Genomic DNA, 54,496 nt, shown 5'->3' with positions numbered 1-54,496 from the left:
AGCGACGCCATCCGCAAAATGACCTGGGGCAGCAAGTCCAAGTTCTCTAGACTGGCTCCTGAACGCCAAGTGACGGATACCAGTAAAGGAGCAAAGCATGAGTGGAGTAGTAGTTGTAGGTGTTGACGGCAGCCAGTCTGCAAGGAAGGCCGCTGAGGCTGCGCGGGACCTGGCGGCCTCGCTGGGAGCGTCGCTGCACATCGTCACCGCGTTCGAGACTGAGACCGCCGAAACGTTCGGCGTCGGGTCCGACCAGGTGCGGATTTCCAACGCGGACAGCGCCGGACTTGTAGCGAACGAGCTGGGCAGGTCGGGGCAGCGCGTTGAGATCACGCACTCGGCCGCCCGCGGCAAGCCGGCTGATGCCCTGATCAAGGAAGCAATCCGCCTGGACGCGAAGGTCATCGTGGTGGGCAACCGCAGGATGCGCGGCATCGGCCGGCTCCTGGGCAGCGTCGCCAACAGCGTGGCCCACAACGCCCCCTGCGACGTGTACATCGCCAACACCTACGACGACTAACGGCTTCGGGTTTTTGTCCAGATATGCAGGGCTAATAAGCCTTTAAGCCTGCATATCTGGACAAAAACTCCAGTAGCCGGGTCAAAAGTCTGTTGGCGGACGACGGCGGGACCTCCCGCCGTCGTCCGCTTGCGTTTAATGCCCACTTGCGTTTAACGCCCACTCCAGGGAGCCCGCTGCCGCAATGACTGCTACGTTGCGGCTTCCGCCTCCGCCAGCGTGATCATGCGGATCTCCTCGGCAACGGCGTGCGAGGGCCAGTGGCTGTTGGCTATGTCCCGGGCCCGGTGATGGTCGCCATCGGCGAACAGCCGCTCCAGCAGCCCCGTCACGTGCAGCAGTCCGATGAGGGCCATGGTTCGAGCATCGGATGTTCCGCCGCCAAGTCCGGCCCCAATTTCCTTGAGGAGCGCCGCCTTCGGGGCGTGGTCCTGCTCGGGATAGCGCGTGATCCTGAACAGGCCCAGGCGCTTTTCGCCGACGTGCCTCACGACGCCCCGCTCCGCCAGCTCCTCGTAAATACGATGCACTTCGGCACGGCTTTCCAGGATTGAAACCCAGCGGTGGGGAGTGTGCGGCCTCGATTTATGCCGGATGAGGTCCAGGTGATGCTGAACTTCGGCGGGCACAGGAGTGCCAGTGACCCTGACGTGCTTTCCCTGCAGTTCGATGGCACCGAGCAGATCCAGCTCCGCCAGGATTGCCCCGGCCACCCCGGCCTGGAGAACGGGCTGGGGAACTTCTGCCCCGCCGTCGGCATCGTTTGTTGCCAGAAGGAGGAACGCCTGCGGAAGGCTCAGCTCCCGGGCCTTGGAAGATTCAGCATCCATACCACTATGGTCCCGCGGGAAACGGGCAACCACAACGAGGTTTTACACGCAGGTAACGCAAAACACTGGAAGCAAGCGAAATTGCAGAGTACATTTAATGCAATCGCCCTTGCAGAGTGATCTGCGTTACAGAACAGGTCTTCCTTGAACACGAACGCTGCAGAAGCGGAAACCTTCGCCCTTGAAACCAACGGCAGCAACGGTCCCGGGAACAGCTCCCAGGCATGGCTCGGCGACGCGATCCCGGATGTTCCGCTCACCAAGGCACAAAGCCGGGTAGTGGAGGTCATCACCCGGAACCCGCAGCTCTCCTCCTACGCCGACATCGCGGAAATCGCGCAGCGGGCCGACGTCAACAACTCCACCGTGGTCCGCGCCGCCCAGCACCTTGGCTACCGCGGCTGGCCGGACCTGCAGCGCGAACTCCGCTCGCGCTACCTCGTGATGATTTCCACGGAGGACACGCTCACCGAGCACGGCGAACACCGCAGCCCCCTGCACGACGCACTGAACCATGACATCGAAAACCTGCGGCTGACCCTCGAATCCAACACCGCAGACGAAGCCGAGGCCGCCATTGCGGCGATGGCCGCTGCCAAGTCCATCACCGTCGTCGGGATTGGCTCGTTCGCCGGACCCGCGAGCGTGATGGCCCACCTCGGCTCCACGATGGGGTACCCCATCTCGCTGGAAAACCGCGGCGGTGTCCACCTGGCGTCAAGCACCAACACCCTTGGCGCCGGCGACGTGCTGGTGGTGATCAACATGTGGCGCTCCGTCCGGCAGGTCATCGTGGCCGCCGAAGCCGCCAAAGCTGCCGGGGCCACGGTGGTCGCCATCAGCGATATGCGCCGCGGCCGCCTTGCAGCCGCTGCCAACCACCTGCTGGTGGTGGCCTCGGAGGGCATCTCCTTCTTCCAGTCGGTCACCGCGGCGAACTCGCTGGTCTACGGATTGCTCGCCGGGATGGAGGCAGCCCACCCCGAGCGCAGCCGGGCCGCCATCCGCCGCACCCAGCAGCTGTGGAAAGACCTCGACATCTACCTCGACTGACCGCAATACATCCCAGGAGCACCTCCATGAATGACCAGAACACCCGCCGGATTGCCGTCATCGGACTCGGCGCCATGGGCGGGGCAATGGCCGCCACCCTCCACAAAGCCGGCTGGGACGTCACCGGCTTCGACCCCTCTGACGCGGCCAGGGCTGCCGCGGAAGACGCCGGCATCAAAACGATTGCCAACCTCGCGGATGCTGCCGGGACACCCTATGTTGTGCTCTCCCTTCCCGCCGCCAGCATCGTGGAAACCACCGTGCCCCAACTCCTCAAAGAGCCGGGAACCGTGGCAATTATCGACACCACCACCTCGGAACCGGGCACCAGCAAAACCATGGCCGAACTCGCCCAGGCCCAGGGAGCGGCTTTCGTGGATGCACCCGTCTCCGGCGGCCGCGACGGCGCAGCAACCGGTTCGCTCAGCGCCTTCGTGGGTGCCACGGACGAGGCCCTGGCTGCCGCCGAGCCTGTCCTGCTGGCGCTGACGGGCGGGAAGTACAGCCATATCGGCGGCCCCGGCAGCGGCAACGTGGTCAAACTCCTCAACAACGTGCTGGCAGCGGCCAACCTGGTCTCGGTGGGTGAAGCGCTGGGTGTCGCCAAGGCCTACGGCATCGACCCCGCCACCGCCGCGGCCAGTATCAGCAACGCGTCCGGAGGCAGCAAGGTCTCCGCCAACATGTACCCCAACTGGGTGCTCAGCGGCACCCACGATTCCGGTTTTTCGCTGGGCCTGATGGCCCGGGATGCCGCCCTCGCCGTGAATGTTGCCGCCCGGATCGGCGAAAAGCCCGCACTCCTGGCCGCCGTCGCCAGCCAGTGGCAGGATGCCCTGGCCTCGCTCGGCCCGACGGCTGACTTCACCGAAATCGCCCGGACCGTCGCCCCGGCCATCACTCCCGCCGGAGCACCCAGCACCACACCAAGCGCCGCACCCGGCAACGCTTCAGGCACAGCGGCCGGCACCACTGCCGTCGCCTGATACCCAAACCCCAGCCCCAAAGGAACACCACATTGAGCGTCACTACAGCACCCGCCTCCTCCTCGGCAGCCACAGCTAAAACCGTCCTGGACGCGGCCTTCCCGGCCGGGCTCGGCGCCTTCGTCAACGGCACGGTGGTGACCGGCAGCGGCGAGGCCATCACCCTCACCGCTGCTGCCACCGGGGAAGCCTTCGCCACCTACGCGGACCCCGGTGCCGAGGGCGCCAACGCCATCCTGGAAAGTTCGACGGCGGGCGCCACAGTCTGGGGCGCGATGAACGGCTTCGAGCGGGCCGCCATCCTCCGCAACGTCAGCCGGGCCGTGGAACAGCACGGGGAGGAACTCGCCATCCTCGAATCCGCCACCACCGGCAAGCCCATCCGTGACACACGCGTCGAGGCCGCCAAGGTCGCGGAAATGTTCGGCTACTACGCCGGCTGGGCGGACAAGCTGACCGGACAGACCATCCCGGTCCCGGGCAACTGGCACACCTATACGGAGCGCGTCCCGTGGGGCGTCGTCGCCGCCATCACACCCTGGAACGCTCCCCTGTTTACGGCCGGCTGGAACTCCGCAGCCCCGCTCGCTGCCGGCAACGCCGTGATCATCAAACCCAGCGAATTCACCCCGGCATCATCGGTCCGGCTCGCCCAGCTGACGCACGAAGCCGGGCTGCCGGCGGGCGTCTTCAACGTAGCCGCCGGGTTGGGCCAGACCGTTGGCGCAGCCCTCACCACGGACCCGCGCGTGGGCAAGGTCAGCTTCATCGGCTCCGTCCCCACCGGCCGCCGCGTTGCCGTGGCCGCCGCCCAGGCCGGGATTCCCGCACTGCTGGAGCTCGGCGGCAAAAGCGCCAACATCGTCTTCGCGGACGCAGACCTGGACCGTGCCGCGGACGGCGCCATCTCGGCCATCTTCTCCGGCGCGGGCCAGTCCTGCGTCGCGGGTTCACGGCTGCTGGTGGAGCGCAGCGTCCACGCAGAGTTCGTGGAGCTTGTGGCCGCCAGGGCCGCACGCCTCCGGGTGGGCGACCCGCTCAGCGCGGACACCGAGGTGGGCCCCATCATCACCGCCCGGCAGTTCGCCACCGTCACCACGCTCATTGAGGCAGGAATGCACGACGGCGGCCGCCGCGTCACGGGGGCCGCGTTGCCGGAGTCCCTGGCCGGGTCCGCCCTGGCCGGCGGGCACTGGGTGATGCCCACACTGCTGGACGGCGTCACGCCCGCCAACCGGCTGGAAACCACGGAGGTCTTCGGTCCCGTGGTGGGCGCCGACGCCTTCGACACGGAAGCCGAAGCCATCGCCCGGGCCAACAACACCAACTTCGGCCTGGCCGGTGCCGTCTGGACCTCCGACGTGTCCCGCGCCCACCACGTTGCACGCGAGGTGAAGGCCGGCACGTTCTGGATCAACTCGTACAAAACCATCCACGTGGCAGTTCCGTTCGGCGGCTTCGGCGATTCCGGCCACGGCCGCTCCTCCGGCCCCGGCGTGCTGGACGAATACACGCAGACGAAGGCCATCTGGGTGCCCACCCGCGCGGCCGGATCGCCTTTCCCGTCCCTGTCCTACTAACCCGCCCTGAAACGCCGCACCCAAAGGAAGATGCCCATGGAAATGACCAACCCGTCCCCCGCCCCGGCGGCCCTTCGCGGCGCCCTGGCAGACGGCGTCGACCATTGGAAACCCCGCGTCCAGGCATTGGCGCGGGAAATCCACGCGCTCAAGGAGATTTCCTTCGAGGAGGTGCGCTCAGCCCAGGTGATTGGCGCCCTGCTCGAGGAAGCCGGCTTCCAGGTGGAGCGCGGCACCTCGGGCCTTCCCACCGCCTTCTCGGCGAGCGCAGGAAGCGGCGAACTGACGGTGGCGCTGTGCGTGGAGTACGACGCCCTGCCGGACATCGGCCACGCCTGCGGGCACAACCTGATCGCCGGCGCCTCGGTGGCCGCCGCCCTCGCCCTTCTCCCCCTGGTGGACGAGCTCGGCATCACGCTGAAGGCCATCGGCACTCCCGCCGAGGAGCATGGCGGCGGCAAGGCGCTGATGCTGGAGCGTGGAGCGTTCGACGGCGTCGGGCTGGCCCTGATGGTCCACCCCGTCCAGGACGGGGTCACCTACAACCCCACCGGCACCAGCGCCCAGGCGGTGGGCCGGTACCAGGCGACGTTCACCGGCAAGGCCGCACACGCGGCGGCGGCCCCGCACCAGGGCGTCAACGCGGCCGATGCCGCGGTCCTCAGCCAGGTGGCCATCGGCCTGCTCCGCCAGCAGATCCCCAGCGACCACCGCGTTGCCTGCTTTGTGGCCGAGGCCGGGCACGTCACCAACATCATTCCGGAAAAGGCGGTGGTCCAGTTCGAATGCCGGGCCTTCACCCTGCCGGAATACGACGCCCTGCACCAGAGGGTCCGGAACTGCTTCGAAGGCGCCGCGCTGGCCACCGGCACAACGCTGATCATCGAGGAAGCGGAACCCCTGTACGAACCGCTGCTCCAGGACGACGCCCTCGCAGCGCACTGGACCGACGCGATGGATGCCTTCGGCAAGGACACGTCGCGGTCCTCGGGCCTCAGCGGCGGCTCCACCGACATGGGGAACATCTCCCAGGTCATCCCGTCCCTGCACCCGTGGCTGAGCATCCCGGGTGCGGACGTGCCCATCCACTCGCACGCGTTTGCCGCACTTGCGGACACTCCCGGAGCGTACGCCGTGATGTTCGAGGCAGCCGTTGCGCTGGCCTGGACCGCCGCGGCCGCCGCCTCAACCCCCACCGAACGGGACCGCTTCATCAAAGCTGCGTACCGCCGTCGTACTTTCACGCAGGAAGGCACATCATGAGCACCACCAAAACAGTCCGGGCTGACAAGGCCGGGACCAAGCTGACCATCCCTATCGCCGCCCTGGCCCTGGTGATCGCCGTGGCAGTCCAGTTCATCGGGCAGGCGAAGATCGATGTGGGAATAGGCTCCATCATCATCTTCCCCATGGTGTGGGGCCTCATCCTGGGCCTGCTGGTCTCGATCCAGAAGTTCAAGCCCCTCGGCATCGACCTCCAGCGGGTGGCTGCCGCCCTCGTTGGCGTGGCCGTGCTGCTGCTGGTGGCCCGGCTGGCGTTCAACATCGGTCCGAGCCTGCCCACCCTGCTCAAGGCAGGACCCGCGCTGCTCCTCCAGGAGGTGGGCCACCTGCTCGGCACCATCGTGCTGGCCCTACCCCTGGCTGTGCTGCTGAGGATGGGCAAGGCAACGGTGGGCGCCACGTTCTCGCTTGACCGCGAGCCCTCCTTCGCCATGGTGTCCGAGAAGTACGGCCCGGATTCGGACCAGTACCGCGGCGTGCTGGCCATGTACGTGTTCGGCACACTGTTCGGTGCCGTCTACATCACGCTCCTCACGTCGCTCGTGGCCAACTGGAAGATCTTCGATCCGCTGGCCCTGGCCATGGGCGCCGGCGTGGGGTCCGGCTCCATGATGGCGGCGTCAGCGGCGAGCATCGTTGCCAGCTACCCGGCGGACCAGGAAGCCATCCTGGGCATGGCCGCCGTTTCCAACCTGATCACCACGATCCTGGGTGTTTACGTGGGCATCTACATCGCACTGCCGCTGGCCGACCGGTTCTACAAACTCCTCACCCGCAAGCAGACCGCCCGGGAAGAAGCAGCCGTAACAGCCGGGGCATCCGCCGGCGGCCCGGCCGCACGGACCACTGCCGACATTGACCGCGAGGCCGCCCAGGCGGAGGAAAACCGGCGGTTCCGCGAGCGCGTGGCCGAGTCCGCGGCAGCCATGAAACTGCCGCTCTGGCTGTCCCTCTCGGTGCTCACTGTCCTGGGCATCGCCACGGCATCGGTGGCGGCGAAGGGCTTCAGCCTCAGCATCGTGGGCGGCTACGCGATCATGCTGGTTCTGGTCCTGGTCAGCATCGCGCTGGCGAAGGCCACCCGGAAAATCTCGGCGATCGTTTTTATCACCACCATTGGCGCCTATATTTCCAGCCCATGGTTCTTCGCGGCGGAACCGCTGAATGCCGCGGTCAAAACCGTGGACTTCCTGTCCATCGCCACCGTGATGCTGACGCTGGCAGGCCTGTCGCTGGGCAAGGACATCCCGCTGCTGAAAAACATCGGCTGGAAGATCATCCCCGTGGGCCTGGTGGCGATCACGGCATCGTTCCTGCTCTCCACGGTGATCGCGGAATTCGCCCTGGGACTCTGGCACTGACTCCCCCGCCCACAGAGTTTTTGTCCAGATATGCAGGGCTGGGAAGCCCTTAAGTCTGCATATCTGGACAAAAACTCGGGGTGAGGTGCGGGCCACCTGGATCACTGGTATTGCTCCCGCGCCCGTAGGCTGGAGGAGCCATGCGCCCAACACGGCCAGCGCACTAATCCAGGTTGTTCCCTGCCGTTTCAGGCCCGCACGATTCCTCAGCCGGAAAGGGTCAGACGCTGGTTCTACGTTTCAGCCAGCCCCAAACGGCGGTGGCCACAAACAGGATCAGTCCTATGAATGCCAGCCACAGCAGGCCCTTGATCACGAAGCCCAGGATGGACAGAACAAGCCAAATGATCAGCAGTGTGATGATGAGTCCCATGGGGGAAGCTTAGGCCACCGCAACGGTTCCGCTAACTGGACACGTCCCGCTCAATGTCTTCGGCGAGGTCGTCCACCGCTTCGGGGCGCAGCTTGATTCCCGCCTCATCGAAGCGTTCCTCCAGCACATGGCTGACGTCGTCCTGCACATGGCCCAGGCGGATCTCATCCTTCACGTCTTCGGCGATGCTTTCCGCGGTCTCCACGGCGTCAACCTCCTCCACGCTGTCGTCGTCAAAAGGGGCACCGGTGTCAGCTGAGTCACTCATACTTCATCGTTGCCGGTCGGCGGCGGCCGGTCAATGACGGGAACGGCTTAAAAGCGAGCGGACGACGGCGGTACCTCCCGCCGTCGTCCGCTCCCTTTTTCGAAGGCCTACCCGGCAATCTCCACCTTGACGAAATCCTCCCGGTGGAACATCCGGCGCTCGGACCAGCCGTCCATCAGCACCCAGATGATGGAGCCGTCGGGGGTGGTCCCGTCCACCACGCCGCAGCCGAGCAACTGCCCGTCGCGTGACAGCCGCACCCACTGCCCCGGCGGCAGGGCAGTCCAGGAGACGCGCCGCCAGCTGTGCGGTTCGCTATGTTTCATTGCGCCTACCGCCGGATGACCCTGCGGTTGCGCCACTGCCGATGGCGATCAGCTGTCACGTGCTGCTCCTCGAATCAGTGCTGTCTGGAGTGCTGCAGTGGTTGCCTGCTCCGGTTCCGCGGGGAGTTGATTGCCGGGGACGGACTGCAGGCTGTTGAAGCTGTAAAGGTGGATGCCGGCGATGCTGCCCGGCTGGCTTTCCAGGCTGGCGATCAGGCTGTCCGGCGAGTAGCGGTCGCCGCTGAGGAGTTTGCGGGCCAGCGGGCCTTTGCGGCTGAGGAATTTCAGGGAGCTTCCGACGCCGATCTGCGTGCCGAGTGCCACCAGCTTGGTCCGCGGGACGGCCCCCGCCACGCCCGCCCAGACGGGCAGGTGGACGCCTTCGCCGCGCAGGAACGCGGCGTAGTCGCGGATTTTTTCGGTGGAGAAGCACATCTGGGTGACCACGTGTGCGGCCAGGTGCTGCTTGGCCAGCAGGCCGTCCAGCAGGTCCACCGGGCTGACCGCCGGGTGCCCTTCAGGGTAGCCGGCCACGCCGGCCCGCATGGTGCCACCGGTGTACTGGGCGATGTCTTCGAGGACCGGAAGCGCCGAGCGGTAAACACCGGCCGGCTGTTTCCGGTCTCCCCCAATAACGAAGACTTCGCTGATCCCGGCGGCGCCACAGGCGCGGACAATCCCGGTGAGCTCGGCCGTGCTGCTGATGCTCCGGGCGGCGAGGTGCGGCACCACGGTGTAGCCGGCGTCGCCCAGCTCCACGGCGGTGCGCAGGGTCCGCTCGATGCCGTGGTGCGGCAGGCAGGTCACGCTGAGCGTGGTGGTTCGAGGCACCAGGGCCTGGACCTGCCCAACGATTCCCTGTGAAGGGATAACTTCGATTCTGACGGGGAACATCATTGGTCCTGTCTAAACATCAGGGATTGGATCATCAGCTCTGGCCGGAGGCCGGGTGCCTCACGCCGTGTCGATTACGCCGAAGCGGCGAGCAGTGAGCTGGCTTCCTGGCGGGTGGTTCCGGAGTCCTGGATGCCTTCTGCGATGTGGGCGAGTTCGGCGGGGATGTCCCGGCCTTTCTTCCGCATGGCGGTGGCCCAGAGCCGGCCGGCCCGGTACGAGGAACGCACCAGCGGGCCGGACATGACGCCGAGGAAGCCCAGTTCGGTGGCCTCGTCCTGCAGGTCCACGAACTCCTGCGGCTTGACCCACCGGTCCACCGGCAGGTGCCGCTCGGACGGGCGCAGGTACTGGGTGATGGTGATCAGGTCACACCCGGCCTCGTGCAGGTCCCGCAGCGCTTCGGAAATCTCCTCGCGGGTTTCGCCCATGCCCAGGATCAGGTTGGACTTGGTGACCATGCCCAGGTTCCGGCCCTGCGTGATCACATCCAGGGACCGCTCGTACCGGAACGCCGGCCGGATCCGCTTGAAAATCCGCGGCACCGTCTCCACGTTGTGCGCGAACACCTCCGGCTTCGAATCACAGATCGCGGCGATGTGCTCGGGTTTGCCGGAGAAGTCCGGGATCAGCAGCTCCACCCCGGTGCCCGGGTTCAGCTCGTGGATCTTCCGGACCGTCTCGGCGTACAGCCAGACGCCCTCGTCCGCCAGGTCGTCCCGGGCCACCCCGGTGACGGTGGCGTAGCGCAGCTGCATGGCCTGCACGGACCGCGCCACCTTGGTGGGCTCGAACATATCCACCGGGGAGGGCTTGCCGGTATCGATCTGGCAGAAATCACACCGGCGCGTGCACTCGGACCCGCCGATCAGGAACGTGGCTTCCTTGTCCTCCCAGCACTCAAAAATGTTAGGGCAGCCGGCCTCCTCACACACCGTGTGCAGGCCCTCTTTTTTCACCAGGTTCTTCAGCCCGACGAACTCCGGGCCCATCTGGACCTTGGCCTTAATCCACTCCGGCTTGCGCTCCACCGGAACAGCAGAGTTGCGCTGTTCAACGCGCAAAAGCTTCCGGCCTTCAGGTGCCAATGTCATTTCCGTACTTCCTTCAGCATTCGACGACGTTGACGGCGAGGCCGCCCATGGCCGTTTCCTTGTATTTGGAGCTCATGTCCTTGCCGGTCTCGCGCATGGTCACAATGACCTCGTCCAGCGAGACCCGGTGCGAACCGTCGCCCCAGAGCGCCATCTTCGCGGCGTTGATCGCCTTCGCCGCCGCGATCGCGTTCCGTTCAATGCACGGCACCTGCACCAGCCCGCCGATCGGGTCACACGTCAGGCCCAGGTTGTGCTCCATCGCGATCTCGGCCGCGTTCTCCACCTGCGCCGGGGTCCCGCCCATCACCTCGGCCAGGCCCGCCGCCGCCATCGACGACGCCGAGCCCACCTCGCCCTGGCAACCCACCTCGGCCCCGGAAATGGACGCCTGCTCCTTGTACAACACCCCCACCGCACCAGCGGCAAGCAGGAACTTCACCACCACGTCGTCGCGGTCCTCCTGCGAAGCGTTCTCCATCCCCGGCGCGAAATGCAGCGCGTAAAACAGCACCGCCGGGATGATCCCGGCCGCACCGTTCGTGGGGGCAGTGACAACCCGCCCGCCGGACGCGTTCTCCTCATTGACCGCCAGCGCGATCAGGTTAACCCACTCCTGCCAATACTTCGGGTCATGGAAGTCCTGGTCCTGGCCCTCGCCGTCCGGCCGTGAACTTTCCTTCTTCAACCGGTCATACCAGTCAGGCGCACGACGGCGGACCTTCAGTCCCCCGGGCAACACACCTTCGCGCTTCAGGCTCGTGGCCACGCACTCCTCCATCACCGACCAGATATGCAGCAGGCCCTCGCGGATCTCCCCGGGAGTGCGGCTGTCCTCCTCGTTGATCCGCATCACGTCGCTGATGCCCAGACCGGTTTCCCGGCAGTGCTCCAGCAGTTCAGCAGCCGTGCGGAAGGGCAGCGGCAGTTCCTTCTTGGATTCCTCGAGTTCCTGCTGTGCTGCGTCCTCCTCGCCCTCGCGGACGATGAACCCGCCGCCCACCGAGAAAAACGTTGCCGAGTGCAGGACGTTGCCCTCGGCGTCGGACACCGTGAAGGTCATGCCGTTGGTGTGCCGGGGCAGGACGGTCAGCGGCCGCAGCACCATGTCCTTCACCCCATAGGGCAGCGGGACCGCACCAGCGAGCTGCAGCATGCCGGTTTCTGCGATTGCGGCCAGCCGTTCCTCCACCTCGTCCGGCAGGATCCGCTCCGGGTGGAAGCCTTCCAGCCCCAGCAGGACCGCGGTCATGGTGCCGTGCCCGTGGCCCGTCGCCGCGAGCGAACCGTAAAGGTCCACCCGCAGCGACGCCACGTCCGCGAGCTTGCCCAGGCCTTTGAGCTCCTCCGCAAAAACGGCGGCAGCCCGCATCGGGCCCACAGTGTGGGAACTGGAAGGCCCGATGCCAATGGAAAAGAGGTCAAAGACTCCAACAGCCATGCGCATGTTTCCTAACTGGTTTGAAGGTCAGGAGTTTTTGTCCAGATATGCAGACTTAAACGCCCCCGAACTCGGCTTATCTGGACAAAAACTCCGAGGTTAGGCGAGGTTCTTGATGCCCGGGTAGAGGGGGTGGGCGGCGGCGAGGGCCTCGACGCGGTGACGCAGGCCGGAAAGGTCCGCATCGGCGTCGGCCGTCAAAGCCTCGGCGATGATGTCCGCAACCTCGTGGAAGGCGTCCTCGCCGAACCCGCGGGTGGCCAGCGCGGGCGTGCCGATCCGCAGGCCGGAGGTGACCATCGGCGGGCGGGGGTCGAACGGCACGGCGTTGCGGTTCACCGTGATGTCGATGGCCGCGAGCCGGTCCTCGGCCTGCTGGCCGTCGAGCTCGCAGTTGCGCAGGTCAACGAGGACCAGGTGCACATCGGTGCCGCCGGAGACCACACTGATGCCCTTGGCGCTGACGTCGGGCTGGACCAGGCGCTCGGCCAGGATCCGGGCGCCGGCCAGGACACGCTCCTGGCGCTCCTTGAACTCGGCGGACGCGGCGATCTTGAACGCCACGGCCTTGCCCGCGATCACATGCTCCAGCGGGCCGCCCTGCTGACCCGGGAACACTGCCGAGTTGATCTTCTTGGCGATGCCGGCGTCGTTGGTCAGGATGATGCCGCCGCGCGGACCGGCGAGGGTCTTGTGCGTGGTGGAGGTGGTGACGTGCGCGTGCGGCACCGGCGACGGGTGCAGCCCCGCGGCCACGAGACCGGCGAAGTGCGCCATGTCCACCATCAGGTAGGCGCCCACGGAGTCGGCGATCCGGCGGAACTCGGCGAAGTCCAGCTGCCGGGCGTAGGCGGACCAGCCGGCCACGATCAGCGCCGGCTTGTGCTCCTGGGCCAGGCGCTCCACCTCGGCCATGTCCACTGTGTGGGTGTCCTCGCGGACGCCGTACGGCACCACGTTGTAGAGCTTGCCGGAGAAGTTGATCTTCATGCCGTGGGTCAGGTGTCCGCCGTGGGCCAGGTTCAGGCCCATGATGGTGTCGCCCGGCTTGATCAGCGCGTGCATCACCGAGGCGTTGGCCTGCGCGCCGGAGTGCGGCTGCACGTTGGCGAACTCCGCGCCGAACAGCGCCTTGATCCGGTCGATGGCGAGCTGTTCGACGACGTCCACGTGCTCGCAGCCGCCGTAGTAGCGCTTGCCGGGGTAGCCCTCGGCGTACTTGTTGGTCAGCACCGAGCCCTGCGCCTGCATCACGGCGACGGCGGTGTGGTTCTCGGAGGCGATCATCTCCAGGCCGTCACGCTGGCGCGTGAGTTCATCGTCGATCTTCGCGGCGATCTCGGGGTCCAGTGCGGACAGGTCGGCGTCCAGGGACGGGGAGACTACCTGCTCGAAGGCCGCGGTAGCGGCTGCGGCGCTCACAGCTCGCCGCCATTGGCTGCGGCGTACTCTTCGGCGGACATCAGCGGGCCCTCTTCGGTGACGGCCACCTTGAAGAGCCAACCGGCGCCGTAGGGATCGTTGTTGATCAGGGCGGGATCGGAGACCACTTCGTCGTTGATCTCCACCACTTCTCCCGTGACGGGTGCGTAGAGGTCGGAGACGGACTTGGTGGATTCCACCTCGCCGCAGGTCTCCCCCGCGGTCACCGTGGAGCCAACCTCGGGCAGGTCCACGTACACGATGTCGCCCAGGGCTTCGGCAGCCACAGCGGAGATCCCGACGCCGGTCGGCCCGGAGCCGTCAACAGCAACCCACTCGTGCTCGGCCGAGTATTTAAGTTCAGCAACAACTTTTGCCATGTGTATTTCCTTAGTTAGGTGTGTGAAAAGTGAGAGAGCGTTTAGTTAAAACCCGCATTAAGTGAGAGAGCGTCAGCCCAAACCCCGCGTTAAGTGAGAGAGGGTTACTTCTGGCGCTTATAGAACGGGAGCTTTACTACTTCGAACGGCTCTGCCTTGCCGCGGAGGTCGATATCCAGGGCGGTGCCGGGTGCTGAGTGTTCGACGTCGACATAGGCCAAAGCGATCGGGTAACCGAGCGTGGGGCTCGGCTGGCCTGAAGTCACCTCGCCCACTACGGTGCCGTCCTTGAGGACCGGGTAGTGGCTGCGGCCGGCGCGGCGGCCCAGGCCTTTGAGGCCCACCAGCTTGCGGCCGGAGGTGGACCCGGCGCCCAGTTCCTTGAGCTCAGCCAGTACAGCCCTGCCCACGAAGTTTGATTCCTTCTTGAGCGACACTACCGGCCCCAGCCCGGCGGCGTAGGGGTTGCCGTCACGGGAGAGCTCGTTGCCGTAGAGCGGCATGCCGGCCTCGAGGCGGAGCGAGTCGCGGCAGGCCAGGCCAGCGGGGATGAGCCCGTGGCCGGCGCCGACTTCCAGCAGCGCCTCCCACAGGCCGGCGGCGTCCTCGTTCGGGATGTAGATCTCGAAACCGTCCTCGCCCGTGTAGCCGGTGCGCGCCAGCAGCAGCTCCTGGACAGTGCCGTTGACGGTAATCCCTACTTCAACCGCGGCGTAGTACTTCAGCTCAGTCACCAGCGGGTGCTGGGCCGCGGGGACCAGCTTCAGGAGGATGGCCTCGGCCGTCGGTCCCTGGACGGCGATCAGCGAGGTCTCGGCGGACACGTCCTCCACCGTGACATCGAAGTTGGCGGCCCGCTCGGCCAGCGCCGCGGCAACCACCGCAGCATTGCCGGCGTTGGGGATCACCAGGTACTTCTGTTCATCAAGGCGGTAGGAGATGAGGTCGTCGATGATGCCGCCGTCTTCCTGGCAGATCAGCGAGTACTTTGCCTTTCCGACGGCAACGGCGGACAGCTTGCCAACCAGTGCGTAATCGAGGAACGCAGCGGCGTCGGGGCCGGTGACCCAGACTTCGCCCATGTGGGAGAGGTCGAACAGGCCGGCGGCCTTGCGCACGGCGCGGTGTTCGGCCAGTTCCGAGTTGTACTTCAGCGGCATCTGCCAGCCGCCGAAGTCGGTGAAGGAAGCGCCGGCGATCTTGTGCTGCTCGTACAGCGCGGTGTAGTTCTCGGTCATGGGATCAGCCTTCCAATCCGTTGGTTGAGCTTGTCGAAACCTCGAACTCGGAAAGCGGAGGGCAGGAGCAGACCAGGTTGCGGTCCCCTGCTGCGCCGTCGATGCGGCCCACCGGCGGGAAGTACTTGTCCTGCCGGAGCGAGGCCACCGGGAAGGCGGCCTGTTCGCGCGGGTAGGAACGGTTCCAGTCAGAGGAAACGACGGCGGCTGCCGTGTGCGGTGCGTTCCGCAGCGGGGAGTTCTCCACCGGGAAGTCGCCCGCGGCCACCTGGTCGATTTCCTTGCGGATAGTGATCATGGCTTCGATAAAGCGGTCGATCTCGGCGAGGTCCTCGGACTCGGTGGGCTCCACCATCAGGGTGCCCGCCACCGGGAAGGACAGGGTGGGGGCGTGGAAACCGAAGTCGATGAGGCGCTTGGCCACGTCCTCCGCCGTCACGCCGGTGCGGGCGGTCAGGTCGCGCAGGTCCAGGATGCACTCGTGGGCCACCAGGCCGCTGGTGCCGGTGTAGAGGACGGGGAAGTGCTCGTCCAGGCGGGCGGCAACGTAGTTCGCAGCGAGCAGCGCGGACTTGGTGGCTTCGGTGAGGCCTTGGCCGCCCATCAGCTTCACGTACGCCCAGGAAATCGGCAACACGCCGGCGGAACCGAAGCGTGAAGCGGAAATCGCCGCTCCGTGCCCGGCCGCAGCGTTTTCGGAAGAAGCGTTATTGGCGTCACCCGGCATAAACGGTGCCAGGTGCGCCTTGGCAGCAACCGGACCCACGCCTGGCCCACCGCCGCCGTGCGGAATGCAGAAGGTCTTGTGCAGGTTAAGGTGTGACACGTCCCCGCCAAACTTGCCCGGCTGCGCCAGCCCCACCAGGGCGTTCAGGTTGGCGCCGTCAACGTACACCTGGCCGCCGGCCGCGTGGATGGCGTCGCAGACCTCGCGAACATCCGAGTCGTACACACCGTGGGTGGACGGGTAGGTGATCATGATGGCCGAGAGGACGTCCTTGTGGGCCTCGATCTTGGCCTGCAGGTCCGTGTGGTCAATGGTGCCGTCGGCAGCGGTAGCAACCACCACAACCTTCATGCCGGCGAGGACAGCGGAGGCTGCGTTGGTGCCGTGCGCCGACGCCGGAATCAGGCAGACGTTGCGCTGTGCCTCGCCGCGGGAGTGGTGGTAGCCGCGGATCGCCAGGAGCCCGGCGAGCTCGCCCTGGGAACCGGCGTTGGGCTGGATGGACACCTGGTCGTACCCGGTGATCTCGGCGAGATCCGATTCCAGTCCGGAAATCAGCTCACGCCAGCCGGCCGTCTGGGAATCAGGAGCAAAGGGGTGGATCGAGGCAAACTCGGGCCAGGAAATGGCTTCCATCTCGGCCGTGGCGTTCAGCTTCATGGTGCAGGAACCCAGCGGGATCATGGTGCGGTCCAGCGCCAGGTCCCGGTCGGAGAGGCGGCGGATGTAGCGCAGCAGCTGGGTCTCCGAGCGGTGGGTGTTGAACACCGGGTGCTGCAGGTAGGTGGAGGTGCGCAGCACCGGCTCCGGCAGCTCGAAACCCTCGGCAGGCACCACGGGACCGGCGCCAAAGGCGACAACAACCGCGGAGAGGACCTCCGGCGTCGTGGTTTCATCGACTGACACGCCAACTGTGTCCGCATCGATGAGGCGCAGGTTGATGCCGCGGGCTTCGGCGGCGGTGATCACCTTGGCGGCTTTGCCGGGGACGCGGACGGTGATGGTGTCGAAGAAAGTATCGGACACCAGTTCCCGGCCGGCGATCTGGAGCGTGGCGGCCAGGGCACGGGCATTGTTGTGGACGGTTTCGGCGATCGCCTTCAGGCCGTCGGGGCCGTGGTAAACGGCGTAGAAGGACGAGACGATGGCGAGCAGTGCCTGCGCCGTGCAGATGTTGGAGGTGGCCTTCTCGCGGCGGATATGCTGCTCGCGGGTCTGCAGGGCCAGGCGGTACGCGGGGACGCCGGCGTTGTCCTTGGAGACGCCCACGATCCGGCCTGGAAGCGTGCGCTCCATGCCGTCGCGGACGGCCATGTAGGCGGCGTGCGGTCCCCCAAAGAACAGCGGCACGCCAAAGCGCTGGGTGGAGCCGACGGCGATGTCCGCGCCCTGCTCGCCCGGCGGAGTGATCAGGGTGAGGGCCAGGAGGTCGGCGGCGACCGTGACCAGTGCGCCGCGGTCCTTGGCCTCGGCGATGACGGCGGACTGGTCCCAGACCCTGCCGGAAACGCCGGGCTGCTGCAGGACGAGGCCGTTAATGTCGCCGTCGGGCAGTCCGTGGGTGAGGTCGGCAATTTCCACCTCGAAGCCGAGGGCTTCGGCGCGGCCCAGCACGATGGCGATGGTCTGCGGGAGCAGGTCGGCGTCCAGGACGGTCTTGCCGTCCTTTGCGGTCTTATTCTTGTTGGCCCGGCGCATCAGCAGCACGGCTTCCGCCACGGCGGTGGCTTCGTCCAGCAGGGAGGCGTTGGCCACCGGGAGGGCGGTGAGGTCCTGCACCATGGTCTGGAAGTTCAGCAGCGCCTCGAGCCGGCCCTGGGAGATTTCGGGCTGGTAGGGCGTGTAAGCGGTGTACCAGGCGGGGGCTTCGAGGATGTTGCGGCGGATCACCGGCGGGGTCACGGTGTCGTAGTAGCCCTGGCCGATCATCTGCACGGCCGTCTTGTTTTTTCGGGCCAGCTTGCGGAGCTCGGCGAGGACCTCGACTTCGCTAAGGGCGCTCTCAAGGGTGAGCGGCTTGTCCTGGCGGATGGAATCGGGCACGGCGCTGTCAACGAGGCCATCGAGGGTGTCGTAGCCGACGGCCTTGAGCATGGTGTCGATGTCGGACTGGCGGCGCGCGCCGATATGGCGGTCTGCGAAGGTGGTGGGGGACGACTGAACCGTCATAAGAGGAACTCCATAATTCAGGTGGCGCCGAAGCACCACGTTGATTCGGGTTCCTCCCCGCTCTGTATTGGACCTGAGAGTTTTGTGTAGTCCTGCTGTTTGGCAGGGCGCCACTTGCACCGTCGGTGAGCCCGGTTGCCCGGACTGCTTTCCAGAGTTGCCTTGCCGCGGCGGTACGTGGGCCTGAGAGATTCCTGGGGAGGATTTGCTCCTACGGCGCCTGCAGAACGTACCGGCAGGACTCTCCCGCCGCAGATCATAAGCACGTGCCACTGTTGGGTGACACGGCTCACACCATACAGGATCCGTGGTCAGGATGCAAAATGAGGACCGGCTTTCAGGCGGGCGGACGACGGCGGCACGTCCCGCCGTCGTCCCCTCACCGAAGTGCCGCCGGGCTCCCCGGGGACACCCTTGGCAGGGCCTGAGACAATGGCCGGATGGAGATCGCCCTGGGACTTCTGGTTCTCGTTGCGGTGGTTTGCGCCGGAAGCGCGCTGGGCCGGAAACTGAATATTTCCGTGCCGCTGCTGCTGGTGCTGGCGGGCGTGATCGGTTCCTTCCTCCCGTTTGTTCCGGACGTGGAACTGAATCCGGAAGTGGTCCTGGTGGGGCTGCTGCCGCCGCTGCTCTACGCCGCGGCGCTGCGGACTTCGCTGTTCGATTTCCGCTCCAACCGCCGGGCCATCGGGTTGCTCTCGGTGGGTTACGTCATTTTCGGGACCCTCACGGTGGGGCTGGTGGTCTGGTGGCTGTTCCCGGAGATTCCGCTGGCCGCCGCGTTCGCGCTCGGCGCGGTGCTGGCGCCGCCGGATGCGGTGGCCGCCACTTCGATTGCGCGGAAGGTGGGGATGCCGCGCAGGATTGTCACCATCCTGGAGGGCGAGTCCCTGGTTAATGACGCCACCGCGTTGATCTGCCTCAGGGCCGCAATCGCCGCCATCTCGGGGGCCGTTTCTGTTGCCGGGATCGCCGGGGACTTCCTGCTCGCGGTGGGCGGCGGACTGGTGGTGGGCATGGCCGCGGCCTACGTGCTGACCGAACTTCGCAAGCACATCCGGAACGTTGCGATCAACACCTCAACGTCACTGGTGGCCCCCTTGGTGGCGTACCTGCCGGCCGAAGCGATCCATGCCTCCGGGGTGCTCGCCGTCGTCGTTACTGGCTTGGTGATGGGCACGAAGGCGCCGTCCATGCCCAACGGCGCCGCCCGCCTGAGCCAGCGCAGCAACTGGAACACCGTGCAGTTCCTGCTGGGAAACTCGGTGTTCCTGCTGATCGGGCTCCAGGTCCGGACCATCATCGAAGGGGTCCAGGACGATTCCCTCGGTGCCGGCCGGATCTGGGCCGGCTGCGCGGTGATCCTGCTGGCGGTGCTGGTGCTCCGGCCGGTGTGGGTGTTCCCGGCCACCTACCTCCCCCGGCTGATTCCTGCCGTGCGGCGCAGCGATCCGTCGCCGCCCTGGCAGTTCCCGGCGATTGTTTCCTGGGCCGGAATGCGTGGAGTGGTCACCCTCGCCGCGGTGCTGGTGCTGCCCGAGGACCTGGAGCACCGTTCGGTGCTGATCCTCGCTGCCCTTGTGGTGGTGGGCGGCACGCTGACGCTGCAGGGCTTTACGCTCCCGGCGCTGGTCCGCGTCCTCAAGGTGCAGGGTCCGGACCAGCGCGAGGATGCACTGAACAAGGCGTCACTGATGCAGCTGGCCACCGCCGCGGGAGTGGAGCGCCTGCACGAACTGCGGACGGACGACGACCCGCCGGAGGTGGTGGCCATGCTGAAGCGGCGCACGCAGGAGCGCGGGCTGGCGGCGTGGGAACGGCTGGGCCGGCCGACGGCGGAAACAGCGACGCCGAGCGAGCGCTACGCGCGGCTGCGGCTTGCCATGCTGGAGGCGGAACGGGCCAAGGTTTTGGAGCTGCGGCGCGGAGGCGAGTACGCGCAGGAGGTCCTCAGCGATGTCCTGGAGCGGCTGGATGTCGAGGAATCAATGCTGGATGTGGCGCTGGACGAGGTGGACACATCCGGTGAGGGCGGCGGCGAAGGCATCGCCCGGCCGGGCGGGGTGTGCGCGCACCTTGAGTCGGCGCGGCCGCGGGCGGTTCCGCCCGACGCGTTCTGCGCCGACTGCGTCAGGGAAGGTACGACGCCCGTGCACCTGAGGATGTGCCTGGCCTGCGGGCAGGTGGGGTGCTGCGATTCCTCCCCCGCAACCCACGCATCGCGGCATCACGGGAAGACCGGGCATCCGGTGATGCGCAGCATCGAGCCGGGCGAGGACTGGCGCTGGTGCTACCAGGACGACCTGCTGGGGTGATGGCCTGCTGAGGCGCGGCCTGCCCACGTCACTCCCGCTCAGGTGAACGGACGACGCCGGGACGTGCCGCCGTCGTCCGCTCACCATCACCCAGGGGGTGCCGGATCAGGCCGGAATAGGGGATAATCAAAGACCCCTTGGAGACGGGATGTGCCCCATGACCAGCCACACCATTGCCGTCCACATCACGGTAGACGATCAGTCCCACCCCGCCGCAGTATCCGACCTGCTCGCTGAATTGTCGTCCCGCTTCAAGGAGTTAACGCGGGCCGAGTTCATGCCGGGCGGGCAGCGATGGGGAGGGGCAGAAATGCTCAACGTCCGCAGGGTCAAGACGGCCGCCGATGTAGTAGCCGTCTCCGCGCGCGACAGGAGGCATCTGGCCGCCCAGTTGGAAGCTGCACTTGCCCACCGCGAGGCCGGCTACCAGGAAGCAGAGGTAGCCGCGCTGCGGGAGTTTGCGGACAACCTCGCCCGGACGCTGAGGATCGGTGGATCACACTTGCTGTGAAACTGGACGGGTGGCCTTGGCCCCCGTTACCGGTTCTTAGCGCCGGTTCTCCTGCCGATCCGGTGCCCTGCCCAGAACGCCAGCAGGAGCAGGCCCACGACGGCGACCGCCAGGCCGATCTGGGTTCCCTGGGTTATGAGGGCAGCGCCGTTGGCAGAGAACGGCGTATTGCTCAGCGGTGCGTAGGCGAACCAGCCGATGTAATCCCGGTTCAGGACGGCAATGAGCCCGCCTGCCAGCACCGCCGCGAAGCCCGCGAAGGGCAGGACGGCGGCACGGACTTTGGCTCTTTTTGGCATATTCGGCTGCTCGCCAGCGTTGTTTTCCCCCATGGAAGCGAGTCTAGCCGGGGTGGTCAGCCGCGATTAGGCTGGGCGGATGTTGACCATCGGCAGCACCGTCCGGACGACCCTGACTTCTTCATCGTGCTCGCTGATCCTGACGGGAACCGCTTCTGCGTGATCGACCACGGCCCGCGGTAGCACCGCCGTTCATCCCACCCGCGACGGTGACGTTTGGGAACATTCCTGTCCGCCCTGCCGTTGGCATCCCTACGACCCGCGCCGCCTTTGAACGCGGCGGTGCTTACGGAAGGGAACGCATGGCCAGGGCTATTTGGAACGGAAAAGTCATCGCTGAATCCACGGACACCGTGGTGGTGGAGGGCAACCATTACTTCCCCCGTGACGCCGTCAACGCGGACTACCTACGGGACAGCGACCTCTCTTCCATCTGCCCTTGGAAGGGCAGAGCCAGCTATCACACGCTCGAAGTTGACGGAAAGCAGAACGTGGACGCGGCCTGGTACTACCCGGAAACAAAGCCGCGGGCAAAGCAGATCGAGGACCGGATCGCGTTCTGGCGCGGGGTCACCATCGAGGCTTAGGAACAGAAAGCAACGGACGACGGCGGAACCTCCCGCCGTCGTCCGGGCAAATAGGCCACCATGGTGAGTGTGGACGCACAGCAGCTTTTCCCCGGCGCGCTCATGGAGATCTACGATGTGCTTTCAGCGCGGATGTCCGGGTTGGGTAGCGACATCGTCGAAGAGTTTTCAAGAACCCAGGTGAGTTACGGGGCGGCGCGGAAGTTCACCTGGCTCACGCCCATCTCGAAGAGCAAAGCTCTGCTGACCATGGACATGTGGGAGGAGCACCACGGCTCGTTCGTCCGTGACATCATTCGGTTCCGTCACGACAAATACACCCACCAGGTGGAAGTGCGCACCGCAGCCGATATTGAGTCTGTAGCCGCCCTCGGCTGGTTTGAAGATTCAGCCGCCTGGGGCCGTAAGCAACGCTGAGCAGTTGGCTGCTTCGTAAGCGCCGGCATCATCGCCTCCCCAAGCTGGTTTGGGCCGCTGCCGCTAAGAGTCGACGACGACATACTCACTGTTGAGCTTTTCTGCCAGGCGTTCGATGTCACTCGTCGATGGTTGGCCGGTGGCCATTTCAGTAAAATCGACAACCATCCAATTCTTCCCATGGACGAGATGGATTTTGCCTTGGTTGGAGTCAGACAAGATCTGGTAGGTTTCGCGAAATGCTTTCTCGTCTGCAAAAAGGTCTATCTGGACCTTTTCAAAGCACAGCTTCTGTGCCGAGGCCAGCCTGATGCCATCGCCCATCGGAACAATTGGATCACCAACAGGATCACCTTCGCAGGCCAGGATGTCATTGACGGCGGTGTAAGCCTCATCCATGGAGCTGAATCCTTGTAAGTTCTCAACTCCCGGCTGCTCTTTGGCTTCACATCCCGTGACCGGAACGGCCACAAGGAAAGCCGCCATTGCAATATTCAGCAAACACCTGTTCTTCGTCATTCTTACCCCCCGTCATTTATCGCACTATTCCATATGCACGAGGAACCCAATAGCCCTTTCCGGTAAGCCGGGGGCGTTATTTATCGCTGTATGCCGAGAGTGGCGATCAGGTCCTCGTGGAACTCGAACCAAATGCGGTGAAAGGAATCGCGGTCTGTCGCGATCAACCAGGCTGGTTCTGTGGCTGCGTTTGCCACCGCCTGGTCGAGCCGGTGCACGTATCCGCCGAACCGCGGCAACGCTCCAGCCAGGCGGGTTTCCAGGCCGCGGAAGGATGCCACGGCGTCGGTAAAGGTTTGAGCCGTCATGTGGTCCAGACCTTGATCCGGCTGGTTCTCCTGGAACAACCGGTCGAGTTGAAGCTGGCTGCAGGCGGCGACTATATCCGTGTTCAGGGGCACGAATTCCTCGTGCACGGAGGTGACCGACGCACGTGCACCCGCCGCCTCCAGTTCCTCGGCCAGGAGCCGTTCATTTTTTCTGTCCTGCCCGCGACAGTCAGGGACCATCCCCGCGAGTCCCCGAATGAGGAGCGCACGGCCCACCCCTTCGAGCCGGCTTCGATGAGAAGGCGTTCGACTTGTTGCGGATCCTGGCCAAACCTTTCCACAACTGCCTCAGTGTCAGCGAAGCCGAGGAGCCTGACGGAGTGGAGGGTGAGCAGCATCGTGGGCTGGTTCGAGCTCATCACAGACCCTTTGCCGGCGCTTCGGTAACGGTTCCCCTGGTTCCGTCGACCACGATGGCGGTTCCGGCCGGGAAACGGTCGAGGGCGCCGGCTACCCCTAAAACAGCGGGAATGCCATATTCGCGAGCCACGATGGCGGCGTGCGAAAGCATGCCGCCTGTTTCCGTCACGATTGCAGCGGCCAGCCCGAACAGCGGTGTCCAGGCAGGGTCAGTGGTCCGGCAGACAAGGATGTCGCCGGGCTTCACTGTGGAAAATTCGTCCACGCTGCGAACTGTCCTTGCGGTGCCGCACACGGTCCCCGGGCTGGCACCGGTTCCAAAGGATGTCATCAGCCAAAATTACCGTGTCGGCAAACCCATGCGCAGGAGGAATTCTTGACCGTCATCCTGATGCAGTACTACGCCGGGGTTTGGGCTTCTGTACTTCCGGCGGCGGAAGTACCACAACGAGTAGCGTCGCGAATGGCCCGAGGAACATTGAGATGAAAAACCAAGCCAGCCGGCTCCGGTTCTTCTGTTCGGCCAATCCGGCATTGATCAGCGCGATGGCGAACCACATGCCGCCCCCATTGACGTAGTTGCTATCCATTGGCCTACTCAACCACATGGGGGATTTTGCGAACTTAGGTTTCGTCGCCACAAAACCCAAGGTTGCAACGCAAACGATCAGAACATGGCCATTCAAATCTCTAGAGGTTAAGGGCGCGGGTGTCAGGGCTAGCGGTCCAGCGTCGCTGTCGCGCCGTGGTGGGAGAAAGTATGCGCTTGCGTCGCCACCGGCTCTGGCCGCGGATGAGGGTTCGGGCGGATCATGGAGTTGTCTGCCGCGGTGGACGCCGACCCGTCTGTGGTGCCGTGGTTGAGCCTGTGGGCTAGCGTGGCGCGGAGGGCTTCCACGGGAACCGTGGATTGTTGCCTTGGAGCACGAGTGTTAGATTCCTTTGTTTTCCCTGTCCTCCCCGCGGCAGACGCCACCAAGGTCGAGTCGGGTTGTCAGGAGGAACAGTCATGGATATCGTGCACGAGCGAGCCGCGGGAATGGATATTTCCAAACGCGACGCGAAGGTCTGTCTCCGGCTGCCGGGGGAACGGGCCGGAACCTATACCTCCACGGTCACTACGTGGGGCGCAACCACAGCGCAGATCCTTGCCCTGCGGGATTTCCTGGAACAGGAGCACGTCACCACTGTCGTCATGGAAGCCACAAGCGATTACTGGAAACCCTTCTTCTATCTCCTCGAAGAGACGCTGCCGGTGATCCTGGTCAACGCCAAGGCCGCAAGGAACATCCCGGGCCGCAAAACCGATGTCTCTGATGCGGCCTGGCTCGCTCAGTTGGGCGCGCACGGGCTGCTTCGGGCCTCGTTCGTTCCGCCCGAGCCAATCCGGGAACTGCGGGACCTGACCAGGGCCCGGGCCATTGCCATCCGTGACCGGACCAGGGAGATCCAGCGCCTGGAAAAGTTTCTGGAAGGCTCCGGGATCAAGCTCTCCTCCGTGGTCTCGGATCTCACTGGTGTTTCATCCCGGGCGATGCTCGAGGCCCTCGTCAGCGGTGAACGCGACCCCGAAGTCCTCGCCGGCCTCGCCAAAGGCACCCTCCGCTCAAGAATCCCCGAGCTCGTGGAGGCCCTCACCGGCCGCTTCAAGGCGCACCACGCGTTCATGGCCCGGCTGCATCTAGACCAGATCGATGCCCAGTCCCGCATCATCGACGCGCTCACCGGACGGATCGAGGAAGCGATGGAGCCCTTTCGTGCTGCCAGGGAATTCCTGGCCACCATCCCCGGAGTCTCACTCAAAGTCGCCGACGTGATCATCGCCGAAACCGGCGCGGACATGTCCCGCTTCGAAACACCTGGCCGACTCGCTTCCTGGACCGGAGTCTGTCCCGGCGCCAACGAATCCGCCGGACGGATCAAGTCAGCCCACGTCCTGCCCGGCAACAAATACCTCAAAGGCGCCCTCGGCATCGCGGCCATGTCCGCTTCCCGGGGCAAGGACACCTACCTCGCTGCAAAATACTGGCGGATCGCCGCCCGCCGCGGGCCCATGAAAGCGACCGTGTCCCTGGAACACTCCATCATCACCGCCGTCTGGCATATGCTCGCCGACGGAGAATGCTACGCCGACCCCGGCGCCGACCACTTCACCCGTCTCGACCCGATCAAAGCCCGAAACAACGCCATCAAAAAGCTCAACAGCCTCGGCTTCGACGTCACCATCACCCCGGCCACCGCAGCCTGAGTCACCAATTACTTTCGTATTAGACTGGCATGGTTAGGACGGATTGGGGGATCCAGAGCGGCTCGCGCCGCTGTTCCGCTGGTCGGTCGCCGCCAGCGGGCCAAGGATGACCATGACCTTCTTCCAGAGCTTTCCAGTACCGCCGTTGCCGCCGCAGCCGCGGTCGACAAGATACGTCCCGCCGCCTTGGGTGGCTCCTCCCGCTCATGAACTGCCGGCCGTCGTACACGTGGGCAAGTTCCTGCACCGCAGTCCATCGATCGTTGTGGGCGTGAAGAGCGCAGAGGTGTTTTCCACCGGCTGCTCCTTCAGCCTGTCCTGGCTATGTCGACGCGTCGACCAGAATGACGAAGACTGGACTGATCTTCAGGAGCACTTCCATCACTCGGGGATGGGCTTCCGCCAAGGGCGGTCACAGCAGACATCCTTGATGTTCGGCGTCCAGTTCCCCAATGGTTCCAAAGCCAGCACTGCCTATCAAGGGCCCCACAGCCTCAGGGGAATTGGTCAGGATCCCGAGCCACCGACACTTGCCCTGAATAACGGAGGAGGCAGCGGAGGCGACGACGAGCTCTCGGGCACCGGCACAATCTGGCTGTGGCCGCTTCCTCCGGCCGGGGAGATTCGCTTGCTGGCTCAGTGGATCGCCCTTGGCATGCCGGAATCATCCGTAGTCGTGGACGGAACCCAGCTTCGGGAGGCCGCGGCAGCCACCCAGAAGTACTGGCCGGAGGAGGGTACGCAAGGATGATGGCTCTCGACAGTCTGGTCTTGACCGTTGTCTTCGCGGCGGTCTTCTTCTACATCCTCTACGGCGTCATCCGCGCCGCCGTACGGGACGGCATCCTTCAGGCCGAGAAACGTCGGCACATGGCGGACGTTCCTCCGTTTGATGACAGCGGCGTAAGGTCATGACCGTCCAGGGCCTGCTCGCAGCCGTGGCCGGGTTCGGAGTCGGGGCGCGGTGCGTTCCCCGCCCTTCGGAGCTTGGACAACTGTGAACAACGTTTTTCCCGCCCTCGCTGTAGCGGCTTTCGCTGGCCTATCGCTCACCGGATGTTCGTCATCCACGCCCACGACAGCAGCCACAACAGCTACGCCCGCTCACGGTGCAGCCAGCCAAACGGCCGCAGCTCCTGACTCCGTGCCCGGTTCCGCCACTGAACCGAACAAAACTGCAGACTTCACGACAGCAAACGCGAACGCGCGCTGGGTGGGCCAAATCAAGTCTGTGACTGAGACCGAGCCGGGCAGGATCCGGATCGAGACCAGTGTCGTTGACCCGCGGGCGGCCACCGGCACCGAGGCGGCCGTGACCGCGATCGCCATCTGCGAGTCTGCAGTGGCTCTGTTCGGCCAACCTACGTATCGGTTCTGGAAGATGACGGCACCAGCTTCGTGCTGTACGGACACCCGTCAGTCCCCAAGGGTGCCTGTACCGAGGTTTGACCAGCTAAGCTGCGGGCCCAGTCAGCGCCTTGCTGTGTGGGGCTCCACGACTACCTGCACGTCGTCTTCGTAGACGCCGACGATTAGATCCGTCCCATGTTCCCCAGCTAATCACCAGGCACGTGATTAGCGCAGCAGGGGTAACCCTTTCTTCAGATGGGAGGCAAACTGCCGACGAGTACGTCGAGCAGTTCAAGGTCGTACCGGTCCTTAAGCTGGGCTTCGCCTGCAAAGGCGTTGAGATCAGCATTCTGTGCGGGCAATTGCCACAGCACGCTTCCGGGACGCAGTTCATCAAGTCGGCGATACCACTCGATCAACGGCTTGCGGAGTTGCACGTGCAGCTCGAAGGAGCGGCGCGTCCGTGTTAGGTCCGATGCCTTGCGCTGGCGGAGGATCTGCTCGTCCGGAAGAGTGATCATGACAGCGTCAGCGAAGCCCAAGCGGCGCACGCTGAAAGCTTCCCGAACGCAGGCGTACTCATCGAGAAAGCGCCCCGAAGAATCGGCCCCTATTCGGGCCAGGCACCAGGCGTAGTGCAGCTTCAGCGGGTCGCTGTCGCATACCGCGACACCTTGCGTGGCCTCGAGTGCGAGAGCCGCAGACCAGCGGCCAGCGTTGACGTCGACCCAGTATCCAGCAAGAGCCTCCCGATTCGATCCATCCGGCTCATGGCCGTTTGGAAGATACTCGGGCACGAACTCGCGTCCCATTGCCCGACACCAGGTCGTCTTCCCGGCGGCGCTTGGGCCCTCCACTGCCACGATCACCCGCCAATCCTAAAGCAGGTGGCCTACTGGCCGTCGGTGTGGCCTGACCAGTGACTTTTCCGGGCTGTGCTGGTCTGTACAACGATGCCGACCCGCGGGAGACTGACGCCATGCGCAACCTGACATTCGGCATGAACGTGAGCGTGGACGGTTATATCGCCGGGCCCGGCGATGATCTGGGCTGGAGCTTGCCGAGCGACGAGCTGTTCCAATGGTGGTCCGACCGGGTGGGGTCGACGGGCCTGGCGCTGTACGGGCGCAAACTGTGGGAGACGATGAGCTCCCACTGGCCCACGGCGGACCAGCAGCCGGGCGCCTCACCCGCCCACATCGAGTACGCCCGCCGCTGGCGGGACATGCCGAAATTGGTGTTCTCCTCAACGACCGCCGCTGTCGACTGGAACACGCGCCTGGTTACCGGCGACGCGGTCGCCGAGATCACCCGGCTCAAGGCCGACGACGGCGGCTCGATGGACATCGCGGGTGCCACACTCGCCGCGGCGGCCATGCGGGCCGGGCTGATCGACGAGTACCTGATCGTCACCCATCCGGTCCTGGTGGGCGGCGGTACGCCGTTCTTCACAGCCTTGGACAACTGGGTGAACCTGAGCCTGGTGGAGACGCGGACGTTTCCCGACGGTGTACTCATGACGAGGTATGTGGCCAGGCGCTGAGTGCGTGACGTCGAATCGGCGAGGGCTTCGTGTCACCCAAGGATCTTGTGCCCCTGGTTCAACTGTCTCCAAGGATGCGCCGCTTTCCAGCGCTGAACTCTTCGTCAGTAAGTGCGCCCCGTCCATGCAGTTCTGCAAGGAGGGCAAGCTCTGCCGCCAGCGATCCCTTACCCATAATCTTGCCGACCATCATCCGTGGCCCTCTGGCGCGTTTAGCCGTCTCCGGCTGAAGCTCGTGAGTCCGCGATGAACTGTTGACGGCATAGGTGATTAGCAGGGTGATTACGAGGACGCCCATCGCGATTCCCAAAGGGACACGGAAAGGCTCGGTCGCGTTTATCAAGACAGCAAGGAAGGCCGCGGCAACAACTGCACAAAGCCCAGCTATCCGCAGCGACGATCGGCTAATACCAAACGTGAAGGTGTATCCATCGGCCTCGGTCGAAACCAAGTGCTCATTCATCTGCCGATAATAGCCCCGCGGACACCTATTGAACATCCTCCGGCCAGCGCACAAACCTCCCCATGCAACGCTGGAGAATCCCCGACTTACCCTGCCGCGGGAAACCCTGCCGATTGTCAACCAAGCTCGGGGACCTTACGATCGCATGGACCGGCGTTGTAGGGTGACGGCGTGATCGTCCCCACTATTTCCCAGAATGCCGAGGCAGTTGCGGACCACTACGACGAGCTCGACCCGATCTATCGCCGGGTGTGGGGCGAGCACGTCCACCACGGCCTATGGACGACGGGCCGCGAGACGCCCGCCGAGGCGGTCGAGGCGCTGGTAGACACCGTCGGCGATCGGCTGCGCCTTATGCCCGGGGAGGATTGCGTGGACATCGGCTGCGGCTATGGCTCCACGGCAAGGCAGCTCGCACTGACACACAAGGTCAGCGTCACCGGCTTTACGCTGTCCGTCGAGCAGGCCCGCTATGCCGCCGCGCATCCCGCACCCGCCGTGGACATCCGGCTCCGCGACTGGCTCGCCAACGGGCTGCCCGATGCCTCGGCCAACGCCGCCTGGGCCATCGAGTCGAGCGAGCACATGGTGGACAAGCCCAGGTTCTTCGCCGAGGCGCATCGCGTGCTCGCGCCCGGCGGCCGCTTCGTGGTCTGCGCGTGGCTGGCCGAGACTGGTGCCAGCGGCTGGAAGCTTCGCCACCTGCTTGAACCGATCTGCCGCGAAGGGCGCCTGCCCTCGATGGGCACGCGCGAGGAGTACGAGGCGATGGCAGTGGCAGCGGGTTTCGTGGTCGAGGGCTACGAGGATGTCAGCCGCCGCGTCGCGCGCACCTGGACCATCTGTGCCCGTCGACTTGTGAAGGCCTTGATCGTCGACCGGGAGACCCGTCGCGTGGCCCTTGGCGCACGCAACCTCTTCGCTCTAAGCCTGCCCCGCATGATCCTGGCCTATCGCACCGGTGCGATGCGTTATGGGATATTCACCCTGTCGAAGGCGAAGGAGGACGGGGCGCCGCGCGAACCCGACATATAAAAGAACAGCGGACGACGGCGGAGCCTCCCGCCGTCGTACGCTGCTTCTTGTAGGGCCCGCCATTGCGCCCTCCAAGACCATTCCGGCTAGGCGGCCAACGGCATGTCGAACAGCTGCTCGGCAAGCCGGATCAAGTGGCGCGGAGCGTCGGTGTGTTCCCCTGACTCTGCCCGGCCCAGGAACAAGGCCGTTCCGTGGATTGTCGCTTCCACGTCAACGCCGGCTTCGCGGATCAGGACTTCCGCCCGGAGGTTCTCGGCGTATTTGATCCCCTCGCTGTCCAGGTAGGCATGCCAGTCCGTCCCGGCGATATGGCCAATGTCCCCCGCCGCCACCCGCCGCAGCGCTGCCAGGTCCAGCTCCACAGGCAGGATATGCACGGGATGGGCCAGCGGGGCGGGGACCACTAGGGCCGTGAAGGAAGTGTTCATGGTGTTGTCCTTGACGCTCGATCCGGTGTGCGGCGCCTGACCGCCGCGCGGGGACGCGGGCAGCCGTTCGGGCTAGGAGTCCCTTTTCCGGCTGCCCGCGGGCTATTTAGCGTTGGTTTTTGCGCGGCTTTGCGAAATTAAGTTCGCTATTCTCGTTTTTGGCCCTTTTGTCGGCCCTTTTTTCGAGAATCGACTTGCCGGCTTTTTTAGCAGCGCCGCTTTTGGGGGATTTTCCGGACATCGGAATCACGCCTTTCTTTGCTTGCGTTACCCAGTACCATACCTACTTTTATTTTTTAAGCCAGTCCGCGAAACTGCGCCGCCAGCGGTAGCGAGCGGTGGAGCGCAGGCCTGACCAATCGGGTTCGGTATTTTTCGAATTGACCAACAAATGCAGCGAAAGTTTCTCCAGAGAAGTGCGGGATTGTAGAATTTAATGCGAAAAGGGAGGAAAGAATCACCGGGTTGCCACTTTTTCTCCCCAGCCTGATCAAAGCAAACCAAGTTCTCCCTCAGCGGCCCACTGAAACCTGAACACGTATCCAATGGTGGCGGTGTACCTTCAGTCGCTCAGCAGGCTGCGGCCGGGACGTTCGGCCCTAAAGCCGAACCCTTGGGGATTGGCAAACTGGTAGTGGGCCAAGAACCTGAAAACCTCAAGGAGGCCATGATGGCCAGCATCTACATCCCCTACGGAACCGTCGAGGGGCAGACGGCCAGGATTGCCGAGTTCATTGCGGATGTGGTGCAGGCGCAAGGCCATACCGCCAAGGCCGTGCACATCAAGGAAGCAGGAGCTGACATCCCCGAGGAATACGACGCCGTGCTGGTTGGGGCGTCTGTGCACCTGGGCAAGCATGAGGACTACGTGCGGGATTTCGTGCAGAAGAACCGGGAGAGTCTGGAACGGCTCCCATCGGCGCTGTTTTCCGTCAGCATGGCAGCCCACGGTGATACGGAGAACGCCGAGGGCTACGTCGAGAAGTTCGAGGAAGACACGGGCTGGCGGCCGGCCCAGGTGGCACTCTTCAGCGGTGCCCTGCTCTACACGCAGTACGGGTTCATTAAGCGCCTCATCATGAAGAAGATTGCCAGCGACAAGGGCTCTCCGGACACGGACACAGCCCGGGACTACGTGTACACCGAGTGGGACGGCGTGAAGCGGTTCGCGGAGGACTTTCTGGCGCGGCTGTAGCATCCGCCGCTACGCGGGGACGGTGCGTGGCGTGGCGTAAAAGAAGGGAGAACGACGGCGAGGCTTCCCGTCGTCGTCCGCTCGCGTGTCGGAGTCGAAGGGCAGCGGGTGGCACCCCGTTGCTGGCACACTGGCCCAATGAACGCGGCACTCACACCTTCCCGCCGGCCTGGCATCCGCGCGGCGATGTTTGTTGATTTCGACAACGTCTTCACCGGCCTCCAGGCTTTGGATCCGCAGGCGGCGAAGCGGTTTGCCGAAGACCCCAAGCATTGGGCCGATGCCTTATCTGCAGGAGGTCCCGGCGAGGGTGCCCGGCGCTTCCTGATCCGCAACTGCTACCTGAACCCCATGGTGTATTCGAAGTACCGCACATATTGGACCCGCGCCGGATTCCGCGTCATCGACTGCCCCTCCCTCACCCAGCGGGGAAAGAGCAGCACGGACATCAATCTGGTGCTCGACGCCATGGACGCACTCTCCGGCGGCGGTGGAATCGAGGAGTTCTTTATCGCCTCGGCCGATGCCGACTTCACGTCCCTGATCCAGCGGTTCCGCGCTGCCGACCGGATGACCACGGTCATCGCAGCCGGTGCGGTGGCCTTCGCCTACAGGGAGATGGCGGACCACGTGGTGGAGTCCCACGATTTTGTCTCGATCCTCAACGGCACAACCGCTGAACCCGTCCGCGCAGCAGCTTCTGTAGAGCAACCCCAGGCACCTGCCGCAGCCAAGGCAAAGGCCAAAGCCCACTCCCCCGCGATCCGTGAGGTAGCGGAGTTTGTCCGGACGGCACCGGGACCGGTTGTTGGTGCCATGGTGGCCCACCGGGCGCTCACAGCCGATCCTTCTTTGAAGACGGACTGGGGCGGCTTCGGAAAGTTTGGGACGTGGGTTTCCCAGATCGGCAAGAACGTCGAGTATTCAGCGGCACAGGGCGGCTGGGTCTGGGACTCGAAGCGGTTCTCCAATGAGGACCTTCCCCTGCCAGCCGATGCGCAGCCGGGTGTCGAGGAGCGGGTCACCCGGGTGACGGACGTGCCGGCGCTCTCGGAAGCCCAGTTTCGGCAGATCTTTGAGGCCATGGCGGAGCGGTTGCGGGAGCATCCGCCACTCAATCGCACGGAACTGTCCCGGCAAGTGCGGGATGACTGTGTCAATGCAGGCCAGCCGGTCTCGCGCAGTGCGGTCAGTTTTGTCCTGCAGGGTCTCGCCTACGCCAATTTCCAGCTCCACGACCAGGCGACAGCGGAGGAGTTGGCCGCAGCCTGGACGGAGAACGTGGAAGAACTCTGCCGCGTAGCGTTGCTGGAATTCGACGTGTTGGAGAAGCTGGCAGTCCGGCGCTGGGCGAGCGGCGGACTGCTGGACAACTGATCCGAGCACAGCGGACGACGGCGAGAGGTCCCGCCGTCGTCCGCTTCCGTTCGCTCACCCGATGACATTTCCCAACAGAGTCGTAGGCTACTGAAGAGGCTGCACACCAACGCAGGCCTCGGGCCCGAAGGGAACATCGAGTGGACAGTAATCCTGGTACCTGGTTCTTGAGCGGTGCTGAGCGGGGGAACACGGCCACCGGCGTGCATGCCGGTGATGACGGATCGACGTCGTGGTCCGAGGGCAACCTCGTGAAGCCCCTGATCCACGGGGCCGCCTACTTCGCCCGGCTCCATGAGGAGCTGTCGGCACTGCAGGCCGGAGACCGCGTGTGGTTCACCGACTGGCGTGGCGACGGCGACGAGCGGCTCACGCCGGATGGGCCCGCCATCGGTGAGCTGCTGGCGCGGTTGGCCGAAGCGGACGTGGAGGTGCGCGGCCTGATCTGGAGATCCCACGGCGAGCGCATCTCGGCTCCCATGAGCAACCGGTCCAACGAGCTCCTGAGCCGCCAGATCAATGACGCCGGCGGCGAGGTGCTGCTCGACCAGCGGGTACGCCTTTTCGGCTGCCACCACCAGAAACTGGTGGTCATCCGCCGCCGCGACGACCCCTCAAAGGACGTCGCGTTCGTGGGCGGAATCGACCTCTCGCACGGCCGCCGGGACGACGCTGATCACGCAGGAGACCCGCAGGCGGTGGACATGGATCCCCGGTACGGGAAACAACCCCCGTGGCACGATGCAGCCCTGGAACTGCGCGGCCCGGTGGTGGCGGACGTGCTCGAGCTGTTCGCCGAGAGGTGGAACGACCCCCATCCCCTGGACCACCGCACACCGTACCGGATGCTGCTGCAGCGCCTGGCGGATATGCCGCGGCATCCCGAACCCCTGCCGGAAACTGCGCCGCCGCCGCCGCCGGCCGGCCCCCACGCCGTGCAGCTGCTACGTACCTACGGCGTGAAGCATCCGCCGTTCCCGTTCGCCCCCGATGGTGAGCGGAGCGTCGCCCGCGCCTACACGAAGGCTTTCGCCCAGGCGCGCTCGCTGATCTACATCGAGGACCAGTACCTGTGGTCCTCGGAAGTCGCCACCGGAATCGCGGCAGCCCTCGAACAGAACAGGGAGTTGAACGTGATCGCCGTGGTGCCCCGCTACCCGGACTCGGACGGTCCGCTCGGAGGGCCACCCAAGCGGGTGGGGCAACTGCGCGCCATCGAGGGGATGCGCCGGGTTGCCCCCGGCAGGTTCGGCGTCTTCAACCTGGAGAACAAAGCCGGGACTCCCATCTACGTCCACGCCAAGATCTGCATCATCGATGACACCTGGTTCACCATCGGGTCGGACAATTTCAACCGCCGGTCCTGGACCACGGACAGCGAACTCACCTGCGCGGTCATCGACACCAGCGCGGGTTCTGATGCTTCCCCCTCACTGGCCTGCTCCCTCCGTCTCGAGCTCTGGGCCGAACACCTGGGCCTGGAGCAGAACGACCCCCAGCTCCAGGACCCGGCAGCCGGACTGGGCCTGTGGAAGGCCACCGCCGACGCCCTGGACCAGTGGCACAAAACCGGAGGCGGTTCGGAGCGCCCCCGGGGACAAGTTCGGAACCACCATCCGCAGCCGGTGCCGCGGCTCCAGCGCCTCTGGGCGAACCCGGTCAACCGCTTTCTCGTGGACCCGGACGGGCGTCCCCGCAAGATGCGCGGCACCACCGAGTTCTAGACGGGGACAAAAGGAAGCGGACGACGACGGGACCTCCCGCCGTCGTCCGCTTCGCTTTGGTGCCTACTGGCTGAAGGGGACCTTCTCCCAGCTCAGGACGTCGCCGCTGGCGCTGTTGCCGGCCACCGTGAAACGTACGTAGTTGGTGGCGTTGGCGGAGCCGTCCACGGTGATGCGCTGCAGGTTGTCCGCGGCGGGCTGGCCGTAGACCTCCAGCCAGGGAGAGTCCTCCGCCAGCGGCTCGTTCTCGGCAAAAACGTGGCTGTCGCCGTTGATGAGGTAGACCGGACCGTCGAAGCTGTTGGTTTCCTCGACGATGGCCTGGACAATCTCACGGAAGCCGGATACGGCCTCCGGGTTGGCAGATGCGGCGGCGAGCTGGGACGGGTCGAACATGTCCGCCTGGGTCATCAGCACCACGGCCCGGTCGTTGCGGCGCCCGGCGTCTGCGAAGGTCTCGCGGATCTGCGCCAGGACGGCATCCGTACGCTGCTCCACCTCGGCCAGCTGCTCGGGTGTGGCCGTGGTTTCGCCCAGCCCGGTCCAAGGCAGGAGCGAGTTGTTGCTGCCCTGGATGTTCAGCACGGAGAAGGCCACGCGGTTCTGGGTGAAGCGGACGTTCTCCGGCAGGCCGAGTTCTTCCTGGGTCTTGACCGGCATGGTGGCGCCGAGGGTTTTGCCGGGCTCGTCGAAGAAGACTTCCCGCAGCTTGTCCAGCCGCTCCAGCGGGTTGTAGGCGCCGTTGTTGGTGCGGTGGCAGTCCACCCATTCGTTGTCCCCGGGGGTGAAGACCAGCGGGTGGGTGAAGGTATCGAACTGGGTGCGGATGTTGGCGAAGTATTCGTCGGAGCAGACCGACGAGCCGTTCTTGATGTCGCCCACATGGGTGACGAATTTCAGGTCCCTGTCGGCGTTGATGTCCTGGATCCGGCCCGGGAACTTCGCGGTTTCGGCGGCGCCGTAAGGGATGTCGCCGATGACTCCGAAAGTGAAGGCCTCGCCGGTGTTGTCAGCGGCGATGGCGGGCTGGGACGCAATGAGGCCGAGCGCCAAGGTGAGCGCCGCCGTCGTAATTTTCATGGTGTGTGAAGGCATCGCAATGTTCCTGTCTCGAAGAAGGGCTCAGGCCGCGCGGGCGGTGAGGAACTGCTGCAGGCCGGCGAGGTCGTCGGTGTTGATATGGTCCACGCCGGCGTCGGCGAGTTCGGTCCAGACGGCGTCGCGGGCTGCGCCGGGAGTGTCCGGGGTGGCCCAGAAGCGCACGCGGTAGCCGTTGGCGTGCGCCTCGGCAACGTAGGCGTGCAGCTTAATGCGCTCCGCTTCGGGCATGGGCCCGACTCCCTGCCAAGTGAAGAGCTTGGTCCAGTTGTCGCTGACCAGCGGCATGAGCCCCGCCGGCATGCCCGAAGTGAGGTCGGCGGAGCGGCCGTCGTAGAAGCTGAACCGCTTGTCCTGCGCCTGCATGGTGGCCAGCGGACGGTTGCCGCTGATGACGGCGGTGACCGGGCCGGTTTTGACGTTGCCGTTGGTGTAGCGGCTCATGATGTCCCGATGCTCGGCCAGTTCCTGCTCGACGGCAGCATAGGTGGCCTCGCCCTCACTCTTGATGTCGATCAGGAGCTGCAGGCTGCCGTCCCAGTGCGGGTAGACGGCGTGGCCCGGCTGGTTGCGGACAAGGTCCTCAAGCGGGTCGAGGTAGAGGCTTTCGAGCGTGATGCCCTGCTTGGCGTCTTCCAGGTCGTGGGCCACCAGCAGTTCACCTTCCACCAGCCACACGTCAGCTTCGACACTGGTGAAGCCGTGCTCCAGGGCGTCGAACAGGGGGCGGTCATGCTCGTAGTCGTTGTGTGCATGCGCTTTGGCCAGCGGCTGGCCAACGACGACGGGCGTGGGCTTGGGTGCCTCAGCTCGGGCGGGTGCCACTGTGGTGCCGGCCAGGGAGGCAAAGACGGCGACGGCGGCGAGGGTGCTTTTCACGAACACGCAGTACTCCTGGTACCTCGGGATGTCTGCCCGGCAAGGGGGGGTGCCGGGCAAAGGGTGCATGAAAAGACTGCTGGTGACAGGAGAACGGGGGCGGACCTCCTGGTTGCCGCCAGGTAAACCGGGAGGGACCACTTCCAATTTCAGCCGCAGATACAGCCTGATCAGTCGATGCAGGTCTTGCTGAGAAACCGCTTTCTCGATACTGTCTTGTCAGCGCTCACAATGACCGGCGTCACAGTGGACCCCGGCCGAAGCGCAGTTCATTCCAATGACGGAAGAGAGAACATGCGAAAACGCAGTACCCGCTTATCCATGTCCGCAGCCATTGCCGTAGCAGGAGCACTGGCCATTTCGGCTCCTGCCGGAGCATCTCCCAACCCGGCGGCGGACCCTATCGCCCAGACCGCCCAAACCCCGCTGGAGCGCCAGGTACTTTCCGCAGGCAACGGCTGGGCATCCGAGGGAACCGGAACCACGGGAGGCTCAGCGGCGGCAGACGAGAACGTTTATGACGTGTCCACCAAAACCGAACTGCTGGCCGCCTTCGCAACCGCCGGCACCCAGCCCAAGATCGTCCGCGTCCACGGAACCATCGACGCCAACATCGCCGCGGACGGGAAGCCGCTGACCTGCGAAGACTACGCCGCAGGCACCGGCTTCAGCCTGGGGCAGTACCTTCAGGACTTCGACCCCGCAACGTACGGCCGCACCGAGGAGCCCGCCGGACCGCAGGAAAGCGCCAGGCGACTCGCCGCAGCAAACCAGGCCAAGACCATCCGGTGGGACATCCCCAGCAACACCACCATCGTCGGCGCCACCCCGGAGAGCAGCATCACCGGCGCCGCGCTCCGCGTCAACGGCGCCACCAATGTGATTATCCGCAACCTCACGGTGCGGGATGCGGCCGACTGCTTCCCGGCCTGGGACCCCACGGACGGCGCCGAGGGCAACTGGAACAGCGAATACGATCTGCTCCAGGTCATCAACAAAGCCACCCACGTCTGGATCGACCACTCCGAATTCACTGACGCCCCCAACCTGGACAGCTCCCAGCCGCTGTACTTCGGCCGCCCCTACCAGGTGCACGACGGCGCCGTGGACGTCACCAACGGCTCGGACCTGGTGACCATGTCCTACAACCGGTTCTCCGACCACGACAAGCTGCTGCTGATTGGCTCCACCGACTCGGCCAACCGCGGGGACCCCGGCAAGCTGCGCGTCACCATCCACCATAACGTCTTCGAAAACATCGGCCAGCGCTCCCCGCGTGTCCGGTTCGGCCAGGTGGACGTCTACAACAACCACTTCAAGGTCAACGAGGACAGCACCGTCCCGTTCGAGTACGCCCTCGGAGCCGGATTCGACTCCCACCTCCATGCCGAAGCGAACGCCTTCACGCTTCCGGCCGGAACCGACGCCGCGGACCTCATCCGGCGCTTCACGGGAATGGCAATCACCACCGTCGCGAACGCCGTCAACGGCAAGATCACGGACCTTCGCGCCGAGTACAACGCCGCTGCCGCGCCCACGGACCAGCTGGCCGAGGACACCTCCTGGACGCCACTCCACCGGACCCAGGTCCATCCGGCCCAGGCCGTGCCGGCACTGCTCCAGAACTCCACCGGCCCCATCTTCACTGCCGGCGGGAACCTCTGATGGCCGCCATTCTGCCGAGCCGCCGCAGCGTCCTGGCCACCCTGGCGCTCACCGCAGGAACCATGGCCCTTTCGGGAACGGGCATAGCCGGCGCCTTCCCCCAAACAGAGCCGGACCCCACCAAGCCACGCACCAAGCCGGTCATTTTCGTGGTGGGGGACTCGACGTCGTCGGCCTACCAGCAGTCCGAACGCCCGCGAGCCGGCTGGGGACAGGCCCTGCCGCTCCTGCTGGGGCCGCAGGCCACTGTCTTTGACTACGCCTGGTCCGGCGCCTCCTCCAAGAGCTATGCCGACGCTGGCCTGCTGGACCGGGTGCTGGCACTGATGCAGCCCGGCGACTACCTGCTGATCTCCTTCGGCCACAACGATGAAAAGGTCACGGACCCCAACCGTGGAACCCTCCCCGGCACCACCTTCAAGGAGTACCTGGCCCGGTACATCGAGGGCGCCAGGGCACGCGGCGGCAAGCCCGTCCTCGTCACCTCCGTGGAACGCCGCCGCTTCGATTCCTCCGGAAACGCCCAGGATTCCCACGGCGCCTACCCGCAGGCTGTGCGGGAACTCGCCGCGGTGACGGGCACCCCGCTGGTGGACCTGACGGCTTCCTCGAAGGAGCTGTGGCAGCAGCTGGGCCCGGAAGGGACCAAGCAGCACTTCCTGCACCTTGCTCCCGGCGAGCACCCGCAGTATCCGGAAGGCTCGGAAGACAACACCCATTTCCAGGCCGCCGGCGCGCTGGCGGTGGCCCGCCTCGTGGCGCGCGAACTGCAGTCCAAGGAGATCGTGCCGCCGGGCTACTTCCTGAATATCGACGCCGGTACCGACCCCCTGCTGGGAATGTACTGGCCGGCGGAGCGGCCTGTGGATGTCCCGGTGACGCTCGAGGTCGGACCGGGCAGGACGTTCGCGACGGTTCAATCCGCTGTCGACTCCGTCCCCTCGGGGAGCCTTCAGCGGACCGTCATCCGGATCCAGCCCGGCACCTACCGGGAAGCCGTGCGGGTTCCCGCCGACAAACCACGCATCTCCTTCATCGGCCAGGGCGACAGGCCGGAGGACGTGGTGATCGTCTACAACAACGCGTCCGGCACGCCCAAGCCGGACGGCAGCGGCAACTTCGGCACGTCGGGCAGCGCGTCCGTGCGGATTGACGGGCCGGATTTCGTGGCCCGGAACCTGACATTCAGCAACGACTTCGACGAGGCCGCCAACATGGGCATGAAGGACCGCCAGGCCGTTGCACTGCACATCACGGCGGACCGGTCGGTGCTGTCCAACGTCAGGATGCTGGGCAACCAGGACACCCTGCTGGTCAACTCACCGGCGGCGGGCGTCCAGGCCCGGTTCTTCTTCGAGGGCTGCTATGTGGAAGGGGATGTGGACTTTATCTTCGGCCGCGGTACGGCTGTTTTCAGCGGCTGCGAGATCAAGTCTTTGGACCGCGCCTCGAGCACGAACAACGGTTACGTGACAGCAGGCAGCCTAGACCTGTCCATCAAGTACGGCTACCTCTTTGACCAGTGCCGGCTCGTCTCGGATGCCGCCGCAAACACTGTCCACCTGGGCAGGCCGTGGCACCCCAGCGGCGACCCGAAGGCTATAGCCCAGGTCCTGATCCGGGATTCCTGGCTTGGTGCCCACATCTCCGGCACGCCGTGGACGGACATGAGCGGCTTCTCCTGGCGCGAGGCGCGGTTCCACGAGTACAACAACCGCGGCCCCGGCGCACAGGCGACTGCCGACCGTCCGCAGTTGCCCGGGGCTGAGGCGGGCAACTACACGGCCAGGGACTACCTGCAGGGAACGGACGGCTGGGCACCGCAGCTCGCGGGCACGACGGCGGACTGCAGCGTCGTGCCGTCAACGGCGGCTGCTTAGCTACTGAGCACAGCGGTGGGCGGACGACGGCGGGAACTTCCGCCGTCGTCCGCTTTTGCCTTCATCTGAGGTAGATACTGATGGTCGTCCCGCCGCTGGCACCCGATGAGATCTCCAGCCGTCCCCCGTGGGCGGCAGCAATGCTGGCACACGTCGCTAAGCCCAGGCCGGTACCTGGAGGGTCGCCTTCCCGGTGCAGGCGGACCAGCGGTTCAACCACCCGGCGCCGGTCCCCCGTGCTGATTCCCTTGCCGTTGTCCTCCACCCGGATCACCACGCCGGCCCCGGCGGGCTGACCGCTGACGCGGATGACCGGGGGCACGTCCGGACGGCGGTACGCCACTGCGTTCTGGATCAGGTTCTGCAGCGCAACCCGAAGCTGGCTTTCATCGGCGTCGAAATCAAAGTCCGCACATTCCACTGCGGCACCGGCTTCCCGCAGGCCCGGCCCCAGGTCATCGGTGACCTCCTGCACCAGGCTTGCCAACGACAACCGGGACCTGGACAGTGAACCGCCGCCGATGGAAGAAAACCGCAGCAGCTCCTCCACCATGGAAAGCATCCTGCGAGCACCGCTATTGACGATGTCCAAGTACTCTGCGGCCTCCCCGGTCCGGCCCGATTCTGCCTCCATGGTCCCCAGCTCGAGGTAACCCAGGATGGAGGTCAGCGGATTGCGAAGGTCATGGCTGACCCGGCCGGTGAATGCAGCAAGCCGTTGATTGCTGTCCTTGGCCTGGTGCAGGGCGTCGGCCAAGGCACCGTGGAGCGCCGTGACCCGCCGGGCGGCCAGCAGGCGGGTGTGCAGGACGAAGGGGTCCAGCGGCTTGGTCACGTAGTCGTCCGCACCGGCCCTCATGCCTTCCAGCACGTCCTCCCGCGCACCGTGCGAGGTCAGCAGCATCACGTACGTATAGGACGTTTCGCCGGCCCGGATGGCGCGGCACAGATCAAACCCGTTAAGCCCGGGCATCATCAGATCGCTGACCACAACCTGGGGACGCAGTTCCTGGTGAAGCTCCCAGGCAGTCTTTCCGTCCATGGCCACGATGCACTTGTGCCCGGATTTCTCCACCGCCGCCTTCGCTACGAGCAGGGATCCTTCATCATCGTCCGCAACCAGCACGGTCATGGCGTCCGCAGGTTTGTTCGAATCAATCACCACAGGGCCCCCGGCATGCATCGTTACGAACGGGCCCGCTGTCTGCCCGGTGGACCTATCGTCCCACGGGCCGGCCCGGCCGCGGCAGTGGTGGGCGGGCGACGGCGGGAACCTCCCGCCGTCGTCCGCTTCCTGGCTGCTATTACCGCTGTACGTGCGCGGTCAGTCTTTTGCTACGGCCAGCTCGATCACAGCCCAGGACAGGGCGGGAAGTGTTGCCCGGAGTTCGGAACCGCTCGCCTTGGCCCCTTCCAGCGGCTTGAGCCCCACCTGGTTCGGCTTGTTTTGGGTGTTGATGGTGAAACGGTCTCCGTCTTCGGGGACTTCCAGGACCTCCGCGCGGAGCACCTGGCGGGCATCAAACCCGCGAAGTGTGACTTGAATGTCCGCCGCTTCCTCGAGGCCGCGGTTTGCGAAGAACAGCGCGATGCGGCCTGTTTCCTCGTTCCAGGTGGCGCTGACATCCACCAGGTCGGTGTCTCCGAAGCGGGCGTTTTCGTACTTGTCCGAGTCAACGGACAAACGCAGGATCTGGCCCTTGGCCAGCTCTGCCATGCGGGCGAACGGGTGGAAGATGGTCTGCCGCCACGCCGGGCCATTTTCCTCGCTGAAGATGGGCGCGATGACATTGACCAGCTGCGCCTGGTTGGCGATCTTGACGCGGTCGCCGTGCCGGAGCAGCGAATTCAGCAGCGTTCCCACTACCACGGCGTCGGTCACGTTGTACTTGTCCTCGATGACCCGGGGGTGCTCGCGCCAGCCCGCCTTTGCCACGTTGTGGGGCTGGTCCTCGGTATCCAGGCCGCGCTGGTACCAGACGTTCCACTCGTCGAAGGAAAGGTTGATGTGCTTCTTGTGCTTCCCCTTGGCCCGGACGGCGTCGGCGGTGGCGATGACTGATTCGATGAAATAGTCGGTATCCACTGCGCTGGCCAGGAAGCTGCCGGCGTCGCCGTCGTGCTCCTGGTAGTAGGCGTGGAGGGAGACGTAGTCCACCTCGTCATAGGTGTGCGTCAGGACCGTCTGCTCCCACGCGCCGAACGTCGGCATGCCGGAGTTGGAGCTTCCGCAGGCCACCAGTTCGATATCCGGGTCCACGAAGCGCATGGCCTTGGCGGCTTCCTGCGCCAGGCGGCCGTATTCTTCAGCGGTCTTGTGGCCGATCTGCCAGGGCCCGTCCATCTCATTGCCCAGGCACCAGAGCTTGATGTTGAACGGATCTTTGTGGCCGTTTTTGGCACGGAGGTCCGACCAGTAGCTGCCGCCGGGGTGGTTGGCGTATTCGACGATCTCGCGGGCCGCATCCACTCCCCTGGTGCCCAGGTTGATGGCTTCCATGATTTCCGTACCGGCCTGGCGGGACCAGTCCACGAATTCATGCAGGCCGAACGCGTTGGACTCCACGGTGTGCCAGGCGCCGTCCAGCCGGCTGGGCCGGTTCTCCCGCGGGCCGATGCCGTCTTCCCAGTTGTAGCCCGAGACGAAGTTGCCGCCGGGATAGCGGATGACGGTGGCGCCGAGTTCTTTGACGAGTTTGAGGACGTCTTGGCGGAAGCCGTTGTCATCCGATTCAGGGTGGCCCGGTTCGTAGATGCCCGTGTACACGCACCGGCCCATATGCTCCACGAAGGAGCCAAAGAGGCGGCGGGGCACTTCACCGATGGTGAAGTCGCGGTCAAGGGTGATCCGTGCGAAGGACATGGGTTACTCCTAGGTGGTGGGTCTGTTGGAAAGCGTGGGGTTAAGTAAGCGGAAGGTGCCGGATCAGGTCCCGGCGAGGCCCGTCGTCGCGACGCCCTTGATGATCTGGCGCTGGAAGAACAGGAACACCAGGATCAGCGGCAGCGCCGCGAGCAGGGCGGATGCCATGTTCTGCGCGTACTGGATGCCGTAGGCGCTCTTGATGGTCTGCAGGCCTACGGGAAGGGTGAGGAGCGCGCCGTCGTTGGTGGCGATGAACGGCCACAGGAAGTTGTTCCAGGCGCCGATGAACACAAAGATGGCGACGGCGGCCAGGATGGGCCGGGACAGCGGCAGGATGATCTGGGTGAAGATCCGCATGCGGCTGGCGCCGTCCATCACCGCGGCTTCTTCAAGTTCCCGGGGAATCTGGTCGAAGAACTTTTTGAGGACGAACACCATGGCCGGGTGGATGACCTGGGGCAGGATGATCGCCCAGGAAGTATCGATCATGTGCAGGCCGAGCATCTGGTAGAACAGCGGGATGATCAGGACCGGCGGCGGGACGATGATGGAGGCGATGATCACCGTCATCAGCACCTTCTTGCCCTTGAAGTCGATCCGGGACAGGGCGTAGGCCACCAGCGCCGAGATCACCAGGGTGATGGCCGTGATGGCTGCCGAGGTGTACAGCGAATTCCACGTCCAGAGCGGGATGTTGCCGTCCTGGAAAACCTTCACGAAGGCTTCTGCGGTAAAGCCCGACGGCGGCAGCCAGCTGATCTTCGGCGCTGCGGCATCCGTCTCGGTTTTGAAGGCCGTGGCGGTTGCCCAGGCGAAGGGAACCAGCCAGAGGACTGCGATCAGCGCGGCCACCACGACGGCGGCGATCTTGCCGGCGGTCATCTTTTTCCTGGGTTGCCGTATTTCCTGGCTGGCGCTGGTGCGGGGCTTCGGGCGGTCGAGGGTCTGAATGGCCATGGTTATGCACTCCTGCGGCGGGTGATGGCGAACTGCATGACCGAGACGAGCACGATCAGTCCGAAGAAGATGTAGGAGATGGCTGCGGAGTATCCCAGCCGGTAGCCGGTGAACCCGGTTTCGAAGATGTACTGCACCACGGGCCGGGTTGATCCTGCGGGGCCGCCCGCTGTCATCTGGTACACCTGGTCGAAGATCTTGAGCGAGGCCAGGATCTGCAGGAGGACGATCATCACGGTGGTGGGGGTCAATTGCGGCAAGGTGATGGAGAAGAACTGCCGCCAGGCTCCGGCGCCGTCCAGGGAGGCCGTCTCATAGTGCTGGTGCGGAATGTTCTGCATCGCGGCCAGGTACAGCAGGAAGTTGAAACCCACGGTCCACCACAGGGTGGCAATCACAATCGCCCACATGGCCACGTTGGGATCGTTGAGCCAGGCGACTTTCGGAATGCCGACCTTGGACAGCGTGTCATTGATGAGGCCAAGTTGCGGGTTGTACATCCAGGTGAAGAACAGCGAAACCACAGTGGACGCGAGCAGGTAGGGGGCGAAGTAGGAGAGCCGCCAGAGCCATTGGGCCGGAAGCCCCACGTTGAGCAGTGCCGCCATCACCAGGGCCACCAGTACCAGCGGGACGGTGCTGATGACGGTGAAGTAGAGGGTGTTGCCAAGTGAGCGCCACATGCCGGCGTCGGCCAGGGCCTCGGCGTAGTTCGCGAAGCCGATCAGGCTGTCATTGGCGCCGGTCAGGGACTTGCCGGTGAGGCTCATGTAGAGCCCATACAGAAGGGGCCACACAAGGAACACGAGGAAGAAGACCAGGAAGGGCGCGGCGAACCCCCAGCCGCTCAGGTTGTTCCTGGTGAGGTTCCCGGGGTTGCGCCGGGCTGTTAGTGAAGAACTCATGAAGGACTCCTTTGTCGCTCGGTGCGGTTAGACCGGGTTGGGCATGGAAAGAAGGTGGTTGGTCCGCTCTTCGAACGCGCCCCAGCCTGCGGCGGCCTTGTCGCGGCCCAGGAGGACGTTCTGCACGTTCTCCGCAAAGTAGGTCTGCCAGTCAGAACCTGAACCGCTGAACCAGGACTCGGGATCGTAGGCAATGACATCAGCCGCGTTGGCGTAGTGCGCCTGGGGGGTGAGGTCCTTGTAAGCCTGCGACTGGACTACGGGCTGGTATCCAGGAATATGGCCTGCCTCAGCCCAGGAGAGCGATCCCTTGAGGACGTCGCTGACAAACTTGTAGACATCGCGGCGCCTGGCTTCGTCCACGTTCAGTTGCCGTGGAAGGACGAAGGAATGCGAGTCTGCGTAGGCGGCGGGTGTGCCGTAGAGCGTGGGAATTGTTGCCGCATCCACGGGCAGGCCTGCCTTCTTGAGGGTGGGCAGTTCCCAGACCCCGCTGAACAGCATCCCCGAGTCGCCGCGGGCGAATTCCGCGATACCCGTGCTGATGTCGCCGCTCTTGGCCGCGATGGTGTCATCGAAAAGTGAGGCCATGAATTCCAGCGACTCAATAGCCGCGTCCCGGTCGACCTTCATCGGCTGGCCCGGAGTGAGTTCCATGTCAGCGCCGTGCTGTTTGTAGAGGGTGTAGAAGAGCCGCCACATCTGGGATCCGCTGCCAAGGTAGCCGAAGGACAGTCCGTGAGCCTTGGTGATCTTCTGCATCTCCCTGGCCAGGTCCATGAACTCCCGGGGGGAAGCCACGTCCTCCAGTTGTCCGTTGCCGGCCAGGACGCCGGCCTTGCTGGCCACGTCCGTGTTGTAGAACATCACGAAGGGATGCGAATCCAGGGCGAGGGAGAACACCTTGCCGTCCTGCTGGCTCTTCTCCCAGATGCGCGGGGCGAAGTCGGCACCCGTAACTCCGTGCTCTGCCAACAACGAGAGATCCCAGGGGTCGATCAGCCCGCCGGGAGCGTAACCGGGGACCCGGCTGGCATGCATGATCGCCAGCTCAGGCGGGCGTCCCCCGGCCGAGGCCATGGCCAGTTTCGTGTAATACGGGGGTCCCCAGGCCAGCACGGTGGGATTCACCTTGAACTCGGGATTGGCCTGGTTGGCGCCGTCGATCATGGCCTGCATCTTGATGCCGTCGCCACCGGAGAGCAGATGCCAGAATCCGATGTCACGCACGCCCGCGGCCTGGGCGTTTCCGCCGCAGCCCGTCAGTGCCCCTGCTGCCAGGACGCTGCCGAGGGCCGCTGTTCCTGTCAGTAGCTGCCTCCGGGACAACTGTTTCCCGGGAAAAAATTCAAACTGCTTCACCAATCACTCCTTTGGATGGGTCCGCTGAAAGGTCAGTACTTGTTACTCAAAATTCCGGTTCCGGCGCACCACGTTCCTGCAGCCGAGGCTTCGGGGGAGTGACGCGCGTCTCACATTACATCGATGTAATGGTGCCTGCAAGGAAAATTGTTAGCGCCAACAATTTGAGCGCCGGCTCCCGTTTCAGCCCCGGCTGCTGTCCCGCTCCACAATGCTGTAGTCGATGGGAACCAGGCGCTGTTCATGGCCCCGGTCCGCCATCCGCTCCGTCAGGAGGCGCAGGGCTTCCGTGGCAACCGCGCGCTTGTCAAAGGAAACGGTGGTCAACGAAGGGACGGCATAGCGGCCGTCGGCAATGTCATCAAAGCCTGCCACGCCAATGTCCGCCGGAATCCGAAGGCCCTTCTTCCAGAGCACGCTCAGTGCGCCGATAGCCATGGAATCGGTGAAACAGAACAAAGCCTCCGGAAGCGGATGCGAGTCCAGGTAGGCCGCCAGTGCTTCGGCAGCAGTTTCCGGCGTCCATTTTTCGCAGGGAATCAGCAGCGACTCGTCCCGGTCCACGCCGAGGATCCGCAACGCTTCTTCATAGCCTTGGGTTCTCTGGATCGCCGCGGCCGATCCCCTGCCCTGGGTGGTTCCCAGGATGGCGATCCGGCGGCGCCCCGGCCTGGCCAGGGCCAACGTCATGTCCCGCGCTGCCGCGAAGCTGTCCACGAACACCCGGTCGGCGAGCTTCTGTGTGACCTCGCCGAGCAGGACCACGGGCGGAAGGGCAACGCCCACCTGGACGGCGCTCTCATCCAGCACCACAGGGTTGAGGATCAGCCCGTCGATGAGGTTGGTGCGGGCGCGCACCATAAGTTCGTGTTCGCGGTGGGGGTCGGAGCCGGTTTCCTCGATCTGCACCACCCAGCCCTGCTCGTGCGCCACTTCGACGATGTTGTGGGCAATTTCTGCCGAGTAGGGCGTTGCCAGGTCAGGCAAGGCCAGCGCAATGACACCGGACCGGCCATTGCGCAACCCCCGGGCGGAGAGGTTGGGCACGTAATCCAGATCGAGGATGGCCTGCTCCACTTTCAGCCGGGTGGCTTCACTCACCGGAACGATGCCATTCATCACATTCGAAACCGTTTTCGGTGACACACCGGCGCGGCGCGCGACGTCCTTGACTGTTGCGCGCACTGCTCCCCTTTCAAGACCCACGATTGCCAACCCGGCAGGCAGCGGACACCGCTATGGTGGCTTGCTGATGATGTTACCGCTCGCTTAAGGGAGGTCCTGCCAGAACCCGTTTTAACAGGGACTCCCTTGCGCGTCCGGAAAGGCGTTGACTGGAGAAAGGCCCGGCACAGCGGCCCCGGCAGGACGATTCATCAGCAAGGGAGACATGATGCATACACGGACACTTGGGCAGGGCCTGCAGGTTTCGGCAATCGGCTTGGGCTGCATGGGCATGTCCCAGAGCTACGGCCCCAACCCCGGCGACCGCCAGGCAATGATCGGTGTGCTCCGCGACGCCGTGGAGATTGGCATCAATTTTTTTGACACTGCCGAGGTGTATGGCCCGTTCGTTAACGAGGAACTGGTTGGCGAGGCACTCGCACCGGTGCGGGACAACGTGGTCATCGCCACCAAGTTCGGCTGGCGGATCGAGAACGGCAAATCCGTGGGGCTGGACAGTTCGCCCGAGCGGATCAAACGCGTGGCCGACGAATCACTGCGCCGGCTGCGGGTGGACACGCTCGACCTCTTCTACCAGCACCGCGTGGACCCCAACGTAGCCATCGAAGAGGTGGCCGGCGCCGTGGGCGAGCTCGTCCAGGCCGGCAAGGTCCGCCACTTCGGGCTGTCGGAAGCTTCGGCGGCGACCATCCGCGCCGCCCACGCCGTCTTTCCAGTGACAGCGGTCCAGAGCGAATACTCGCTGTGGACACGGGATCCGGAGCCGGAGGTGCTGCCAATGCTGGCGGAACTCGGGATCGGCTTTGTGCCCTTCAGCCCGCTGGGCAAGGGCTTCCTCACCGGAACCGTGGATACGGCCACGCAATTTTCCGAGGGTGACGTTCGCGGCACCATCCCGCGCTTCACCCCCGAGAACCGCGCCGCCAACCAGGCATTGGTGGAGCACGTCGCAGCACTCGCCGCCGCCAAAAACGCCACGCCGGGGCAGATCGCGCTGGCCTGGCTCCTGGCGCAGCAGCCGTGGATTGTGCCGATCCCGGGGACCCGCCGCCGCGAGCGCCTCGAGGAGAACGCCGCGGCCACCGCCGTTACGCTGTCAGCCGATGAAGTGGCGGACCTCAATGCTGTCGCCGCCCGGATCGGCGTGCAGGGGAACCGCTACAACGATCTGCACATGGGCCTCGTGGGGCGATGACCCCTTACGCCCCCACATTGAGGTGAGCGGACGACGGCGGGAGCCACCCGCCGTCGTCCGCTGTCTGTTGGTGATGGGTCGCTTCCCCGTCGCCGGGGCACTGCTAGAACTGCCCGGTGGGGCCGCTGTCCTGGACTTCTCCGCGCCAGCCGCCGGTTTCGGTGCCGCGCGATTCGATGAAGGCCTTGAACTTCCGCATATCGGCCTTTACCTGCATCTCGTCGATCTTCAGCGCCGCGCCTGCCTTTTCAGTCAGGGTTTCCGGCGCCCATTCGAAATGGACTTTGACCTTCGTGTGGTTGGGATCCAGCGGCGTGAACCTGATGATTCCGGCGTGGGACTTGCCGTCGGTGCTGCGCCAGGCGATCCGGTCGTCCGGTTCCTGGTCGACTATTTCGGTATCGAATTCCCGCCGGACACCACCCACCTTGGTGACCCAGTGGTTGGTGGTGTCGGTCAGCTGGGTCACGGACTCCACTCCGGACATAAACTGCGGAAAGGACTCGAACTGGGTCCACTGGTTGTACGCGGTCCGCACCGGAACTGCGACGTCAACTGTCTCTTCAACGTGTTCCATCTGCTTCCTCCTCGTGACGGACGGCCGCAACAGCGGACCGGCAGCACTGGCTCTCCTGCCAGTCAGGCAGCCGCCACCTTTTCACCATAAATCCGGCCGCTGCCGGGGTCCAGCCCCTCGGAATTCCCCCGCCCGGCTTGAGGATTCCGCAGTGTCAGCCGGTAGATTTGAGCCGATGATTTCCATTAACCGGGACGACCCCGCACGGGCCGACGTCCGTCAGCTCCTCAGCGAACACCTGGCGGACATGTACGCCACCTCCCCGGCCGAAAGCGTCCATGCCCTGGACCACTCCGCCTTATCCGGGCCATCGATCACCTTCTGGACGGCCCGCGAGGACGGCGGCCTGCTGGGGTGCGGCGCACTCAAGCTCCTGGATCCCCCAATCGGGGCGCTGGCTGGCGAGATCAAGTCCATGCGCACCACAGCGGGCGCACGCGGCCGGGGCGTAGCCACCCTGATGCTCCGGCACATCCTCGACGATGCCCGCGCCCGGGAACTCAGGCGCGTCTACCTCGAGACCGGAACCGAGGAGTACTTCGCCCCTGCCAGGCGGCTGTACGCCCGGAACGGCTTCACCGAGTGCCCGCCGTTCGCCGGCTACACCCTGGATCCCAACAGCGTTTTTATGGAGTTGTCCCTGTAATAAAGGGCCCGCTTCATCCGGCTTGAGAACTAACGTCACACAACGCGATCGCATCCGGATTCGACCAGGCAACGTCCTACCCTTGACAAGTGACTTTGACTAAGATGCGTACCGCCGCCGCGAGCTCCCTCGCCGCCGCCGGTCTCCTGTTTTCCCTCGCCGCCTGCTCCGCGCCGGCCACCCAGCCTGCTGCCTCCGACCCGGCTTCCTCGGCAGCCTCCTCCCCCAGCGCCTCCGACGGTCCCTGCACCGGCGTGAAAGTAATCGTCGATTCCGGTTCGCTAAAGCAGGCCGCCGCCGACAAGTCCGTATGCGTGCCCGTGGACGGACCAACCGTAGCTTCCACGGTTCTCGAAGAGGCCGACATCAAGACCGAGGGCAGCACGAAGTACCCCGACGCGGTGTGCCGCGTGAACGGCGTCCCCGCCGCCGACTTCGACATCAAGCACAAGGGCGGCACCTACCGCGAGGAATGCAAGGACATGTCCGCTGCCTTCGCCTACTGGTCGCTGTGGGTCAAGCCGGCCTCCGGTGAGTGGGGCTACGCCCAGGAAGGCGTCGCCACCTTGAAGGTAAGCCCCGGAGAGAGCCTGGAACTGCTCTACACCGTCGACGGCGAACCGGCCGCCCCCAAGGCATGACCTTCCGACCCGCGCCGCTGCGCGCCGGCATTGCTCTGGCCGTCGTGTTCATCGCGGCGCGGGTCATCTACCGCGTTCTCTTCAATGGCGCGGGCCTTGGCTCGCCCATCCTGCTCGACCTGCCGGCCATGCGGCTGCCGGCCCCGTACGCCCATGTAGTCTTCCTCGGTCCGGTCTCCGGGCCCGGGTTGTGGGCGGCGGTCCTGTCCGCCCTTCCCATTGCCGGACTGTTCGTCGGCTTCGGCCTGCTCAACGCCTGGGTGGACGTGGCCCGCGGCTTCGTGTTCCTGGCCCGCCGCGGCCCCATGCAGGGCATAGCCCGGATGCTTGTGGTGGCCTGGGCCGCACTCCCAGCCCTGGCCGACGCCGTCACCTCCGTACGCCTGGCGTTCCGTTTACGGGGCGAGCGCTTCGGCCCCCGCGCCCTGGTGCCCGTACTCGAGCGCACCCTGGAACACGCCAGCAGGGTTGCCGCTGCCCTGGAACTGCGCGGCTTCGGAAGCCGGGCGGCCCAGCAGCCTGACAGCGGTTTCGAAGCTCCGCTTCTCGTCCGGGACGCCCAGTTCCGCATTGGTGACGCAGCCGTCCACGTCGCCGGCTTCACCCCCGCCAGGGGCTCCATCACCGTCATTACCGGACCCACCGGCTCCGGCAAGTCCACCATCCTCCGGGGTATCGCCGGTCTCCTCTCCCACGTCGACGGCGGCGGCATTTCCGGCACCGTCCACGTCGCCGGGGCGAACCGCGCCACCACTCCGCCGCGCGATACCGCCCGCCACCTCGGCGTGGTCCTGCAGAACCCCCGCGCCGCCTTTGCCAGCACCCGGGTCCGGGACGAAATCTCCCTCGCCCTTGAACTGCGCGGCATGCCATCCGCTGCCACGAAGGCCCGCGTGCAGGACGTGGCCGAGCGGATTGGCGTGACGGCGCTGCTGGACCGGAACCTCAGCACCCTCTCCGCGGGCGAGGCGACCCTCGTGGCCATCGCCGCCGCCGTGGTGGATTATCCGGCGCTGCTGCTGGTGGATGAACCCCTGGCCGACCTTGATACTGCAGCCCGCGCACGCGTCATCTCGGTACTTCATGCCCTCGCCCGCGACGCCGGTGTCTGTGTCATCGTGGCCGAGCACCGGGCGGAAGCACTTGTGCCTGTTGCCGATTCCTGGTGGACCATCAGCGACGGCGCCCTCGTCCCCAGCGCTGCCCCCTCCCCTTCCCGCCCTGTTGAGGTGCGCGAATCGCCGGATGAGACAGCAGACGTTCCGCCCGTGCTGACCGCGACCAACCTCGCGGTGCACCGAAAGGGCAAACCGCTGGTGCGCGACGCGTCCCTGACCCTGCACCGCGGTGAAGTGGTAGCCCTGGTAGGGCCGAACGGGGCTGGGAAGTCCTCCCTTCTCGTGGCGCTCGCTCTCGGTGAAAGTACGGGCGGATCAACTACGTACGACGGCGGCACGGCCGATGGCGGTCGGGTCGCCCTGGTGCCGGACACCTCAGACGACCTCTTCACCAGGGATACTGTCGCGGGAGAGCTTCGCGCCGCCGAGCGGCGCCAGGCCAGGCGAAAAGGCGGCATCCAGCCCGCGCCCGGCACAGCAGCTTCGCATCTGGCCCGGCTCCGCGGAGACGCCATTCCCATCGGGCACGAGCATCCCCGCGACCTTTCCGCAGGAGAGCGCAGGATCCTTGCCATCGCCCTGCAGACCATGGACGATCCGCAGGTGCTCCTGATCGATGAGCCCACCCGCGGACTCGACCCGGCCGCACGCACAGCAGTCTCGGCAGCACTCCGGGCCGCAGCGGACGCCGGCACTGCCGTCCTGATCGCCACTCATGACCTAAACTTTGCCCCCGGCCTTGGTGCGCGGATCCTCCCGATGAGTGACGGCGTCGCGCCTTCTTCCGAGACGGAAGCCGCCCCGGCTGATGCCTTCTCCGCGCAACCCGCAACAACCCCACGGATCCCAGCACCAAAGTTCAGCGACGGACCAGCTGACTCTTTTGGCGCGAAGAAGCCCCGCCTCCGGATGCCGCGGCCCGTTGAGCTGGCCGTCCTGGCCGCAGCTAACCTCCTGGCTCTCGGCGCGTTCTGCTGGCCGCTGCTCGCCGCCGCGCTTCCACAGGATGCCGCCGCGGCACTCCCCTACGCGGCCTTGGCCATGGCGCCCATCGCCGTCGTGGCCATCGTGGTGTCCCTCGACGGATCCGTCCGCTCGGCACACACGGTGGCGCTGCTCGGCGTCCTGGCCGCGGTGGGTTCCGCGGTGCGGGTGGCGAGTACCGGTGTCGGGGGCGTGGAGGCGGTTTTTATCCTGCTGATCCTGGCCGGACGGGCATTCGGTGCCCGCTTCGGCCTGCTCCTCGGCGCCGCCACCATCGCGGTCTCGAGTGCTTTGTGGGGCGGCATCGGGCCGTGGACACCGTTCCAGATCTTCGCCTGCGCATGGGTGGGCGCGGGCGCCGGCCTGCTCCCCCGCCGGGTGCGGGGCAAGGCCGAACTGTGGATGCTGGCCGGCTACGGCGTGGTGGCGTCCTACCTGTTCGGCCTGCTGACCAACCTGTGGTTCTGGCCCTTCGCGGTGGGCGCCGGCACCGGCATCTCCTACATGCCGGGGGCGCCGTTGGGCACCAACCTCAGCAGCTTCCTGCTGTACTCGCTGGTGACGTCGACGGCGGGCTGGGACACCCTGCGCGCCATCACCACCATCACCGGTATTGCCGTTGTGGGCCGTGCCATCCTCGCGGCCCTCCGGCGGGTGAAGCCGGTCTCCAGCGCGGGCGGGCAGGCCGGGAAAGCCCAGCCCGCCCAGGCGAAGGATCCGCTACAACTCAAGGCCTGAAGACCGCGCCGAAAAATAGTGGCAGGACCAGCCCCCTGTTGAGGTGCCTCAGGCCCCCGCGTACTGAGCCGGAGCGTTGGCTTCGAGTGCGGCGTTCAGTTCCTCAAGGGTCGGTGGGTTGGCTCCCGGGCGCTGGACGGTGATGGCCGCGGCGGCAGCTGCGGTGTGTCCGAGCTGCTCCAGGACCGCCGGGGCGAAGCCTTCGGTTCCCCGGGTGAGGAAGCCCAGGATCAGGGCGGACATGTAGGAGTCGCCGGCGCCGATGGTGTCTGCAACCGTCGTTTTCACGGCGGGGATGCTGATGGTGGCGGCGGTTGTGGTGAATTGCGAACCATCAGCGCCCTTCGTAATGACGGTCAACCGGGTGCCCAGTCCGAGGATGTGCGCTGCGGTTTCGTCCAGGCTTTTCCGGGGGTACAGCCACCGGGCGTCCTCGTCGCTGAGTTTGACCACGTCGGTGAGGGCCGCGAGCTCTTCGAAGATCGCTTTCGCTTCCGTGTGGCTGCCGAGGAGGGCCGGCCGGATGTTGGGGTCGTAGGTGATCATGCAGTGCCGGTGGGCCTGTTCGAGCAGGGCCTTTACGGCGCTGGCGCCTGGGCTGAGGAAGGTGGCGATGGATCCCGTGTGCAGGATTTTGGGGAAGTACGCCGGCGGCGTGGGGGCCAGGTCCCAGGAGATATCGAACTCGTACGTGGCCGAGCCGTCCTCCGCGAGGGTTGCTGTTGCCGACGGTGTCCGGGTGAGGGATTTTGAGCCGGGCAGGAGTGTGACTCCTGCGCTGAGGAGATGGTTTTCGATGGCGGTCCCCCGGGCGTCGGGGGCGATGGCCGTGAGCAGACCTGTGCTGACGCCGAGGCGGCCGAGTCCGTAAGCGACGTTGGCCGGCGAGCCGCCCGGGTGTTCCACCTGGCCATTTGAGGTTGTGACCACGTCGATCAGCGCTTCGCCTACGACAGTGACGTCAAGTGTCGGGTGAGTGTCCTGCCGGGCTGTTGTGAGGTAATCCATGGTCTGTCTCTCGTGGGGAGCTGATGGGGTGGGGCTGTTCAAGCGGCGTCAGTCCGCGGACCGGTGACCTGGTCCGCGGACTGACGTCGGGGCAAGCAGCTGATCAGGCGGTGGCCGCGCCGGTCATGATTGCCACTGCATCG

At 65.3% G+C, this 54,496-nt stretch carries 55 protein-coding genes and 2 riboswitches (2 of these 57 only partly in view); of the genes, 25 read left to right on the top strand and 30 right to left on the bottom strand.

Annotated elements, in window-relative coordinates:
• Nucleotides 1-126, top strand: partial view of a hypothetical protein gene (locus ARTSIC4J27_RS02410; RefSeq protein ID WP_235436496.1) — the final stretch only. It extends 450 nt beyond the left edge of the window; only the last 126 of its 576 coding nucleotides appear in the window; the start codon falls outside the window, past its left edge; the stop codon is at nt 124-126.
• Nucleotides 98-520 (top strand): universal stress protein, encoded by a 423-nt coding sequence (locus tag ARTSIC4J27_RS02405; RefSeq protein ID WP_050053619.1) that lies wholly within the window; start codon nt 98-100, stop codon nt 518-520. The genes ARTSIC4J27_RS02410 and ARTSIC4J27_RS02405 overlap by 29 nt, the downstream gene beginning before the upstream one ends.
• Before the next feature lie 191 nt (nt 521-711).
• On the opposite strand, the gene ARTSIC4J27_RS02400 is transcribed toward ARTSIC4J27_RS02405, so the two are convergent.
• Nucleotides 712-1,350 carry a GOLPH3/VPS74 family protein gene (locus tag ARTSIC4J27_RS02400; RefSeq protein WP_050053618.1) on the bottom strand — a complete coding sequence of 213 codons (639 nt, stop codon included), beginning with the start codon at nt 1,348-1,350 and terminating at the stop codon, nt 712-714.
• A 144-nt stretch (nt 1,351-1,494) separates the two neighbouring features.
• On the opposite strand from ARTSIC4J27_RS02400, the gene ARTSIC4J27_RS02395 reads away from it, so the two are divergent.
• Genes ARTSIC4J27_RS02395 through ARTSIC4J27_RS02375 form a run of 5 tightly spaced genes read left to right on the top strand, consistent with a single transcriptional unit; the run spans nt 1,495 to nt 7,614 of the window.
• The gene (locus tag ARTSIC4J27_RS02395; protein ID WP_050053617.1) at nt 1,495-2,403 is read left to right on the top strand and encodes a MurR/RpiR family transcriptional regulator; all 909 of its coding nucleotides are present in this window, start codon (nt 1,495-1,497) and stop codon (nt 2,401-2,403) included.
• A 26-nt stretch (nt 2,404-2,429) separates the two neighbouring features.
• Nucleotides 2,430-3,389: an NAD(P)-dependent oxidoreductase gene (locus ARTSIC4J27_RS02390; RefSeq protein WP_050053616.1), complete on the top strand. Its 960-nt coding sequence runs from the start codon at nt 2,430-2,432 to the stop codon at nt 3,387-3,389.
• 32 nt (nt 3,390-3,421) lie between these two features.
• Nucleotides 3,422-4,969, top strand: a complete 1,548-nt coding sequence (locus ARTSIC4J27_RS02385; RefSeq protein ID WP_050053615.1) for an aldehyde dehydrogenase family protein — start codon at nt 3,422-3,424, stop codon at nt 4,967-4,969.
• A gap of 36 nt (nt 4,970-5,005) precedes the next feature.
• Complete coding sequence (locus tag ARTSIC4J27_RS02380; protein ID WP_050053614.1) at nt 5,006-6,232, top strand: amidohydrolase; 1,227 nt, start codon at nt 5,006-5,008, stop codon at nt 6,230-6,232.
• Nucleotides 6,229-7,614, top strand: coding sequence for a DUF3100 domain-containing protein (locus tag ARTSIC4J27_RS02375; RefSeq protein ID WP_050053613.1), 1,386 nt, complete (start codon nt 6,229-6,231; stop codon nt 7,612-7,614). Before ARTSIC4J27_RS02380 ends, ARTSIC4J27_RS02375 begins: the two co-directional genes overlap by 4 nt.
• Nucleotides 7,615-7,834: 220 nt before the next feature.
• On the opposite strand, the gene ARTSIC4J27_RS22890 is transcribed toward ARTSIC4J27_RS02375, so the two are convergent.
• The 10 genes from ARTSIC4J27_RS22890 to gcvP form a co-directional block, all read right to left on the bottom strand.
• Nucleotides 7,835-7,987, bottom strand: a complete 153-nt coding sequence (locus tag ARTSIC4J27_RS22890) for a hypothetical protein (RefSeq protein ID WP_167344656.1) — start codon at nt 7,985-7,987, stop codon at nt 7,835-7,837.
• A gap of 31 nt (nt 7,988-8,018) precedes the next feature.
• Nucleotides 8,019-8,255 (bottom strand): hypothetical protein, encoded by a 237-nt coding sequence (locus ARTSIC4J27_RS02370; RefSeq protein ID WP_050053612.1) that lies wholly within the window; start codon nt 8,253-8,255, stop codon nt 8,019-8,021.
• Between the two features lie 107 nt (nt 8,256-8,362).
• Entirely contained in the window at nt 8,363-8,581 is a 219-nt protein-coding gene (locus ARTSIC4J27_RS02365; protein WP_050053611.1) for a hypothetical protein, read from the bottom strand.
• Between the two features lie 48 nt (nt 8,582-8,629).
• Entirely contained in the window at nt 8,630-9,478 is an 849-nt protein-coding gene (locus ARTSIC4J27_RS02360) for a methylenetetrahydrofolate reductase (RefSeq protein ID WP_083435277.1), read from the bottom strand.
• A 71-nt stretch (nt 9,479-9,549) separates the two neighbouring features.
• Nucleotides 9,550-10,569, bottom strand: coding sequence for a lipoyl synthase (lipA, locus tag ARTSIC4J27_RS02355; RefSeq protein WP_050053610.1), 1,020 nt, complete (start codon nt 10,567-10,569; stop codon nt 9,550-9,552).
• A gap of 13 nt (nt 10,570-10,582) precedes the next feature.
• Complete coding sequence (locus ARTSIC4J27_RS02350) at nt 10,583-12,010, bottom strand: L-serine ammonia-lyase (protein WP_050053609.1); 1,428 nt, start codon at nt 12,008-12,010, stop codon at nt 10,583-10,585.
• 99 nt (nt 12,011-12,109) lie between these two features.
• Entirely contained in the window at nt 12,110-13,432 is a 1,323-nt protein-coding gene (glyA, locus tag ARTSIC4J27_RS02345) for a serine hydroxymethyltransferase (protein WP_050053608.1), read from the bottom strand.
• Nucleotides 13,429-13,812, bottom strand: a complete 384-nt coding sequence (gene gcvH / locus ARTSIC4J27_RS02340) for a glycine cleavage system protein GcvH (RefSeq protein ID WP_050053607.1) — start codon at nt 13,810-13,812, stop codon at nt 13,429-13,431. The genes glyA and gcvH overlap by 4 nt, the downstream gene beginning before the upstream one ends.
• Before the next feature lie 104 nt (nt 13,813-13,916).
• Nucleotides 13,917-15,050 carry a glycine cleavage system aminomethyltransferase GcvT gene (gene gcvT, locus ARTSIC4J27_RS02335; protein WP_050053606.1) on the bottom strand — a complete coding sequence of 378 codons (1,134 nt, stop codon included), beginning with the start codon at nt 15,048-15,050 and terminating at the stop codon, nt 13,917-13,919.
• 4 nt (nt 15,051-15,054) lie between these two features.
• Nucleotides 15,055-17,946 carry an aminomethyl-transferring glycine dehydrogenase gene (gene gcvP / locus ARTSIC4J27_RS02330; RefSeq protein WP_050053605.1) on the bottom strand — a complete coding sequence of 964 codons (2,892 nt, stop codon included), beginning with the start codon at nt 17,944-17,946 and terminating at the stop codon, nt 15,055-15,057.
• A 52-nt stretch (nt 17,947-17,998) separates the two neighbouring features.
• Nucleotides 17,999-18,106: riboswitch (glycine riboswitch) on the bottom strand.
• Between the two features lies 1 nt (nt 18,107).
• Nucleotides 18,108-18,205: riboswitch (glycine riboswitch) on the bottom strand.
• 181 nt (nt 18,206-18,386) lie between these two features.
• Here gcvP and ARTSIC4J27_RS02325 point away from each other — a divergent pair.
• Nucleotides 18,387-20,261, top strand: a complete 1,875-nt coding sequence (locus ARTSIC4J27_RS02325) for a Na+/H+ antiporter (RefSeq protein ID WP_050053604.1) — start codon at nt 18,387-18,389, stop codon at nt 20,259-20,261.
• 157 nt (nt 20,262-20,418) lie between these two features.
• The gene (locus ARTSIC4J27_RS02320) at nt 20,419-20,772 is read left to right on the top strand and encodes a hypothetical protein (RefSeq protein WP_152683754.1); all 354 of its coding nucleotides are present in this window, start codon (nt 20,419-20,421) and stop codon (nt 20,770-20,772) included.
• 26 nt (nt 20,773-20,798) lie between these two features.
• Here the strand turns inward: ARTSIC4J27_RS02320 and ARTSIC4J27_RS02315 are convergent, their stop codons facing one another.
• Entirely contained in the window at nt 20,799-21,104 is a 306-nt protein-coding gene (locus tag ARTSIC4J27_RS02315) for a hypothetical protein (protein ID WP_050053602.1), read from the bottom strand.
• Nucleotides 21,105-21,373: 269 nt separating this feature from the next.
• Between ARTSIC4J27_RS02315 and ARTSIC4J27_RS02310 the strand changes: the two genes are divergently transcribed.
• Nucleotides 21,374-21,658 carry a DUF427 domain-containing protein gene (locus ARTSIC4J27_RS02310; protein ID WP_050053601.1) on the top strand — a complete coding sequence of 95 codons (285 nt, stop codon included), beginning with the start codon at nt 21,374-21,376 and terminating at the stop codon, nt 21,656-21,658.
• Nucleotides 21,659-21,727: 69 nt separating this feature from the next.
• Complete coding sequence (locus ARTSIC4J27_RS02305) at nt 21,728-22,075, top strand: DUF5655 domain-containing protein (RefSeq protein WP_152683753.1); 348 nt, start codon at nt 21,728-21,730, stop codon at nt 22,073-22,075.
• Between the two features lie 63 nt (nt 22,076-22,138).
• On the opposite strand, the gene ARTSIC4J27_RS02300 is transcribed toward ARTSIC4J27_RS02305, so the two are convergent.
• The 4 genes from ARTSIC4J27_RS02300 to ARTSIC4J27_RS22015 form a co-directional block, all read right to left on the bottom strand.
• Complete coding sequence (locus ARTSIC4J27_RS02300; RefSeq protein WP_152683752.1) at nt 22,139-22,576, bottom strand: hypothetical protein; 438 nt, start codon at nt 22,574-22,576, stop codon at nt 22,139-22,141.
• Nucleotides 22,577-22,674: 98 nt separating this feature from the next.
• Nucleotides 22,675-23,103 (bottom strand): hypothetical protein, encoded by a 429-nt coding sequence (locus ARTSIC4J27_RS02295; protein WP_235436488.1) that lies wholly within the window; start codon nt 23,101-23,103, stop codon nt 22,675-22,677.
• Between the two features lie 178 nt (nt 23,104-23,281).
• Nucleotides 23,282-23,614: a PEP-utilizing enzyme gene (locus ARTSIC4J27_RS02290; RefSeq protein ID WP_083435276.1), complete on the bottom strand. Its 333-nt coding sequence runs from the start codon at nt 23,612-23,614 to the stop codon at nt 23,282-23,284.
• Nucleotides 23,615-23,666: 52 nt separating this feature from the next.
• Complete coding sequence (locus ARTSIC4J27_RS22015) at nt 23,667-23,873, bottom strand: hypothetical protein (RefSeq protein WP_083435275.1); 207 nt, start codon at nt 23,871-23,873, stop codon at nt 23,667-23,669.
• A gap of 419 nt (nt 23,874-24,292) precedes the next feature.
• Here ARTSIC4J27_RS22015 and ARTSIC4J27_RS02285 point away from each other — a divergent pair, with 419 nt between their 5' ends.
• From ARTSIC4J27_RS02285 to ARTSIC4J27_RS22885, 3 genes are all read left to right on the top strand, one after another.
• Nucleotides 24,293-25,531, top strand: coding sequence for an IS110 family RNA-guided transposase (locus ARTSIC4J27_RS02285; protein ID WP_050053597.1), 1,239 nt, complete (start codon nt 24,293-24,295; stop codon nt 25,529-25,531).
• A 112-nt stretch (nt 25,532-25,643) separates the two neighbouring features.
• Entirely contained in the window at nt 25,644-26,282 is a 639-nt protein-coding gene (locus tag ARTSIC4J27_RS02280; RefSeq protein ID WP_050053596.1) for a hypothetical protein, read from the top strand.
• Entirely contained in the window at nt 26,282-26,446 is a 165-nt protein-coding gene (locus ARTSIC4J27_RS22885; RefSeq protein WP_167344655.1) for a hypothetical protein, read from the top strand. Before ARTSIC4J27_RS02280 ends, ARTSIC4J27_RS22885 begins: the two co-directional genes overlap by 1 nt.
• 686 nt (nt 26,447-27,132) lie before the next feature.
• Here ARTSIC4J27_RS22885 and ARTSIC4J27_RS02270 read toward each other — a convergent pair.
• The gene (locus tag ARTSIC4J27_RS02270) at nt 27,133-27,693 is read right to left on the bottom strand and encodes a hypothetical protein (protein ID WP_200900738.1); all 561 of its coding nucleotides are present in this window, start codon (nt 27,691-27,693) and stop codon (nt 27,133-27,135) included.
• Nucleotides 27,694-27,860: 167 nt separating this feature from the next.
• Here ARTSIC4J27_RS02270 and ARTSIC4J27_RS02265 point away from each other — a divergent pair, with 167 nt between their 5' ends.
• A complete protein-coding gene (locus ARTSIC4J27_RS02265) occupies nt 27,861-28,424 on the top strand; it encodes a dihydrofolate reductase family protein (RefSeq protein ID WP_050053593.1) in 564 nt (187 codons plus the stop codon).
• Between the two features lie 58 nt (nt 28,425-28,482).
• On the opposite strand, the gene ARTSIC4J27_RS02260 is transcribed toward ARTSIC4J27_RS02265, so the two are convergent.
• Complete coding sequence (locus ARTSIC4J27_RS02260; RefSeq protein WP_050053592.1) at nt 28,483-28,887, bottom strand: SHOCT domain-containing protein; 405 nt, start codon at nt 28,885-28,887, stop codon at nt 28,483-28,485.
• A gap of 171 nt (nt 28,888-29,058) precedes the next feature.
• Between ARTSIC4J27_RS02260 and ARTSIC4J27_RS02255 the strand changes: the two genes are divergently transcribed.
• A complete protein-coding gene (locus ARTSIC4J27_RS02255; RefSeq protein WP_050053591.1) occupies nt 29,059-29,922 on the top strand; it encodes a class I SAM-dependent methyltransferase in 864 nt (287 codons plus the stop codon).
• Between the two features lie 86 nt (nt 29,923-30,008).
• On the opposite strand, the gene ARTSIC4J27_RS02250 is transcribed toward ARTSIC4J27_RS02255, so the two are convergent.
• The gene (locus ARTSIC4J27_RS02250; protein ID WP_050053590.1) at nt 30,009-30,353 is read right to left on the bottom strand and encodes a hypothetical protein; all 345 of its coding nucleotides are present in this window, start codon (nt 30,351-30,353) and stop codon (nt 30,009-30,011) included.
• A gap of 670 nt (nt 30,354-31,023) precedes the next feature.
• On the opposite strand from ARTSIC4J27_RS02250, the gene ARTSIC4J27_RS02245 reads away from it, so the two are divergent.
• From ARTSIC4J27_RS02245 to ARTSIC4J27_RS02235, 3 genes are all read left to right on the top strand, one after another.
• Entirely contained in the window at nt 31,024-31,548 is a 525-nt protein-coding gene (locus ARTSIC4J27_RS02245; protein WP_050053589.1) for a flavodoxin domain-containing protein, read from the top strand.
• Between the two features lie 138 nt (nt 31,549-31,686).
• On the top strand, nt 31,687-32,925 hold the full coding sequence (locus tag ARTSIC4J27_RS02240) for an NYN domain-containing protein (RefSeq protein WP_050053588.1): 1,239 nt from the start codon (nt 31,687-31,689) through the stop codon (nt 32,923-32,925).
• Between the two features lie 140 nt (nt 32,926-33,065).
• Complete coding sequence (locus ARTSIC4J27_RS02235; RefSeq protein WP_050053587.1) at nt 33,066-34,649, top strand: phospholipase D family protein; 1,584 nt, start codon at nt 33,066-33,068, stop codon at nt 34,647-34,649.
• A gap of 63 nt (nt 34,650-34,712) precedes the next feature.
• Here the strand turns inward: ARTSIC4J27_RS02235 and ARTSIC4J27_RS02230 are convergent, their stop codons facing one another.
• The gene (locus tag ARTSIC4J27_RS02230; protein WP_050053586.1) at nt 34,713-35,744 is read right to left on the bottom strand and encodes a metallophosphoesterase family protein; all 1,032 of its coding nucleotides are present in this window, start codon (nt 35,742-35,744) and stop codon (nt 34,713-34,715) included.
• Nucleotides 35,745-35,771: 27 nt separating this feature from the next.
• Nucleotides 35,772-36,632, bottom strand: coding sequence for a phosphatidylinositol-specific phospholipase C/glycerophosphodiester phosphodiesterase family protein (locus tag ARTSIC4J27_RS02225; protein ID WP_050053585.1), 861 nt, complete (start codon nt 36,630-36,632; stop codon nt 35,772-35,774).
• A 288-nt stretch (nt 36,633-36,920) separates the two neighbouring features.
• Here ARTSIC4J27_RS02225 and ARTSIC4J27_RS02220 point away from each other — a divergent pair, with 288 nt between their 5' ends.
• Together ARTSIC4J27_RS02220 and ARTSIC4J27_RS02215 are read left to right on the top strand one after the other, a co-directional pair.
• Nucleotides 36,921-38,291 (top strand): pectate lyase family protein, encoded by a 1,371-nt coding sequence (locus tag ARTSIC4J27_RS02220; RefSeq protein WP_050053584.1) that lies wholly within the window; start codon nt 36,921-36,923, stop codon nt 38,289-38,291.
• Nucleotides 38,291-40,171: a pectinesterase family protein gene (locus tag ARTSIC4J27_RS02215; protein WP_050053583.1), complete on the top strand. Its 1,881-nt coding sequence runs from the start codon at nt 38,291-38,293 to the stop codon at nt 40,169-40,171. The genes ARTSIC4J27_RS02220 and ARTSIC4J27_RS02215 overlap by 1 nt, the downstream gene beginning before the upstream one ends.
• A 61-nt stretch (nt 40,172-40,232) precedes the next feature.
• On the opposite strand, the gene ARTSIC4J27_RS02210 is transcribed toward ARTSIC4J27_RS02215, so the two are convergent.
• The 6 genes from ARTSIC4J27_RS02210 to ARTSIC4J27_RS02185 all read right to left on the bottom strand — a co-directional run bounded on the left by ARTSIC4J27_RS02210 (nt 40,233) and on the right by ARTSIC4J27_RS02185 (nt 47,446).
• Complete coding sequence (locus ARTSIC4J27_RS02210) at nt 40,233-41,333, bottom strand: response regulator (RefSeq protein WP_152683751.1); 1,101 nt, start codon at nt 41,331-41,333, stop codon at nt 40,233-40,235.
• A gap of 162 nt (nt 41,334-41,495) precedes the next feature.
• Nucleotides 41,496-43,034: an arabinosylfuranosidase ArfA gene (gene arfA / locus ARTSIC4J27_RS02205; RefSeq protein WP_050053581.1), complete on the bottom strand. Its 1,539-nt coding sequence runs from the start codon at nt 43,032-43,034 to the stop codon at nt 41,496-41,498.
• Between the two features lie 63 nt (nt 43,035-43,097).
• The gene (locus ARTSIC4J27_RS02200) at nt 43,098-43,994 is read right to left on the bottom strand and encodes a carbohydrate ABC transporter permease (RefSeq protein ID WP_050053580.1); all 897 of its coding nucleotides are present in this window, start codon (nt 43,992-43,994) and stop codon (nt 43,098-43,100) included.
• A gap of 2 nt (nt 43,995-43,996) precedes the next feature.
• Nucleotides 43,997-44,899, bottom strand: a complete 903-nt coding sequence (locus ARTSIC4J27_RS02195) for a carbohydrate ABC transporter permease (RefSeq protein WP_050053579.1) — start codon at nt 44,897-44,899, stop codon at nt 43,997-43,999.
• 27 nt (nt 44,900-44,926) lie between these two features.
• Nucleotides 44,927-46,261: an extracellular solute-binding protein gene (locus ARTSIC4J27_RS02190; RefSeq protein ID WP_050053578.1), complete on the bottom strand. Its 1,335-nt coding sequence runs from the start codon at nt 46,259-46,261 to the stop codon at nt 44,927-44,929.
• A gap of 183 nt (nt 46,262-46,444) precedes the next feature.
• A complete protein-coding gene (locus ARTSIC4J27_RS02185; RefSeq protein ID WP_050053577.1) occupies nt 46,445-47,446 on the bottom strand; it encodes a LacI family DNA-binding transcriptional regulator in 1,002 nt (333 codons plus the stop codon).
• A gap of 208 nt (nt 47,447-47,654) precedes the next feature.
• On the opposite strand from ARTSIC4J27_RS02185, the gene ARTSIC4J27_RS02180 reads away from it, so the two are divergent.
• Nucleotides 47,655-48,641 carry an aldo/keto reductase gene (locus ARTSIC4J27_RS02180; RefSeq protein ID WP_050053576.1) on the top strand — a complete coding sequence of 329 codons (987 nt, stop codon included), beginning with the start codon at nt 47,655-47,657 and terminating at the stop codon, nt 48,639-48,641.
• Nucleotides 48,642-48,744: 103 nt separating this feature from the next.
• Here ARTSIC4J27_RS02180 and ARTSIC4J27_RS02175 read toward each other — a convergent pair whose 3' ends face one another.
• Nucleotides 48,745-49,218, bottom strand: a complete 474-nt coding sequence (locus tag ARTSIC4J27_RS02175; RefSeq protein WP_050053575.1) for an SRPBCC family protein — start codon at nt 49,216-49,218, stop codon at nt 48,745-48,747.
• Between the two features lie 175 nt (nt 49,219-49,393).
• Here ARTSIC4J27_RS02175 and ARTSIC4J27_RS02170 point away from each other — a divergent pair, with 175 nt between their 5' ends.
• The 3 genes from ARTSIC4J27_RS02170 to ARTSIC4J27_RS02160 all read left to right on the top strand — a co-directional run bounded on the left by ARTSIC4J27_RS02170 (nt 49,394) and on the right by ARTSIC4J27_RS02160 (nt 53,345).
• Nucleotides 49,394-49,864: a GNAT family N-acetyltransferase gene (locus ARTSIC4J27_RS02170; RefSeq protein ID WP_050053574.1), complete on the top strand. Its 471-nt coding sequence runs from the start codon at nt 49,394-49,396 to the stop codon at nt 49,862-49,864.
• Nucleotides 49,865-49,953: 89 nt separating this feature from the next.
• On the top strand, nt 49,954-50,505 hold the full coding sequence (locus ARTSIC4J27_RS02165) for a hypothetical protein (RefSeq protein ID WP_167344654.1): 552 nt from the start codon (nt 49,954-49,956) through the stop codon (nt 50,503-50,505).
• Complete coding sequence (locus ARTSIC4J27_RS02160) at nt 50,502-53,345, top strand: ATP-binding cassette domain-containing protein (RefSeq protein ID WP_050053572.1); 2,844 nt, start codon at nt 50,502-50,504, stop codon at nt 53,343-53,345. Before ARTSIC4J27_RS02165 ends, ARTSIC4J27_RS02160 begins: the two co-directional genes overlap by 4 nt.
• Before the next feature lie 48 nt (nt 53,346-53,393).
• Here the strand turns inward: ARTSIC4J27_RS02160 and ARTSIC4J27_RS02155 are convergent, their stop codons facing one another.
• The gene (locus ARTSIC4J27_RS02155) at nt 53,394-54,353 is read right to left on the bottom strand and encodes a carbohydrate kinase family protein (RefSeq protein ID WP_050053571.1); all 960 of its coding nucleotides are present in this window, start codon (nt 54,351-54,353) and stop codon (nt 53,394-53,396) included.
• 103 nt (nt 54,354-54,456) lie between these two features.
• Nucleotides 54,457-54,496 carry the 3' end of an ATP-binding cassette domain-containing protein gene (locus ARTSIC4J27_RS02150; RefSeq protein WP_050053570.1) on the bottom strand. It continues 755 nt past the right edge of the window, so only the last 40 of its 795 coding nucleotides appear in the window; its start codon lies beyond the right edge, outside the window; the stop codon is at nt 54,457-54,459.

Source organism: Pseudarthrobacter siccitolerans, assembly GCF_001046895.1.
Classification (GTDB): domain Bacteria; phylum Actinomycetota; class Actinomycetes; order Actinomycetales; family Micrococcaceae; genus Arthrobacter; species Arthrobacter siccitolerans.
The sequence above is the reverse complement of the archived record's forward strand: the minus strand, read 5'-3'. Positions and strand labels throughout refer to the sequence as shown.

Excerpts from the sequence above, each read along its gene's own strand:
- ARTSIC4J27_RS22885 (WP_167344655.1), top strand. The coding sequence starts at position 26,282 with ATGGCTCTCGACAGTCTGGTCTTGACCGTTGTCTTCGCGGCGGTCTTC.
- ARTSIC4J27_RS02160 (WP_050053572.1), top strand. The coding sequence starts at position 50,502 with ATGACCTTCCGACCCGCGCCGCTGCGCGCCGGCATTGCTCTGGCCGTC.
- ARTSIC4J27_RS02400 (WP_050053618.1), bottom strand. The coding sequence starts at position 1,350 with ATGGATGCTGAATCTTCCAAGGCCCGGGAGCTGAGCCTTCCGCAGGCG.
- ARTSIC4J27_RS02245 (WP_050053589.1), top strand. The coding sequence starts at position 31,024 with ATGGCCAGCATCTACATCCCCTACGGAACCGTCGAGGGGCAGACGGCC.
- ARTSIC4J27_RS02270 (WP_200900738.1), bottom strand. The coding sequence starts at position 27,693 with ATGGGACGCGAGTTCGTGCCCGAGTATCTTCCAAACGGCCATGAGCCG.
- ARTSIC4J27_RS02405 (WP_050053619.1), top strand. The coding sequence starts at position 98 with ATGAGTGGAGTAGTAGTTGTAGGTGTTGACGGCAGCCAGTCTGCAAGG.
- ARTSIC4J27_RS02365 (WP_050053611.1), bottom strand. The coding sequence starts at position 8,581 with ATGAAACATAGCGAACCGCACAGCTGGCGGCGCGTCTCCTGGACTGCC.
- ARTSIC4J27_RS02200 (WP_050053580.1), bottom strand. The coding sequence starts at position 43,994 with ATGGCCATTCAGACCCTCGACCGCCCGAAGCCCCGCACCAGCGCCAGC.
- ARTSIC4J27_RS02215 (WP_050053583.1), top strand. The coding sequence starts at position 38,291 with ATGGCCGCCATTCTGCCGAGCCGCCGCAGCGTCCTGGCCACCCTGGCG.
- ARTSIC4J27_RS02285 (WP_050053597.1), top strand. The coding sequence starts at position 24,293 with ATGGATATCGTGCACGAGCGAGCCGCGGGAATGGATATTTCCAAACGC.
- ARTSIC4J27_RS02390 (WP_050053616.1), top strand. The coding sequence starts at position 2,430 with ATGAATGACCAGAACACCCGCCGGATTGCCGTCATCGGACTCGGCGCC.
- ARTSIC4J27_RS02240 (WP_050053588.1), top strand. The coding sequence starts at position 31,687 with ATGAACGCGGCACTCACACCTTCCCGCCGGCCTGGCATCCGCGCGGCG.
- ARTSIC4J27_RS02170 (WP_050053574.1), top strand. The coding sequence starts at position 49,394 with ATGATTTCCATTAACCGGGACGACCCCGCACGGGCCGACGTCCGTCAG.
- ARTSIC4J27_RS02380 (WP_050053614.1), top strand. The coding sequence starts at position 5,006 with ATGGAAATGACCAACCCGTCCCCCGCCCCGGCGGCCCTTCGCGGCGCC.
- arfA (WP_050053581.1), bottom strand. The coding sequence starts at position 43,034 with ATGTCCTTCGCACGGATCACCCTTGACCGCGACTTCACCATCGGTGAA.
- gcvH (WP_050053607.1), bottom strand. The coding sequence starts at position 13,812 with ATGGCAAAAGTTGTTGCTGAACTTAAATACTCGGCCGAGCACGAGTGG.
- ARTSIC4J27_RS02290 (WP_083435276.1), bottom strand. The coding sequence starts at position 23,614 with ATGACATCCTTTGGAACCGGTGCCAGCCCGGGGACCGTGTGCGGCACC.
- ARTSIC4J27_RS02195 (WP_050053579.1), bottom strand. The coding sequence starts at position 44,899 with ATGAGTTCTTCACTAACAGCCCGGCGCAACCCCGGGAACCTCACCAGG.
- ARTSIC4J27_RS02310 (WP_050053601.1), top strand. The coding sequence starts at position 21,374 with ATGGCCAGGGCTATTTGGAACGGAAAAGTCATCGCTGAATCCACGGAC.
- ARTSIC4J27_RS22890 (WP_167344656.1), bottom strand. The coding sequence starts at position 7,987 with ATGGGACTCATCATCACACTGCTGATCATTTGGCTTGTTCTGTCCATC.
- ARTSIC4J27_RS02280 (WP_050053596.1), top strand. The coding sequence starts at position 25,644 with ATGACCTTCTTCCAGAGCTTTCCAGTACCGCCGTTGCCGCCGCAGCCG.
- gcvP (WP_050053605.1), bottom strand. The coding sequence starts at position 17,946 with ATGACGGTTCAGTCGTCCCCCACCACCTTCGCAGACCGCCATATCGGC.
- ARTSIC4J27_RS02315 (WP_050053602.1), bottom strand. The coding sequence starts at position 21,104 with ATGGGGGAAAACAACGCTGGCGAGCAGCCGAATATGCCAAAAAGAGCC.
- lipA (WP_050053610.1), bottom strand. The coding sequence starts at position 10,569 with ATGACATTGGCACCTGAAGGCCGGAAGCTTTTGCGCGTTGAACAGCGC.
- ARTSIC4J27_RS02325 (WP_050053604.1), top strand. The coding sequence starts at position 18,387 with ATGGAGATCGCCCTGGGACTTCTGGTTCTCGTTGCGGTGGTTTGCGCC.
- ARTSIC4J27_RS02175 (WP_050053575.1), bottom strand. The coding sequence starts at position 49,218 with ATGGAACACGTTGAAGAGACAGTTGACGTCGCAGTTCCGGTGCGGACC.
- gcvT (WP_050053606.1), bottom strand. The coding sequence starts at position 15,050 with ATGACCGAGAACTACACCGCGCTGTACGAGCAGCACAAGATCGCCGGC.
- ARTSIC4J27_RS02250 (WP_050053590.1), bottom strand. The coding sequence starts at position 30,353 with ATGAACACTTCCTTCACGGCCCTAGTGGTCCCCGCCCCGCTGGCCCAT.
- ARTSIC4J27_RS02360 (WP_083435277.1), bottom strand. The coding sequence starts at position 9,478 with ATGATGTTCCCCGTCAGAATCGAAGTTATCCCTTCACAGGGAATCGTT.
- ARTSIC4J27_RS02230 (WP_050053586.1), bottom strand. The coding sequence starts at position 35,744 with ATGCCTTCACACACCATGAAAATTACGACGGCGGCGCTCACCTTGGCG.
- ARTSIC4J27_RS02265 (WP_050053593.1), top strand. The coding sequence starts at position 27,861 with ATGCGCAACCTGACATTCGGCATGAACGTGAGCGTGGACGGTTATATC.
- ARTSIC4J27_RS02220 (WP_050053584.1), top strand. The coding sequence starts at position 36,921 with ATGCGAAAACGCAGTACCCGCTTATCCATGTCCGCAGCCATTGCCGTA.
- ARTSIC4J27_RS02155 (WP_050053571.1), bottom strand. The coding sequence starts at position 54,353 with ATGGATTACCTCACAACAGCCCGGCAGGACACTCACCCGACACTTGAC.
- ARTSIC4J27_RS02180 (WP_050053576.1), top strand. The coding sequence starts at position 47,655 with ATGCATACACGGACACTTGGGCAGGGCCTGCAGGTTTCGGCAATCGGC.
- ARTSIC4J27_RS02375 (WP_050053613.1), top strand. The coding sequence starts at position 6,229 with ATGAGCACCACCAAAACAGTCCGGGCTGACAAGGCCGGGACCAAGCTG.
- ARTSIC4J27_RS02320 (WP_152683754.1), top strand. The coding sequence starts at position 20,419 with ATGACCAGCCACACCATTGCCGTCCACATCACGGTAGACGATCAGTCC.
- ARTSIC4J27_RS22015 (WP_083435275.1), bottom strand. The coding sequence starts at position 23,873 with ATGGATAGCAACTACGTCAATGGGGGCGGCATGTGGTTCGCCATCGCG.
- ARTSIC4J27_RS02370 (WP_050053612.1), bottom strand. The coding sequence starts at position 8,255 with ATGAGTGACTCAGCTGACACCGGTGCCCCTTTTGACGACGACAGCGTG.
- ARTSIC4J27_RS02295 (WP_235436488.1), bottom strand. The coding sequence starts at position 23,103 with ATGGTCCCTGACTGTCGCGGGCAGGACAGAAAAAATGAACGGCTCCTG.
- ARTSIC4J27_RS02350 (WP_050053609.1), bottom strand. The coding sequence starts at position 12,010 with ATGGCTGTTGGAGTCTTTGACCTCTTTTCCATTGGCATCGGGCCTTCC.
- ARTSIC4J27_RS02260 (WP_050053592.1), bottom strand. The coding sequence starts at position 28,887 with ATGAATGAGCACTTGGTTTCGACCGAGGCCGATGGATACACCTTCACG.